Raw genomic sequence first — 46937 nt, forward strand, 5'->3', positions numbered from 1 at the left:
ACAATCAACGACGCCACTCAGCCATCGGAGGCAAACCCCCGATCACCAGAGTGTCACCAACGTCCTAGCTGAGTACATCTAGAGCCAGGTGTCCTGGGTGGTGGTGGTCAGGAACGCTTCCAGGTCGTCGCGCCACTGCGCCGGCGTCGTCTTGTCGGGTTCGATGCCGGTGTAGTCGCCGCGATAGAACAGCAGCGGCCGCGGCTTGACTGTAGGGGCATTTGAACCAAACTCAGCCAGCGAGCGGACCGCACCGAACACCACGAAGTGGTCCCCGCCCTCGTGCACGGACGCCACCGTGCAGTCGATGTAGGCCAGCGACCGGTCGATGATCGGCGAACCCAATTCGGAAGCGTGCCAGTCGATCCCGGCGAACTTGTCGGGTTCCTTCGACCCGAACCGGGCCGAGACGTCCTTTTGCTCCTCGGTCAGCACGTTGACGCAGAACCGCCCGCTGGCCTGAATCGCCTTGAAGGACCGCGAGACCTTGGTGGGGCAGAACAGCACCAGCGGCGGGTCCAGGGACAGGGCCGCAAAGGACTGGCAGGCAAACCCGACCGGGACGTCGTCGTGCACCGTGGTGATGATGGTGATCCCGGTGCAGAACTGGCCCAGCACCTGCCGGAAGGCGCGTGGGTCGATCGGCGCGGCGGTCACGGCTAGCTCCGGAAGCCGACCGTGAAGTCGTGACCCCAGAGGCTGACGGCCGTGCTCTCCCGGGCGATCCAGTCGTCGTCGACTTTCCTGCCCTCGCAACCGAATTCGACGTCGAATCCGCCGGGGGTCTTCATGTAGAACGACAGCATCAGGTCGTTGACGTGGCGGCCCAGCGTCGCCGACATCGGCACGTTGCGGCGCAACGCCCGGTCCAGGCACAGGCCCACGTCGTCGGCCTCCTCCACCTCGACCATCAGATGCACTATCCCGCTGGGGGTCTGCCCGGGCATGAAGGCGAGGCTGTGATGGCGCGGGTTGCAGCCCAGGAACCGCAGCCACACCGGCGGCGCGTCGGCGGGCCGGCCCACCACCTGTGGCGGCAGGCGCATCGAGTCACGCAGCCTGAAGCCCAGCACATCCCGGTAAAAATGCAGCGTCTCCGCGTCGTCGCGGGTGGTCAACACCACGTGCCCCAGGCCCTGCTCGCCCGTGACGAACTTGTGGCCGTAGGGGCTCACCACCCGGCGGTGCTCGAGGGCCGCCCCGTGGAAGACCTCGAGGCAGTTGCCCGACGGGTCGGAGAACCGGATCATCTCGTCGACCCGGCGATCCGCCAGTTCGGCCGCGGTGGCCTCCTTGTACGGCGTGCCCTCCACGTCGAGGCGATTCCGGATCTCCTGCAGGCCTTCGGCGTTCGCGCATTCCCAGCCGGCCTCCGCTAGCCGGTCCTGCTCACCCGGCACGATGACCAGCCGGGCCGGGAAATCGTCCATTCGCAGGTAGAGCGCGCCCTCGCTGTTGCCCCTACCCTCGACCATGCCGAGGACCTTCAACCCGTATTCGCGCCAGGCGCCCATGTCGGTGGCCTCGATGCGCAGATAGCCGAGCGACCGGATGCTCATCCCCCACCTCCCAAGAAATCGATCGTGAGTTTGTTGAACTCGTCGAACTTCTCCACCTGCGCCCAGTGCCCACATTGCCCGAAGACGTGCAGCTGCGCACGCGGAATGGTCTTCAGCGCCACCAGCGCGCCGTCCAGCGGGTTGACCCGGTCCTCCCGTCCCCAGATCAACAGCACCGGCTGGCGCAGCCGGTAAACCTCGCGCCACATCATGCCGAGCTCAAAGTCGGCCCCCGCGAACGACATTCCCATCGCCCGAGTCGCCGTCAGGGACTCCGGCGTGCTGGCCAGCGTGAAACGCTGGTCCACCAGCTCGGGGGTGATCAGGTCCTTGTCGTAGACCATCACCCGCAGGAAGGCCTCGAGGTTTTCGCGCGTGGGCGCCGCGGAGAACGCGGACAGGCGCTTGACGCCCTCGGTCGGGTCCGGGGAGAACAGGTTGACGCTCAACCCGCCGGGCCCCATCAGCAGCAGCCGCCCGGCCCGGTCGGGGTAGTCCAGCGCGAACCGGACCGCGGTGCCCCCGCCCAGCGAATTGCCCACCAGCGGAACGCGTCCCAGGCCCAGTTGGTCGAACAACCCCTTGAGCGCCCTGGCGGCGTAGCGGTTGAACTGCCCGTGCTCGGCGCGCTTGTCGGAGTGCCCATACCCGGGCTGATCGACGGCCAGCACGTGGAACCGTTCGGCCAGCACGGGGACGTTGCGCGACCAGTTCGTCCAGCTCGCCGCCCCGGGACCGCCGCCGTGCAGCAGCACCACGGTCTGGTCGTTTCCGACGCCCGCCTCGTGGTAGTGCAGCCTCAGCGGCCCGTCCACGTCCACCTCCACGAAGCGCGACGTGGATTCGAACGTCAGCTCCTGCGTGGTGGTCATCAGACCATGGTGTCGCCGGGGGGCAGCCCGAACTCGTGGTTCCCGAAGATCACGTAGGCGCGCTCGGGGTCGTTGGCCGCGTGCACCCGGCCGGCGTGCGCGTCCCGCCAGAACCGCTGCACCGGCTGGTCGTTCGCCAGCGCGGTGGCGCCGGACGCCTCGAACAACCGGTCGATCGACGCGATCGCCCGGCCGGTGGCGCGCACCTGGTCACGACGGGCCCGGGCGCGCAGCTCGAACGGAATCTCCTTGCCCGCCGCCAGCAGCGCATATTCGTCGCCGACGTTGCCGATCAACTGCCGCCACGCGGCGTCGATGTCGCTGGCCGCCTCGGCGATGCGGATCTTGGCGAACGGGTCGTCCTTGGCCTTCTCGCCGGCGAACGCGGCCCGCACCCGCTTGCCCTGGTGCTCGACGTGCGCGGCGTACGCACCGTAGGCCATGCCCACGATGGGCGCCGAGATGGTGGTGGGATGCATTGTGCCCCAAGGCATCTTGTAGACGGGGGCGGTGTTGGTCCGGTATCCCCCGGCGCTGCCGTCGTTCATGGCCTTGTAGGACAGGAACCGGTGCCGGGGCACGAAGACGTCCTTGACCACCAGCGTGTTGCTGCCGGTGCCGCGCAGGCCGACGACGTGCCAGACGTCGTCGATGCGGTACTCGCTGCGCGGGATGAGAAAGCTGCCGAAGTCCACCGGCCGGCCGTCCTTGATGACCGGGCCGCCCACGAACGTCCACGAGGCGTGGTCGCAGCCCGACGACCAGTTCCACGAACCGTTGACCAGGTAACCGCCGTCGGTCACGACGCCCGCGCCCATCGGGGCGTACGACGATGAGATCCGCGTGTTGGGGTCGTCGCCCCACACCTCCTCCTGGGCCTGCTGGTCGAACAGGGCCAGGTGCCAGTTGTGCACGCCGACGATCGAGCCCACCCAGCCGGTGGAACCGCACGCGCTGGCCAGCCGCCGCGTCGCCTCGTAGAACAGGGCGGGGTCGCACTGCAGCCCGCCCCACTGCTCGGGCTGCAGCAGGGTGAAGAAGCCGACGTCCTGGAGATCCTGAACGGTCTCGTCGGGCAGCCGGCGCAGATCCTCGGTCGCCTGGGCGCGCTCGGCGATCTTGGGAAGAAGGTCGTCGATCCCAGCCAACACCGACTGCGCATCGCGCTGTTGAATGGACGTCACTGCGGTTGCCTCCCGGGAGTACGGACTTACACGAAAGACTAGAACACGTTCCGATTCGTGTCGAGCAGGGTATTCCTGCGGCTGGTAGCGGTATTAATCCGGTTTTCTATAACATGTTCTAGTCACCAGGGAAAGGATGGACGGGTCGTGACCGATGCGATTCCCGACGAGCCGCTCGGCGACCACGTCCTCGAGCTGCAGATCGCCGAGGTCGTCGCCGAGACCGACGAGGCGCGCTCGTTGGTGTTTGCGGTGCCGGCGGCGTCCGGCGATCCGGACGTCCCGCCGGAGCGGCTGCGCTACGCACCCGGCCAGTTCCTGACGTTGCGCGTCCCCAGCGACCGCACCGGCTCGGTAGCGCGGTGCTACTCGCTGTGCAGCTCGCCGTTCACCGGCGACGCCCTGACGGTCACCGTCAAGCGCACCGCGGACGGGTACGCGTCGAACTGGCTGTGCGACAACGCGCACGCGGGCATGCGGATCCACGTGCTCGCGCCGTCGGGCAACTTCGTGCCCAAGACGCTCGACGACGACTTCCTGCTGATGGCGGCCGGCAGCGGGATCACCCCGATCATGTCGATCTGCAAGTCGGCGCTGGCCGAGGGCGGCGGGCGGGTGACCCTGCTCTACGCCAACCGCGACGACCGCTCGGTGATCTTCGCCGAGGCGCTGCGCGAGCTGTCCGCCAAGTACCCCGACCGGCTCACGGTGGTGCACTGGCTGGAGTCGCTGCAGGGACTGCCGAGCGCAGCGGCGCTGGCCAAGCTCGCCGCCCCCTACACCGACCGCCCGGTGTACATCTGCGGGCCCGGGCCGTTCATGGAGGCGGCACGCGTGGCGCTGGACGAGCTGAAAGTGCCTGCCGCGCAGGTGCATATCGAGGTGTTCAAGTCGCTGGAGTCGGATCCGTTCGCGGCGGTGAAAGTCTCAGACACTGCCGAAGGGGACCAGCCGCCGGCCACCGCGGTGGTCGAGCTGGACGGCGAGACGCACACCGTCTCGTGGCCGCGCCAGGCCAAGCTGCTCGACGTGTTGCTCGCGAAGGGCCTGGACGCGCCGTTTTCGTGCCGGGAGGGCCACTGCGGCGCGTGCGCCTGCACGCTGCGCGGCGGCAAGGTGAACATGGAGGTCAACGACGTCCTCGAGCAGCAGGACCTCGACGACGGCCTGATTCTGGCCTGTCAATCTCGCCCGGAATCTGATTCGGTAGAAGTCACCTACGACGAGTAGTCGCCTGGCGAACCGGAGGGAGAGCGGGATGAAGCGGCTCTTATCGGGATTTGCGGTCGTCGGGGGCATGCTGGCGCTGGTGCCCGGACCCGTCTGCGCCGCGGCGAGCAACACCGCGACCACCCTGTTCCCGCTGGACGGCCCCAACCAGCTGGAGACGCACGCCTTTCTCAACTGCTTCAGCGGGGACGGCCACTGCGACTTCACCGTCGGCGCCGACATGCGCACGCCCGACGGCGTGACGGGCTTCCCGCCGGGCCTGTGGGCGCGCCAGACCACCGAGATCCGCTCACCGAACCGGTTGGCCTACCTCGACGCGCACGCCAGCGGCCAATACGAACGGGTCCACAAGGCGATGGGGTCCGACGAGATCACCACCGTCTACTTCGGTGAGGGGCCGCCGGACAAGTACCAGACTTCCGGGCGCATCGACTCGGCCGACTGGCAGACGGGCCGGCCCAAGACCGACATCAGCGTCATCGCCTGCACGCACATCCAGGTGGTCTACCCCGGGGTCAACATCACCTCGCCCAGCACCTGCGCGCAGACGACGTTTTCCTGAGTCTTCGCAGGTTTTCGTAACGTCTGCGGGGGCCTAACCCGGGTAGTCGCCGGTTTCGAGGTCCTCGAGCAGGCTCGGGCCGGTGGGGTTCCAGCCGAACCGCCGGCGGGTGAGCGCGCTCGACGACGGCTGGTCGACGGCGAAGATGGTGCCGAGCGGGCCGAAACTCTCGGCCGGGGCGGGCTCGACGGGCACATCGAGACGGCGGCCGATCGCCTCGGCGATCGCCCGCATCGGGTCACCTTCGTCGCCAACGGCGTGCAGCACCGAGCCGGGTGGGGACTGTTCGAGCGCGAGCCGGAACAACGACGCGGCGTCCTCCCGATGCACCGCGGGCCAGCGTTGCGCGCCGTCGCCCACGACGGCGGACACCCCGCGCTGCCGGGCGGCCAGGATCAGAATGCCGGCGAAGCCGTAGCGTCCGCCGGCGTCGTGGACCGACCGCGGCAGCCGCACGGCGGAAGATCGGACGCCGCGCCCGGCCAGGTCGATGGCGGCTTGTGCGGTGCGGCCCCGCCCGGCCATCGGTCCCTCGACGTTGAAGGGGTCGTCTTCGGTGCTCGCACGCCCGGGCACCGCGGGGGTGCCGCTCGCGAGCACCAGCGGCTTACCGGTGTCGACGAGCGCGTCGCCGAGCGCGGCGACCGCGCGGGCCTCGGCGTCGATGCCGGCGGCGATGTCGGTGAAGTCGTTCGAGAACGCCAGCGAGATGACGCCGTCGGCGGCGCCGGCCGCCCGCCGCAGGACGTCCAGGTCGGCGATGTCGCCCCGCAGCGGCTCCGCGCCCAGCGCGCTGACGGTCTTGGCCGCAGCGTCGGATCGGGCCAGGCCCACGACCCGATGACCGGCGGCGATCAGGTGCGAGACGACGGCCGAGCCGATTCCTCCGCTGGCACCGGTGACAAATACGCGCACGAGCAGCTCCGTTCGAGTGATGCGACAATGGTCCCATCACCCTACACCGGTGACGGGACAATAGTCGCATCACTAAGGTGAGCTGATGGCCCGCTGGCAACCCGACGCACGCGAACGGTTGGTCGCCGCGGCACTGGATCTGTTCAACGAACGCGGCTACGACGAGACCACCGTCGCGCAAATCGCCGAGCGCGCCGGCCTGACGAAGAGCACGTTCTTTCGGCACTTCCCGGACAAGCGTGACGTGCTGGCCGCCGGCCAGGACGCCATCGCGCAACTACTCCGCGAGGGAATCGCCGCGGCGCCGCCCGGCGCGACGCCGCTGGCCGCCGTGTGCGCCGGCCTGCAGTCCGCGGCGGCGGCGTTCACGTCGTTCAACCGGGACCTCGCACCCAGGCTCAAAGCGGCGATCGCCGCCAGCGCCGAACTGCAAGAACGCAACGCGCTCAAACAGATCGGGCTCGCCCTTGCCATGGCCGAAGCGCTTCGATCCCGCGGCGTGCCCGAGCCGACGGCCCTATTGGCCGCCGAGCTCGGTGCGCTGGCGTTCAAGACGGCCTATGCCCGTTGGGCCGAACCGGACGAAGGCCGGGACTTGGGAACCATCGCTTGCGACGCGGTGCGCGAGTTGCACGCCGCCGCAGCCGATCTCGGCTGACTAGCGGGGCAGGCCCAACAGCCGCTCGGCGGCGACGGTCAGCAGGATCTGTTCGGTGCCGCCGGCGATGGTCAGGCAGCGGGTGTTGAGGAAGTCGTAGACGGCGCGGTTGTCGACCAGGCCACCGCCCTCGGAGACGTCCATCGTGTATTCGGCCAGCGCCTGCCGGTAGCGGACGCCGATGAGCTTGCGCACGCTGGACTGCGCGCCGGGGTCCTGGCCGCCGACGGCGAGTTGCGCGATGCGCTGGTCCAGCAGCGCGCCCGTCTGGGCGGTGACGATCAGCCGGCCCAGCCGGTCCTGCTGGGACACGTCGAGGTCGATCGCGGACAGCATTTTGAGCAGCTCTTCCATCGGGTTGCCCAGCGCGGTGCCGCTGGCCATCGCGATGCGCTCGTTGGCCAGGGTGGTCCGGGCCAGCCGCCACCCGTCGTTGACTTTGCCGACCACCATCTCGTCGGGCACGAACACGTTGTCCAGGAACACCTCGTTGAACAGCGAGTCGCCGGTGATCTCGCGCAGCGGCCGGATCTCGATGCCGGGTGACTTCATGTCGACCAGGAAGTAGGTGATGCCCTTGTGCTTGGGGGCGTCGGGGTCGGTGCGCGCCAGGCACACGCCCCACCGCGCCTTGTGCGCGGCCGACGTCCACACCTTCTGCCCGGTGAGCAGCCAGCCACCGTCACCCCGCACCGCCTTGGTCCGCAGTGATGCCAGGTCCGACCCGGCGCCGGGCTCGGAAAACAGTTGGCACCAAAGGAATTCGCCGCGCAGCGTGGCCGGCACGAAGCGCGCGATCTGCTCCGGCGTGCCGTGCTCCAGCAGGGTCGGCGCGGCCCACCAGCCGATGACCAGGTCCGGCCGCACGACGCCGGCCGCCGCCATCTCCCGATCGATCAGCAGCTGCTCCGCCGGTGACGCGCCGCGCCCGTGCGGCGGCGGCCAGTGCGGCGCCTGCAGCCCCTCCTCGGCCAACGCCGCCTGCCGCTTTTCCTCGGGCAGCGCGGCGACCCGGGCGACGGCCGCGGCGATCCCGGGCCGCAGGTCCTCGACCCGTGACAGGTCGATCCCCAGCCGGCGCCGCACCCCCTGCTGGGTCAGCGCCGTGATGCGGCGCAGCCAGCGCTCGGCGCCCCCCAGGAACCTGCCGATGCTGTGGGCGCGGCGCAGGTACAGGTGCGCGTCGTGCTCCCAGGTGCAGCCGATGCCGCCGAGCACCTGAATGCAGTCGCGGACGTTGGCCTTCGCGGCGGTGATGCAGGTGGCGGCGGCCACCGCGGCCGCCAGCGAGAACTGGGCGGGATCGGGATCGGCCGCGGCGCGGGCGGCGTCGGCGGCGGCGACCTCGGCCTGCTCGGCGCGGCACAGCATCTCCGCGCACAGGTGCTTGACGGCCTGGAAGCTGCCGATCGGCTTGCCGAACTGCTCGCGCACCTTTGCGTAGGCCACCGCGGTGTCCAGCGACCAACGCGTGATGCCGGCGGCCTCGGCGGCCAGCAGGGTCGCGGCCAGTTCCTCGACCCGGCGCTCCGGCAGCCCGGCGGCGGGCGCGCCCGTCAGCACCACGCGGGCCAGCGGCCGGGAGAAGTCGGTGGCCGGCAGGGGCTCGAGCCGCGCGCCGGCGGCGCCGGTGTCGGTGTCGGTGTCGACCAGCACCCAGTCGCCGCCCGCCGGCACCAGCACGACGCCACCGGGCGCCCCACCCAGCACGAGGTCGGCGGTTCCCGACGCCGTCCCGTTTTCGAAGCGGACGTCACCTTGCAGAGCCACCCCGGCGAAGCGTTCGCCCGAGGCCAGCGCGGCCAGCAACTCCGGGTCGTCGACGACCAGCGTCGCCAGGGCCGTGGTCGCGACCGGCCCGGGCACCAGCGCCTTGGCCGCCTCCTCGACCATCGCGCAGAGGTCCTCGACGCTGCCGCCGGCTCCACCCCGCTCCTCGGGCACCGCCACGGAAAAAATGCCCAGGTCGGCCAGGCTCGCGAAGACCGGCCGCCAGGCGTCGGGCTCGCCCTGTTCGACGTCGCGGATCGCCGCGGTCCCACCCGGCCCCGACGTCGCGTTGCGGGCCCAGTCGCGCACCAGCGCACGCGCGGCAAACTGTTCGTCGGTGACGGTCGCTACCACCCTGGGCCTCCGCGTGATTGATTCTTCGATGACGATAAGGAGCGCTCGATGTACTTCACAGCTCACTAGAACGTGTTCTAATAGTGCCAGCGATCGAGCGTCAAGTCGAACGCCATCACACCAGTACACGTGGTTGTACCGGCTGCGGGGAGGTGGGAAATTCACGCACAGCATGCGTATCGTTTGCGAACGAACCACCCGGAAAAGGAGCGCTCCCGCAGATGTCGTCAGCCAATCCGACCCGCGATCCCGAGTCGCAGCCGCGCGAGGTCATGAACGTGGCGGTGCTGGCTGAGTCCGAGCTGGGCTCGGAGGCGCAACGGGAACGCCGCAAGCGCATCCTGGACGCCACCATGGCCATCGCGTCCAAGGGCGGCTACGAGGCGGTGCAGATGCGCGCCGTGGCCGACCGCGCCGACGTGGCGGTGGGCACCCTGTACCGGTACTTCCCGTCGAAGGTGCACCTGCTGGTGTCGGCGCTGGGCAGGGAGTTCAGCCGCATCGACGCCAAGACCGACCGCTCCTCCCTCACCGGCGGCACCCCGTTTCAGCGGCTGAATTTCATGGTCGGCAAGCTCAACCGCGCGATGCAGCGCAACCCGCTGCTCACCGAGGCGATGACGCGCGCCTACGTCTTCGCCGACGCCTCGGCGGCCAGCGAGGTCGACCAGGTCGAGAAGCTCATCGATTCGATGTTCGCCCGGGCCATGGCGGACGGCGAACCGACCGAGGACCAGTACCACATCGCCCGGGTGATTTCCGACGTGTGGCTGTCCAACCTGCTGGCCTGGCTGACGAGGCGGGCCTCGGCGACCGACGTCAGCAAGCGGTTGGACCTGGCCGTGCGGCTGCTGATCGGTGACACCGACGAAGCCGGCCGCTAGGCCGGCGGCCCGGCGGTGCGGCCCCGCACGAATTCGGTGTCGAGCGATTCGACGACGGGCAGGCCCGAGCGGGGCGGCTTCAGCAGCAGCTCGCCGGCCCGGTGCCCCTTGCGCAGGCTCGGCTGGGCCACCGTGGTCAGCCCGCGGGCGATCGCTTCCGGAACGCCGTCGAACCCGGTGACCGTCATCTGGCCCGGGACGTAAATGCCATGCGCGCGAAGGTAATCCATCGCGGACATAGCCAGGATGTCGGCGGTGCACATCAGCGCGGTAATCCGCGGATTGGCCTCGAGCGCCGCCTGGGCGGCGACGCCACCCGACTCCGGCAGGTGCTCGTAGCTTTCCACCACGGTCAGCGCATCCGGGTCGACCCCGGCGGCCGTCATCGCCTCCCACACGCCGACGATGCGCTCGCGCTGCACGTCGAAGGCGGGTGAGCGCAGCCGGTCGGCGTCGACGAGCCCCTGGCGGCGGTCCCGGCCCAGCCGCATGGTCAGCAGACCGATCTCGCGATGCCCCAGCCCGAGCACGTAGTCGGCCAGTTCGCGCATGGCCGCGCGGTCGTCGATGCCCACCCGCGACACCCCGGACAGGCCCTTGGGCTGGTCGACCACCACGACCGGCAGCCGCCGCTGCAGCACGACCTGCAGGTAGGGATCGTCGTCGCAGACCGAATACACGACGAACCCGTCCACGCCGGCGCCCAGCACCGCGGCCGTGCCGTCCTCGCGGCTGCGGCCGGCCCCCACCGCGACCAGCAGCAGCCCCTGCCCCAGCTCCTCGCACGACTGAGCGACCCCGGTGACGAAATCCCGGGCCGCCGGGTCGGAAAAGAAATAGGTCAGCGGTTCGGCCATCACCAGGCCGACCGCGCCGGCCTTGCGGGTGCGCAGGGACCGCGCGACGGGGTCGGGACCCGGGTACCCCAGCCGCTTTGCCGTGGCGAGCACCCGTTCGCGAAGGTCGGCGGAGAGCTGGTCCGGGCGGTTGAAGGCGTTCGAGACCGTCGTGCGCGACACCTTCATTTCGTCGGCCAACGACGCCAGAGTCACACGCCGGCGGGGGGTGGGACTCACGTTCGGTGAGGCTACAGCGGATCGCCGCCCGCGCCCATGAGCACTCCGGTACGCGGTTTCTTAGTGGAAACGATTTTCATTAGTATTATGGGTCGGCCGGTGGGTGGGGAGAGGACGTGGACGTGCGAATGAGGCGGTGGCCGTCGGCCCGCGTGCTCGGTGCGCTGGTTGCGCTCGTCCCGCCCACCTCGACGGCGGTCACCGGCTGCGGCGGTCCGGCGGACCCGCACGCGGTCACCGTGGTGGCGTCGACGGACGTGTGGGGCAGCGTGGCCGGCGCCGTCATCGGCCGCCACGTCGCCGTCCGCTCGCTGGTGAGCGGTGCCGACGCCGATCCGCATTCGTACCTGGCCAGCCCATCGGACGCCGCCGCGATCAGCGACGCAACCCTCGTCGTCTACAACGGCGGCGGCTACGACGCCTGGGTGGACCAGGTGCTGGCGCGGCGCCCGGCCGTCAGGTCGGTCGATGCCTACTCGTTCGTCTCGCACGCGGGACCGGGTGCGCCCGACGAGCACGTCTTCTACGACCTCGACGTGGCCAAGTCCGTCGCCTCCTCGATCGCCGACCGGATGGCGGCCATCGACCCCGCCAACGCCGGCGACTACCGGGCCAACGCCGCCGTGTTCGGCCGCGGCGCCGACGCGATCGCGATCTCCGAACACGCCATCGCCGGCGCCTACCCCGACGCCGGCGTCATCGCGACCGAGCCGGACGCGCACTACCTGCTGGCCGCGGCGGGCCTGGTGAACCGCACGCCGGCCGCGTTCGGCGCGGCCAACGAGAACCAAACCGATCCTTCGCCGGCCGACATGGCATCGGTCCTCGACATGATCGACCAGCGGCGGGTCTCGGCGCTGCTGGTCAACCCCCAGACGTCCGGTTCCGCGGTCGACGGCCTCAAAGACGCCGCGCGGCGCGCGGGCGTCCCGGTCACCGAGGTGAGCGAGACACTGCCCGACGGCACCGACTATTTGACCTGGCAGCGCAATACGGTCGAGAAGTTGCTGGCCGCGCTGCGGTCGAGCCGGCAGGCGCGGAGGTGAGGGTCGAGGCGGTCCGGTCGGTCGGCCAACATGCCCACACCGTCGCGCTGCGCGGCGCCCGGCTGGCGTTCGGCGACCGGGTGCTGTGGGACCACCTCGACCTGTCGGTGTCCCCCGGCGAGTTCGTCGCCGTGCTGGGACCCAACGGGAGCGGGAAGACGTCGCTGCTCAAGGTCCTGCTCGGGCAGCTGTCGCTGAGCGCCGGCGCCGCGCTGGTGGGCGGACGGCCGGTCGCCTCCGGCAGCGAAAGCATCGGCTACGTCCCGCAACACCGCCCGATCGACCACGACGTCATGCTGCGCGGGCGCGACCTGGTGCGGCTGGGCGTCGACGGCGGACGCTGGGGCGCCGTGCCGCTGCGGCCCGCCGACCGGGCGCGCCGGCGTGCGGCCGTGCGCGAGGCGCTGCGCCAGGTCAACGGCGAACGGCTGGCCGACGTCCGGGCCGGCGTGATGTCCGGCGGCGAGCTGCAGCGGGTGCGCATCGCCCAGGCCCTGGTCGGCGACCCGATGCTGCTGCTGTGCGACGAACCCCTGCTGACCCTGGACCCGGCCAACGCCAGGCTGGTGGCGGCGCTGATCGACCGCCGCCGCCGCGACGCCGGGACCACGGTCATCGTCGTCACGCACGAGATCAACCCGATCCTGGCGTACGTGGACCGGTTGCTGTACCTGGTCGACGGCCGCTTTCGGGTCGGCGCCGTCGAGCAGGTGATGACCAGCGAGACGCTGTCGGCGCTGTACCGCGCCGACATCGAGGTGGTCAAGGTCCGCGACCGCTACGTGGTGGTCGGCGAGCCGGGCGATGTCGTCGGCGGGGGCGGCCGATGAATCGCCGGCTCGCCGAGGTGCTGCACCACCTGTTCTCGTTCGACGTCACCGCGGACCTGCTTCGGCACGACTTCGTCCAGCGGGCCCTGCTGGCGGGCGCGCTGCTGGGGCTGGTGGCCGGCCTGATCGGGCCGTTCGTCGTGATGCGGCAGATGTCGTTCGCCGTGCACGGATCCAGCGAATTGTCGCTGACCGGGGCCGCTTTCGCGCTGCTGGTCGGGTTCCAGGTGGGCGCCGGGGCGCTGGTGGGCAGCGCCGTGGCGGCGGCGCTGTTCGGCATCCTCGGCCAACGGGCGCGGGAGCGCGACTCGGCGATCGGCGTGGTGCTCGCGTTCGGGCTGGGTCTGGCGGTGCTGTTCATCCAGCTGTACCCGGGCCGCACCGGGACCAGCTTCGCGCTGCTGACGGGCCAGATCGTCGGCGTCGGCTACACGGGGCTGACGATGCTGGCGCTGGTGTGCCTGCTCGTCGTCGCCGTGCTCGCGACGTGCTATCGGCCGCTGCTGTTCGCCACCGTCGACCCGGACGTCGCGGCCGCGCGCGGGGTGCCGGTGCGCGCGCTGGGCATCGTGTTCGCCGCGCTGGTCGGCGTGGTGGCCGCGCAGGCCGTGCAGATCGTCGGCGCGCTCCTGGTGATGTCGCTGCTGATCACCCCGGCGGCCGCGGCGGCGCGGGTGGTCGCCTCGCCGGCGGCGGCCGTCGCGGCGTCGGTGGTCTTCGCGGAGATCGCCGCCGTCGGGGGCATTCTCTTGTCGCTGGCGCCCGGCGTTCCCGTGTCGGTGTTCGTCGCAACGATCTCGTTCGCGATCTACGTCTGCTGCCGGCTGCGGGGACGGCGCCGCAGCGGCCGCCGCCTGATGGCCGCATAAGCTGGGCGCGTGGCCGGTATCGACCTCAATGCCGACCTGGGCGAGGGCTTCGGCGTCTGGCGTCTCGGCGACGACGACGCCATGCTGCGGATCGTCTCCAGCGCCAACGTGGCGTGCGGGCTGCACGCCGGCGACCCCGCCGGCCTGTCGCGGGTGTGCCGGTCGGCGGCCGAGCGCGGCGTGCGCATCGGGGCGCAGGTCAGCTACCGCGACCTGGCGGGGTTCGGCAGGCGCTTCATCGACGTCGAGGCCGACGACCTCGTCTCCGACGTCGTCTACCAGATCGGCGCGCTGCAGGCGATCGCGCGCGCCTGCGGCTCGGAGGTGTCCTACGTCAAACCCCATGGGGCGCTGTACAACACGATCGTGACCCACCGCGAGCAGGCGGCCGCGGTCGCGCGGGCGGTGCACCTGGTCGACCCCGCGCTGCCGGTGCTGGGCATCGCCGGTTCGGCGTTCTTCGACGAGGCCGCCCGCCTCGGCCTGCGCACGGTTGCCGAGGCGTTCGCCGACCGTGCCTACCGGCCCGACGGGACGCTCGTCCCCCGCCGCGAGCCCGGCGCGCTGCTGGACGACCCGGCGGCCATCGCCGAGCGCGTGTGGACCATGGTGACCTCGGGGCGGGTCACCGCCATCGACGGCACGGAAATCGCCGTGAGCGTGGAATCGGTTTGCGTGCATGGCGATTCGCCGGGCGCGGTGCAGATCGCGACCGCGGTGCGCGATCGGCTCACCGTCGCGGGCGCCGAGATCCGGGCGTTCTGCTGATGCGCCTCAAGCCCGGTCGCCCCGACCTCGCGCGGTACGCCGACCGGTTCGACGCACCCGTCGCGGCACCCGGCGCGCCGCTCTCGGCGACCTGGATGGGTGTGGCGACGCTGCTGCTCGACGACGGCTCGTCGGCGCTGATGACCGACGGTTACTTCTCGCGCCCCGGCCTGGCGCGGGTGGCGGCCGGCACGGTGGCGCCGTCCCCGGCGCGCGTCGACGGCTGCCTGGCCCGGGCGAAGGTGTCTTTGCTCGAGGCCGTCATCCCGGTGCACACGCACCTCGACCACGCGCTGGACTCCGCGCTGGTCGCCGACCGCACCGGCGCGCGGTTGGTCGGCGGCGAGTCGGCGGCCAACGTCGGGCGCGGATACGGCCTGCCCGAGGACCGCCTGGTCGTCGCGACCCCGGGTGAGCCAATCCGGTTGGGCGCCTTCGACGTAACGCTGGTGGAGTCGCACCACTGCCCGCCGGACCGGTTTCCCGGTGCGATCGAGGCGCCCCTGCGGCCGCCGGTGCGTGCGTCAGCATACCGCTGCGGCGAGGCATGGTCGGCGCTGGTGCACCACCGGCCGTCGGACCGGCGGCTGCTGATCCAGGGCAGCGCCGGATTCGTGAAAGGCGCGCTCGCGGGCCGGCGCGCCGAGGTCGTCTACCTCAGCGTCGGCCAGCTCGGGCTGCGGCCGCGGTCCTATCTGCTCGACTACTGGGCCGAGACCGTGCGCGCGGTGGGCGCGCGCCGGGTGATCCTGATCCACTGGGACGACTTCTTCAGCCCCCTGTCAAAACCCTTGCGGGCCTTGCCGTACGCGGGCGACGACCTCGACGTGTCCGTCCGTGTCCTCGACGAGCTGGCCGCGCACGACGGTGTCGCGCTGCACATGCCGACGGTGTGGCGGCGCGAGGACCCGTGGGCGTGAGCGGCTTTCGGGGTCCTAGGCCAGCATGGCACTGACCGTGGCGCTGCTCCTGCTTGCTGCCGTGCTCGCCTTCGCGGTCGCGCGCCCCCGCGGCCGGGCGGAGGCGGTCGCGGCGGTGCCCGCCGCGCTCATCCTGGTCGTGGTCGGCGCGATTCCGCTGCGCCAGGCGGTCGCGGAGGTCACCGACCTGTCGAGGGTGGTCGCGTTCCTCGGCGCCGTGCTGGTGCTGGCCAAGCTGTGCGACGACGAGGGCCTGTTCGAGGCGGCGGGAGCGGTGATCGCTCGGGGCGGGGCCGGGTCGGGCCGCCTCTTGCGGCGGGTGTTCGTCATCGCCGCGCTGATCACCGCCGTGTTGAGCCTGGACGCCGCGGTGGTGTTGCTGACCCCGGTGGTGCTGGCCGCCGTCCGCCGCCGGCGCACGCCGGTGCGGCCGTACGCCTACGCCACCGCCCATCTGGCCAACGGTGCGTCGCTGCTGCTGCCGGTGTCCAACCTGACCAACCTGCTGGCGTTCCACACCGCCAAGATCTCGTTCGTCAAGTTCACGCTGGCGATGGCGCTGCCCTGGCTGGGAGCGGTGGCGACGGTGTACGTGGTGTTCCGGTGGTTTTTCGCCGACGATCTGCGCGTGCAGCCCGACCCGACGAAAGCCGGTCCGGCGCCGCGCCCACCGGTGTTCGTGTTGGTCGTCGTCGGCCTGACGCTCGCCGGTTTCGCGGTCGGCCAGTCGGTGGGGGTCGCCCCGGCCTGGGTGGCGCTCGCCGGCGCCTCGGTGCTCGCGGTGCGCAGCCTGAGCCGGGGGCACACCTCGGTCGCCGACATCGCGCGCTCGGCGCACGTGTCGTTCCTGGTGTTCGTGCTGGCGCTGGGCATCGTGGTGCGCGCGGTGATGCTCAACGGCGCGGACCGCGCGATGTCGGCCGTGCTGCCATCCGGCTCGGGGCTGGCCGCGCTGCTCGCCATCGCCGCGATCGCCGCCGTGCTGGCCAACATCGTCAACAACCTGCCCGCCACGCTGGTGCTGCTGCCGCTGGTCGCGCCCGGCGGTGCGGTGGCCGTCCTGTCGGTCCTGATCGGGGTGAACATCGGCCCCAACCTGACCTACGTGGGTTCGCTGTCGAACCTGTTGTGGCGGCGCGTGCTTCGCCAGCATCGCCTCGACGCGGGCATCGGCGAGTACACCCGCCTCGGCCTGTGCACCGTGCCGGTGGCGCTGGTGGTGGCGGTGGTCGCGCTGTGGGCGTCCATGCGGGTCCTCGGCGGCTGAGTGCCGCGGGGCGCTACCCGCTCGCCGTGCGGATGCGGGCGCGGATGGGTGCGGCGGCGACCACGGTGAACGGCGTTGCCAGCGGGAAATTTTCGTCGAGAGACTCGACCTCGGCGGCGCGCACGACGGTGGCCAGCGCCAGCGTGGCCTCCAGCATCGCGAAGTGGTCGCCGATGCAGGAGCGCGGCCCGCCGCCGAACGGCAGGTACTGCCAACGGCTGCGGCCCTTCGACCGCTCCGGGAGGAACCGGTCGGGGTCGAAGCGCAGCGGATCCTCCCACAGCGCCGGATCGCGGTGCAGCGCATAGAAACTCACGAGGGCCATGGTTTCGGCCTCGACCAGGTGGCCATCCACCACGATGTCGCGGGTGGGCGCGCGCATCGTCCCCGCGGCGGGCGGACACAACCGCAGCGCCTCGTGCAACACCCGCACCGTGACGTCGAGCCCGGGCACGTCCTCCGGGGTCAGCGCGCGCTCGCCCAGCGCGGCGACCTCGTTACGGACGCGATCCTGTAGGTCGGGATGATGCCCCAGCGCCCACAGTGCGTAGGTCAGCGTGGTCGAGGTGGTGTCGTGGCCCGCGAGCATGAACAGCACCAGCTCGTGACAGATCTCGTCGTCGGTCAGCGGCTTGCCGGTCTCCTCGTCGATCGCCTGGATGAGGGCGCGCACCAAGGGGGCATCGCGGCCGGGGTCGGCGCGCACCGCGCGCAGGATCTCGGCCGCCAGCCGGTGCAGGGTGTCGTTGGCCCGCCGCGCGATGCGCTGGCTTCTGGTGGGCAGCCACCGCGGGGGGTTCAGCGGCCGCGCCGCGCGGTCGGCCACCCACTCCAGCGACGCCCGCAGGGCCCGCCCGATCTCGTCGGCGCGCTCGTCGAGGTCCAGCCCGAGCACCGAGCGCCCCAGCGCGCGCAGCGTCAACCGGCGGCACTCCGTGTCGAGGTCGACCACCGCGCCGTCGCGCCAGCCGTCGGCGACCGACTGCGCCGCCGCGGCCATGTGTCCGGAGTAGCGCGGCACGTGGCGCTTAGTGAACACCGGCTGCAGCGCCCGTCGCCGCGGCAGCCAGCGCGCGTGCGGAAGGTCGAGGAGGTTGCCGCCCATCAGCGCCCGCATCTCGACCATGGTGCGGGTGCGGCCCCGGTCGGCGATCTCGTCGGTGCGGCCCAACAGGTCCCGGGCACCCTGCGGGCTGGCGATCAGCACGACGTTCGGCAGCAGCCACTTGGGTCCGAGCACGACCCGCGTGATGGGTCCGCCGGCGTCCAACAACGTCTGCAGACCGTCGATGTAGGACCGCACCGCCTTGACCTGGTGCCAATAGGGAAGCGGATTCTTCGGCGACAACGGGCGCGCCCTGACCTCGGATTGCTCCAGCATCTCGACCATGCCAACTCCTTTTGTCGCAGGCACGGTATGGCCGGATCGCGCCGGTGCGCACGAGTAGTCGGCTACTCGAATTGGCCGCAGGCCGGGTTCCGTCAGCTTGGCGCGCCGGGTCCGGCGCGGACGATCGACGCCAGTTCCTCGCGCGACTGCGCCCCGACCCGCTGGCAGGCCCGATAGACGTGGCCCTCGACGGTGCGCACCGACATCACCAGCTTTTCGGCGATCTGCCGGTTGGACAGGCCCGCCACGACGAGTTCGATGACGGCGCGCTGGCGGCCCGACAACTTGAGGCCCGCCGGGGTCCGCAGCGCGGGCGTCTGCAGGCCACCACACTCGTCGGCCAGCTCCCGGGCCAGCGCCCCGGCGTACAGGCCGCGCTTGTGCTGCTGGTGTTCGTCGAACGCGACGGAGGCCTGCGCCGCCGCGTCCGCGGCCGCGACCCGATCACCGATGCCCCGGTACGCCGCCGCCGCGGCCAGCAGGCCCTCGCCGTCTCCGGCCACAAGGGCCTCGGCGTGCCGGGCGACCGCGTCGGCCACCGGCAGCGACAACGCGCCGGCCAGCTCCCGGGCCCGCGCCGCGTCCGAGGCGTCGCCCCATTGCGCGGCGGCCTGGATGCAGGCCAATTCGTGGGTAGGCTGGCCGCGGTCGCGCGCGAGCCCCGCCGCCTCCCGCGCGATCGCGACCGCCTCGCCCAACGAGCCGCTCGCCGCGGCCGCCCACCCGCGGGCCAGCGCCAAGCCGGTGTCCATGAACAAAAAGTCGGGCGGCACGCAGGCCCGCGCGCCCGCCACCGCGTCGTTGGCTTCGGTGGGCTGCCCGAGCTTGGCGTGCGCCTCGGCCAGCGCGAAGTAGCTCGCTGGCCGCAAACCCGTTGTGATGGAATGCATTTGCACCCCGGCGAGGGCTTCGTGCACCAGCCGGACCGCGTCGCCGACGGCGCCCCGCGCCAGTGCGGCGTTGCCCAGCAGCAGGGCCAGGTTCGCATAGGCCAGGCCCGGAACGTCGCGGGCCGATTCGGCCAATTGATCTGCCACGCTGACGAATTCGTCGATGCGACCGGTCAGCCGACACGCTCGCCCGTACACGGCGCCGAACCAGAACCGCATGTGGGACGCCTGAAACGATGTCGTCGCTCGGCGCAGCGCCTCCGCGGCCACGTCGGCCAGTCGATCGACGGTCCCGAGCGCGCCCATGGCCATGATCGACGCGAGCGAGGCCATCATCGCGTGGAAATCGCCCAGCTCGCCCGATCCCAAAGCGGCGCTTGCTCTTTCGGCTGCAATCTCGCAGCGCGCCGACACCGCGTCCAGGCACGCCTGCACCGCAAGACGCTCCGCCGCCTGTCCGGGCGTCTCGTGCGCGGCGGCGAGGCCGTCGAGGATCCGTGCGGCCTCGCCCGGATTGCCCAACATCCACATCAGGTTGGCCGCCCGCACGGTAGCCCAGTGGTGCGCGTCGGGCGCGGACCCCGGACCGCGGCCGCCGGCCATGTCGCGCAGCGCCTCCTCGGCCTGCTCGCCGCGTCCCCGCAGTACCAGGTTCATCGCCCGCACGCCGGCGGCGCCCGGGGCCCCCGCTTGCGCCGCGGCGTTGGCGAACCGGTCGGCCAGGTCGAGATCCAGCAGCGTCATCGCGTGCCGCGCGGATTGCAGGTACAGCTCGGGGTCGGGATCGAGGTCCGACTCGAGGCGCAGCAGCGCCCGGCGCACGGTGGCCTGCATGTCGGCATCACCGGTTTGCGCCAGGCGCGTCGCCAACCGGCCCCGGATCGCCGACAGATACATCTCGCCGGCCGCGGCGCGGCGAAGCTCGCCGAACAGCGGGTGCGCCAGCCTGGCCGTCAGCCCACCGGGGGTGCGTTCGACGTTCACCAGGCCGACTTCTTCGGCGGCCGCCAGGTCCTCGCGGCCGACCAGATCGCGTAGCACCGCGACGGGCAGCGGTTCGCACTGCGACAGCGTGTCGACCACCAGCGCCGCCCCCGGGGTGAGCCGACCCATCTGGCGTGCGACCGTGTCGGACAGGGTCGCCGACACCGCGACGTCCCCGTCCCACACCCAGACCCCGGCCACTCGCCGCATCCGGCCGGCCGCCATCTGGTCGGTGAGCAACTGCCGCAAAAACAACGTGTTTCCGCCCGTGAGGCGCCGGAATCGGTTCGCGCTGCGCGCGTCCACCGGCCCGCCCAGCGTGGACTCGATGACCTCGCGGGTCGCCGCGGCCGACAGCGGCTCGAGGTCCAGGCGAGGCAGCAGCCCGTCCTTCCACAAGGCCGTCACCGCGTCGGGCTCCTCGCGGCCCGTGCGGACGGTGACCACCAGCCGTGCCCCGCCGGACTGCGCCAGCTGGTGAATGACGAGGGCCGACAACCCATCCAGCAGGTGGGCGTCGTCGACACCCACCACGACGCGGCCCCGGCGCTGCCGCGCGACGAACGACTCGATCACGCGCCGCACGTTGGTCAGCGGGTCCGACATGGCGTCGCCCAGCAGGCCGATGAACGCCCCGAGCGGCAGCGCTCGCGCCGACTCGGTGCCGACGATCCATTTCGTGCGCTCCCCCGACGCCTCGGCGCGCCGCAGCACTTCGCGGGCCAGCCAGGTCTTGCCCACCCCCGCCGGGCCCGCGATGACCACGCCCGAGTGATTGCCAGAACCGCCGAGGGCGCGGCGAATGGTGCCCAATTCGCTGTCACGCCCCGTCAGCAGCTCGCCGCTGATCACGCCGTGACTATAGCGGTGCGCGGGCGCCCGCCGGCCCGCGATGCCGGTGTTTCGCAGAGCCCGCCGCAAACCTTTGCCGAGGCCGCGCGCCACGGTCGCGTACCCGACTACGCTATCGGCGCCCGCGCCGCGCCGTGAGCATGGTTTTTGCCAACCGGCGACACGGCGAAAGGCGGTGGGTATGCCCGACTCGATTCCCGACCCGAACCCCCGGATCGGAGGTCACGCGGTGGTGTTGGGGGCGAGCATGGCCGGGCTGCTGGCCGCGCGGACGCTCGCCGACTTCTTCGACACGGTGACGGTGGTGGAGCGCGACCCCCTGCCCGTGTCCGACACCGCCCGCCGCGGCGTGCCCCAGGGCCGCCACCTGCACGGCCTGCTGGCCCGCGGCGCTCAGGTGATCGAGGAGCTGCTCCCCGGCATCCTCGACCAATTGGTGATGGACGGCGCCCAGTACTTCGACGGCCAGGATCTGTCGCAGTGGTACTACAACCTCGGCGGACACCCCATGGTGCGCAGCGGCAGCGCGCCCTCGATCACCGCCTACCTGGTGACCCGGCCGTTCCTGGAGGATCACGTCCGCCGGCGAGTGCGCGACATCCCCAACGTCACGCTGCTCGGCGAGCACGACGTCGTGGCCCTGACGTCTGTGACCTCGACCCGCGACCGGCGCCGCGTCACCGGAGCGCGGGTGGTCGACCGCCGCAGTGGCGAAGACTCCACGCTGAGCGCCGATTTGGTCGTCGACGCCACGGGGCGCGGGGGCCGCACCCCCTTCTGGCTGGACAGCCTGGGCTACGGCCGCCCGCCCGAGGACCGCGTCGCGGTGCACGTGACCTACATCAGCCAGGTGCTGAGCATGACGCCGGACGCGCTGCGCGAGCTCGGTTTCGTCGTTGGGGTGGTGCCGGGCCGGCCACGCGGGTTCGGCATGTTGCACTGCGAGAACGACACCTGGGTGTTCACCGTGATGGGCATCGCGGGTTGCGAACCGCCCCAAGACTTTCCGGGCATGTGCGAGTTCGTCGAGGACTGCGCACCGGCCCACATGCTCGCGGCGGTCAGGGAGGCCCGGCCCATCGGGGAGCCGGCGCGGCACCGCATGCCGTCGAGCCAATGGCGCCGCTACGACAAGATGCGCCGCTTCCCCGACGGCCTGCTGGTGGTCGGCGACGCGATCTGCAGCTTCAACCCGATCTACGGCCAGGGCATGACGGTGGCCGCGCTCGAGGCCGCGGCGCTGCGCGACTGCCTGTTCGGTGGCACCGAGGATTTGGCGCGGCGGTTCTTCCGCGCCGCGGCGCGACCGATCCGTCAGGCGTGGCAGCTGTCAGCTACCCCGGACCGGGCCCTGCCCGAAACCGACGGCGCGCCAACGCTGCCCGAGCGGCTGCTCAACCGGTACGTCGACCGGGTGCTCGCCGCCGCCGAATACGACGCCGCCGCGGTGGACCAGTTCGTCAAGGTGACCTCGCTCGTCGACCCTCCGAGCCGGCTGCTGCGCCCGGGCATCATGTGGCGCGCCGCCCGGGCGGGCGACCGTAGGCGGCCGGCGCGATCGGGCGGTGCGACCGAGCGGCCGGCGTTGCGCAAGACGGCGCACTCGACGCCCCCGACGGATGCGGCCGATAGCGTCATCTTGAGCTGGTGAGCGCCTTATTGTTGGGCGCATGACGGCCGCGTTGGCCTGTGTGCGGTGCGCCGCGGAATTGCGGCCCACCGCGAAGTTCTGCGACGAGTGCGGCTCGCCGACCGCCGCGCCGGCAGCACCTGCCGAGTACAAGCAGGTCACCGTGCTGTTCGCCGACGTGGTGGGATCGATGGACATCGCCGCCGCGGTGGGTCCGGAACGGTTGCGCGAGATCATGACCGAACTCGTCAGGCGCGCGGCGGCGACCGTGCAGCGCTACGGCGGCACCGTGGACAAGTTCACCGGCGACGGGATCATGGCGGTGTTCGGAGCGCCGGTTGCCTTGGAGGACCACGGTGTCCGAGCGTGCATGGCGGCCCTCGGCATTCAAGAGGCGGTTGCCGGGCTCGCGGCGGAGGTGCGCCGCCGCGACCCCGTCGACCTGCAGCTGCGGATAGGCCTGAACTCCGGCCAGGTGATTGCGGGTGAGGTCGGTTCGGCCGCGATGGGCTACACGGCAGTCGGCGAGCAGGTGGGGATGGCCCAGCGGATGGAATCGGTCGCTCCGAGCGGCGGGGTGATGCTCAGCGAGCCCACCGCGCGGCTGGTCGAGGGTGCCGTGCTGCTCGCCGAACCAGAGCTGGTGCGTATCAAAGGGTTTGCCGACCCGGTGCCCGCGCGGCGGCTACTGGGCGTCACCGCCCAAAGAACCGGTGTCTCGGAGGCGGCGCTGGTGGGCCGCGACTGGGAATTGACCACGCTGGCCACGATGCTGGATCGCGCGGCGGCCGGCCGCGGGTGTGTGGTGAACGTGGTCGGTCCTGCGGGCATCGGCAAGACCCGGCTGGTGTCCGAAGCCACCCGGCTCGCGAAAAGCCGTGGCATCGAAGTCTTTTCCACCTTTTGCGAATCGCACGCCACCGACGTCCCGTTTCACGCGGTGGCGCGGCTGCTGCGTGCGACGGGGCGGCTCAGCGGTCTGGACGACCAGACCGCGCGAGCACAGGTGCGCGCGCAATTTCCGGATGCCGATCCGCTGGATTTGCGGCTGCTTGATGACTTGGTGGGCATCGCCGATCCCGGGCTCGAGCTGCCCAAGATCGACCCCGATGCGCGGCGACGCCGTTTGACGGCCTTGCTCAACTCCGCTCAGCTGGCCCGCGCCGAACCGGCCGTGTTCGTCGTGGAGGACGCGCACTGGATCGACGAGGTCAGCGAATCCATGATCGCCGACTTTCTCACGGTGATCCCCCAAACCCTTTCGCTGGTGCTGATCACCTATCGCCCCGAATACCGCGGGGCCCTGGCGCACGTCGCCGGGGCGCAGACCGTTGCCCTGCCACCGCTGAGCGATGCCGACACCGCCACGCTGGTCACCGAGCTGTTGGGCCGCGATCCATCCGTCGGCGAGATCGGCGAGACGATCGCCGGGCGCGCGGCCGGCAACCCGTTTTTCGCCGAGGAGATCACCCGCGACCTCGCCGAACGCGGCGTGCTGGTCGGCCAGCGCGGTAGCTATGCCCGCGGGGCCGACGTGGCCGAGATCAGCGTGCCGGCCACGCTGCAGGCGACCATCGCCGCCCGCATCGACCGACTCGGCCCCGCCGCCAAACGCACGCTTGCCGCCGCGGCGGTGATCGGGGCCAGGTTCAGCGCCGGGCTGCTGGCCAAACTCGAAGTCGATCCGGTGCACGACGAACTGATCGCCACGGACCTCATCGACCAAGTGCAGTTCACCCCGCAGGTCGAATACGCGTTTCGGCACCCGCTGATCCGCACGGTGGCCTACGAATCGCAACTGAGAGCCGATCGCGCACTGCTGCATCGCCGCCTGGCCACCGCGCTCGAAGCCCGTGAACCGGAATCGAGCGAGCAGAACGCCGCGCTGATCGCCGAACATCTCGAGGCCGCCGGCGATCTGCACGCGGCCTACGGGTGGCACATGCGCGCGGCATCGTGGGCGACCAACCGCGACATCAATGCCGCGCGACTCGGTTGGGAGCGCGCCACCAGAATCGCGGATGCCCTACCCGCTGATGATCCCGACCGGCCGGCCATGCGGATCGCCCCGCGCACCATGCTGTGTGGCACGGCCTGGCGACTTCACACCGATGTGGCCGATGAACGCCTCGACGAGCTGAGCGAGTTGTGCACCGCCGCCGGCGACAAGGCGTCGCTGGCCATAGCCATGGCGGGGCGCGTGATGGACAGCGCGTACCAGGGCCAGGTGAGCGAGGCCTCGCGGTTGGCGTCCGAGGCCTGGGCCCTGAACGAATCGCTTGGCGACCCGGCCGTGGTGGTGGGGCTGTCCTACGCGCCGATCTACGCCAAGATGGAAAGTGCCGAGCGGTATGAATTGCTCCGGTGGTCGCAGCGGGTCATCGACCTGGCCGACGGTGACCCGGCCAAGGGCAACTTCATCTTCGGGTGTCCGCTGGCGCTCGCGATGATCACGCGAGGCATTGGCCGATATTGCCTCGGCCGTCCCGGATGGCGGGACGACCTGCAGGACGGCATCGCCATGGCGCGCGCGTCGGATCCGCTCACCTACGCGGGCGCCGTCACCTACGCCTACGCCGTGGCGATACCGTGCGGCGTGCTGAAACCCGATGATTCCGCGATCCGCGAGATCGAGCATGCCCTGCACACCGCCGAACGATCCGGTGACGATTTCGCTTTGGCCCACGCCCACGTGACGCTTGGCGGTGCGCTCGTCTACCGCCCGGCACCGGCCGAACGTGACCGCGGAAGGAGCCTCCTGGCGGCCGTGCGGGAAGTCTTTTTGCGCCAGAGTCACCACCTGTCCGATTTGCCGCTCGTCGACGCGCTGTTGGCGCGCGAGAGGGCCCGCCACGGAGATCGCGATGGCGCGATCGCGCTCATGCGGGTAGCCCTCGACCATGTGCTCCGCAAGGGCCGGCTACTGACGTGGGGCGTCGTCGTCACGGACATCCTGGTCGAGACACTGCTGGACCGCGTTGCCAGCGGCGACGTGACCGAGGCCGAGGCCGCAATCGTGCGGTTGGCGACGGCACCGACCGAAGAGGAGTTCGTTCCGCGCGACGTCATCGTGCTTCGGCTACGTGCCCTGCTGGCACGGGCCCGCGGCGACGCTGCGGCTTACGCAGACTTCCGGGATCGCTACCGCGGCATGGCGAAAACGCTTGGCTTCGAGAGACATATCGAGCTGGCCGAGGCGATGCCTTGACTAGGCGCGGTGGTGGGCCGGCGGCAGCGGCATGCCGAGCTCGGCCAGCACGCCGCGCAGCCGGGCCGGGTAGTCGGTGATGATGCCGTCGACGCCGTAACCGATCTGCCGGCGCATGGCGTCGGCGTCGTTGACCGTCCACGGGATGACCTTGAGCCCCAACGCATGCGCGGTGTCGACGTAGGGCCTTCCGGTGACCAGTGGGTACCCGGGCGAGATCACGTTGGCGCCGACGAGCAGCGCCGCGATCACCGGGTCGCCGGAACCGGGCGGCCAGGTCGCGTCGTCGTAGAGGGCCGCCAGCGGGATCGACGGCTCGGCCGCTCGCACCAGGGGCAGGGTTCGCCAGTCGAAGCTCTGGATTCCCACGCGGTCGGTCTTGCCGGCCGCCCGGACCGCGGCCAGTATCACGTCGACGAATTCCCGCGGCTCCGCCGACGCGCCGGGGCGGCCCGCCTCCACCTTGGTTTCGATGTTGTAGCGGACGTCGGCGTGATAGGAATCGGCGAGCGCGAAGACCTGCGGCAGCGTCGCTATCCTGTTGCCCCGCACCACCTCCGCCTCGGGAAACTCGGCGAGCCGCCGCCCGCAATCCAGGGTCTCGATCTGCGCCACGGTGAGCTCGTGCACCGGCTTACCGACGTAGGGATAGGAGGGGTCGCCGGCGAAGGCCGGCCCGGTGTCGGCGCACTTGTCCCCGCTGATCGTCGCGTCGTGCCACACCAGGGGCTGGCCATCGCCGGTGATGACGACGTCGAGTTCGAGCGTGCTGACCCCGATTTCGAGCGACTTGGCGAAGCCACGCAGCGACTGCTCGGTGGTCTCGCCGCGCCCGCCGCGATGGGCCTGCAGGTCGAACTCGGGCGCTTGCGGCGACGCCGTCGGCAACGGCGCCACCAGCAGGAGACAGGCCAGCGCGGCGGCGATGCGCGCGAGCACGGAGGTCAGCCCCTGCGCTGGCGCGCGATCTCGGCGAGCACCACCCCGGCGGCGACCGAGGCGTTCAGCGATTCGGTGTTGCCCGCCATCGGGATCGAAACCACCTCGTCGCAGGTTTGCCGCACCAACCGGGACAGGCCCTTGCCCTCCGAGCCGACGACCACCACCAGCGGGTCGGTGCCATCCAGGTCGTCGAGGGCGGTGTCGCCCCCGGCGTCCAGCCCCACGACGCGCAGCCCGGCCCCGGCCCAATCCTTCAGCGCCCTGGTGAGATTGGTGGCCCGGGCGACCGGCACGCGTGCCGCCGCGCCGGCGCTGGTGCGCCAGGCCACCGCCGTCACCGACGCCGAACGGCGCTGCGGGATCAGCACGCCGTGGCCGCCGAATGCGGCGACCGATCGCACGATGGCGCCGAGGTTGCGGGGGTCGGAGATGTTGTCCAGCGCGACCAGCAGCGCCGGGGGCGAACCCGCGGCGGTCGCCAGCAGGTCGTCGGGGTGGGCATAGACGTACGGCGGCACCTGCAGCGCGATGCCCTGGTGCAGATGGTTGGCGGTCATCCGGTCCAGGTCGGCGCGCGGCACCTCCAGGATCGCGATGCCCGAATCGGCCGCGCGGGCGACGGATTCGGTGAACCGCTCGTCGGCCTCGGCGCCCAGGGCGACGTAGAGCGCGGTGGCCGGGACGCCGGCGCGCAGGCATTCCAGCACCGGGTTGCGGCCCAGCACCGTCTCGGCCTCGTCGGTGTGCCTGGCGGGCCGGCGCGACTGCGACCGGGCCCGCTTGGCGGCGGGGTGATTGGGCCGCATGTGGGCCGGCGGGGTGGGGCCGCGTCCCTCCAGCCCGCGGCGGCGCTGGCCGCCCGAGCCGACGACCGCGCCCTTCTTGGTGCCGGCTTTGCGTACCGCCCCGCGGCGCCGCGAGTTACCGGCCATCTACTTGCCGTCTCCGCCCAACGTCCACTGCGGCCCGTCGGCGGTGTCGGTGACCTCGATGCCCGCGTTCTTGAGCCGATCGCGAATCTCGTCGGCCAGGGCCCAATTGCGTTGCCGGCGCGCCTCTTCCCGCTTTTCGATCTCGGCCGCCACCAGCACGTCGACGGCGGCCAGGGCGGCCGACGTCTCGTCGCGGGATTCCCAGCGCTCGTCGAGGGGATCGCAGCCCAGGATGCCCATCATCGCGCGGATCGAGCGGGCGTGCTCCAGCGCGCCCTCGTGGTCGCCGGCGTCGAGCGCCCGGTTCCCCTCGGCGCGGGCGTGGTGCACCTCGGCCAGCGCGATCGGCACCGCCAGGTCGTCGTCGAGCGCCGCGGCGAACTTCGGCGTCCACTCGCCCGGTTCGACGGCGCCGACGCGGCTGCGGACGCGGTGCAGGAATTCCTCCACGCCCACATAGGCTTTCACCGCGTCCTGCAGCGCGGCCTCGGAGTATTCCAGCATCGACCGGTAGTGGGCGCTGCCCAGGTAGTAGCGCAGTTCGGCGGGACGCACCCGCTGCAGCATCGCCGGTATGGCCAGCACGTTGCCCAGCGATTTGCTCATCTTCTCGCCGCCCATGGTCACCCAGCCGTTGTGCAGCCAGTAGCGGGCGAACGCGTCGCCGGAGGCGCGGCTCTGGGCGATCTCGTTCTCGTGATGCGGGAAGACCAAATCCATGCCGCCGCAGTGGATGTCGAATTCGGGTCCCAGGTACTCGCGCGCCATCGCCACGCACTCCGAATGCCAGCCCGGGCGGCCCCGGCCCCACGGCGTCGGCCAGGAGGGCTCGCCGGGCTTGGCTCCCTTCCACAGCGTGAAGTCGCGCTGGTCGCGCTTGCCGGTGGCCACGCCCTCGCCCTGGTGGACGTCGTCGATCTTGTGCCCGGACAGCGCGCCGTACCCGGGGTAGCTGAGCACGTCGAAGTAGACGTCGCCGCAGCCGGTGTACGCGTGGCCGGTGTCGATCAGCCGCTGGATCAGCTCGACGATCTGGGTGATGTGTCCGGTGGCGCGCGGCTCCGCCGACGGCGGCATGACGTCCAGCGCGTCGTAGGCGGCGGTGAAGGCGCGCTCGTAGGTGGCCGCCCATTCCCACCACGGCCGCCCCGCCGCGGCGGCCTTGTTGAGAATCTTGTCGTCGATGTCGGTCACGTTGCGGATGAACGCGACGTCGTAGCCGCGGGCGATCAGCCAGCGGCGCAGGATGTCGAACGCGACCCCGCTGCGAACGTGGCCGATGTGGGGCTCGCCCTGAACGGTGGCGCCACACAGGTAAATGGAGACGTGGCCGTCCCGCAGCGGAACGAAGTCACGCACGGCACCGGTTGCCGTGTCGTGGAGCCGCAAGCGGGCGCGATCGGTCACGACGTGCCAGCTTACCTGGTAGTTCGCCGCGCCCGGCTCAGCCGGTGGGGACTATCATCGCGGTGGCGATCGCGGCCAAACCCTCGCCCCGCCCGGTCAGGCCCAGTCCGTCGGTCGTCGTCGCCGACACCGAGACCGGCGCGTCCAGCAGCCCCGACAGCAGCCGCTGCGCCTCGTCGCGGCGCGGCGCGATCTTCGGGCGGTTGCCGATCACCTGCACGGCGGCGTTGCCGACCCGGTAGCCCTGCCCGGACAGCAGGTCGACGACGTGACGCAGCATGTCCGCGCCGCGGACGCCCTCCCAGCGCGGGTCGTCGACCCCGAACACCGCGCCGATGTCGCCCAGCCCGGCCGCCGACAGCAGCGCGTCGCACAGCGCGTGCGCGCCCACGTCGCCGTCGGAGTGGCCGGCGCAGCCGTCGGCGCCGGTGAACAGCAGCCCCAGCAGCCAGCACGGCCGGCCGGCCTCGATGGGGTGCACGTCGGTGGCCACACCGACCCTCGGCAGGGGACCCAGCCCGGTCACCGGCGCACCACCGTCTCGGCCAACAGCAGGTCCAGGCCGGTGGTGATCTTGAACGCGAGCGGGTCGCCGTCGACCACCTGCACCTGAGCGCCCATGTGCTCCACGAGCGACGCGTCGTCGGTGAAGTCGGCGCTCCCCGCGCGCCGGTAAGCGCTCACCAACAGATCGGCGGCGAAGCCCTGGGGCGTCTGCACGGCGCGCAGGCCCGCCCGCTCGGGTGTGCCCAGCACCACCCCGTTGGCGTCCACGGCCTTGATGGTGTCAGACGGCGGCAGCGCGGGCACGACGGCGCGGTGTCCGGAGCGCAGCGCGCCGACCACTCGCGCGATCAGGCCCGGCGGCGCAAGCGCGCGGGCGGCGTCGTGCACCAGCACGAACTCCGCCGACTCGGGCACGAGGGAAAGGGCCAGCCGCACCGATTCCGTTCGGTCGGCCCCGCCGGCCACGACGCCCGTGCGGGCCACCCGCTCGCCCAGGATCTGGACGGCCTGGTCGACGCGGTCGGCCGGCACGGCGACCACGACGCGGTCGACCACCCCGGAGTCGAGCAGGCCGGCGACGGCGCGCTCGAGCAGGGTGCGGCCGTCCAGCTCACAGAATGCCTTGGGAATGCCCGCGGCCAGGCGCTCGCCCGACCCCGCCGCCGGTACGACGGCAATTACGGTGCCCATGACGAAGCGTCAGGGCCTTCAGGAAGCGGCGGCCAGAACCTCGTCGAGGATGGTCTCGGCCTTGGCGTCGTCGGTGCTCTCGGCCAGCGCCAGCTCACCGACCAGAATCTGGCGGGCCTTCGCCAGCATGCGCTTCTCGCCGGCGGACAGGCCCCGCTCCTGGTCGCGCCGCCACAGGTCGCGCACCACCTCGGCCACCTTGTTCACGTCGCCGGAGGCGAGCTTCTCCAGGTTGGCCTTGTAGCGACGGGACCAGTTCGTCGGCTCCTCGGTGTGGGGGGCGCGCAACACCTGGAAAACCTTGTCCAGGCCCTCCTGCCCGACGACATCGCGGACGCCGACGTACTCGGCGTTGTCGGCGGGCACTCGAACCGTCAGGTCGCCCTGCGCCACTTTCAAGACGAGATACTCTTTTTGCTCCCCTTTGATGGTCCGGGTTTCGATCGCCTCGACTAACGCAGCACCGTGGTGTGGATAGACAACGGTGTCGCCGACCTTGAAGATCATCTGATTCGAGCCCCTTTCGTTACTTCAGTCTAACACGGCGCCCCAAGGGTGGCGGAACAACGGTGCAGGTCAGGGGCACAACGCGGATAGATTAGGGGTTGACAGGCGGACCAAGACGTGCAAGGGGTCACACTACCAACGTGGTTGTCGGACCCCGGCAAGCACCCCATCCGGCCCTGCCGCGCTGGTCCGGTGCCCTGCGCTACCGCCGCAACCGCCCTACTACTACTGTGCATAGTTGAGTGTGCACAGTTGAGATGGGCAAGCACAGCTGCCGAGCAGGAGGCATTGAGTGAACCGCTTCGCCGTCGTCGGTCTGGTCGCCCTGGTCGCCACCTTGCTCAGCGGTTGCGGATCCGGCCAGATCTCCCAGATGTCCAGCCAGGAACCCGCCGTCAACGGCAACCGGGCCACGGTCAAGCACGTCGCGCTGCGCGACATCCGCATGCAGGCCGTGCAGACCGGTGACTTCCTGCAGCCGGGGCGAACGGTGAACCTGGTGGCGGTCGCCGCCAACCAGTCGCCGGACGTCACGGACCGGCTGGTGAGCATCACCAGTGACGTCGGCAAGGTGACCATCGACGGCGACGCCCGGCTGCCCGCCGGCGGGATGCTGTTCATCGGCAAGCCCGACGGCCAGAACGTGGCGCCGGGGCCGCCCGACACCAACAGCATCTTCGTCAAGGCGACCGTCGCCCTGGCCAAGCCCATCAGCAACGGCCTGAGCTACAACTTCACCTTCAACTTCGAGAAGGCCGGGCCGGCCAGCGTGCTGGTGCCGATTTCGGCCGGGTTGGGCCCGCAGCCCGCCTAGGCCGGCCTGTCACCCGCGACTTGTCGCACCCGCCCGATACGGTCATTGCGTGGCACAAGCGCGTTCGCAATACCGCTGTTCGGAATGCCAACACGTCACCGCCAAGTGGGTGGGGCGCTGCCTGGAGTGCGGCACCTGGGGCACCGTCGACGAGGTGCCGGTGCTCAGCGCGGTCGGCGGCGCGCGGCGCCGCGCGGGGTTGGCCGCCGGCGCTTCGCGGGCCGTCCCGATCAGTTCCGTTGAGGCGCACAGCACCCGGCACGTCCCCACCGGGATCCCCGAGCTGGACCGGGTGCTGGGCGGCGGCGTGGTCCCCGGCTCGGTGACGCTGCTGGCGGGCGACCCGGGCGTGGGCAAGTCGACGCTGTTGCTCAAGGCCGCCCATCGCTGGGCCCAGGCGGGCCGGCGTGCGCTCTACATCTCCGGTGAGGAGTCCGCCGGCCAGATCCGGCTGCGCGCCGACCGGATCGGCTGCGGCGGTGACGAGGTCTACCTGGCGGCCGAGTCCGACCTGCACACGGTGCTGGACCACATCGCGACGGTCAAGCCGGCGCTGGTCATCGTCGACTCGGTGCAGACCATGTCCACCACCGAGGCCGACGGCGTCGCCGGCGGGGTCACCCAGGTGCGCGCGGTCACCGCGGCGCTGACGGCCTCCGCCAAGGCGAACGGCGTCGCGCTGATCCTCGTCGGCCACGTCACCAAGGACGGGGCGATCGCCGGGCCGCGCTCCCTGGAACACCTCGTCGACGTGGTGCTGCACTTCGAGGGCGACCGCAACGGCTCGCTGCGCATGGTCCGCGGGATCAAGAACCGCTTCGGCGCGGCCGACGAGGTGGGCTGTTTCACGCTGCACGACAACGGCATCGAGGACGTGTCCGACCCGTCGCACCTCTTCCTGGATCAGCGGCCGGCGCCCGTGCCCGGCACCGCGATCACGGTGACGCTGGACGGCAAGCGGCCGCTGATCGGCGAGGTCCAGGCGCTGCTGGCCACGCCGCCCGGCGGCTCGCCGCGCCGCGCCGTCAGCGGCATCGACCACGCCCGGGCCGCGATGATCGCCGCGGTGCTGGACAAGCACGCCCGCCTGAACGTCGCGGTCAACGACGTCTACCTGTCGACCGTGGGCGGCATGCGGCTGACCGACCCGTCCGCGGACCTCGCCGTCGCGATCGCGCTGGCGTCGGCGTACGCGAACCTGCCGCTGCCGACCACGGCGGTGATGATCGGCGAGGTGGGGCTGGCGGGCGACCTGCGCCGGGTCGGCGGCATGGAGCGGCGGCTGGCCGAGGCCGCGCGGCAGGGCTTCAACCTCGCGCTCATCCCGGACGGCGACGACCCCCGCCGCGAGATAGTGCCCAGCGGCATGCGGGCGCTGCGGGCACCGACCATCGTCGCGGCGCTGCAGCACATGAAAGCCATCGCCGCGCCCGGCAACGGCTGGACGCATGGCGCGGTGGGGCCGCAGAATGACTGGCTGTGACCCGTCCGACACTGCGTGAGACCGTCGCCCGGCTGGCGCCGGGCACCGGGCTGCGGGACGGCCTGGAACGCATCCTGCGCGGGCGCACCGGCGCGCTGATCGTGCTCGGCAACGACGAGAACGTCGAGGCCATCTGCGACGGCGGCTTCGCCCTCGACGTCCGCTACGCGCCGACGCGGCTGCGCGAGCTGGCCAAGATGGACGGCGCGGTGGTGCTGTCCACCGATGGCAGCCGCATCGTGCGCGCCAACGTGCAGCTGGTGCCGGACCCGTCGATACCCACCGACGAATCGGGCACCCGCCACCGCTCGGCGGAACGGGCCGCGATCCAGACCGGCTACCCGGTGATCTCGGTGAGCCACTCGATGAACATCGTCACCGTCTACGTCGGCGGGGAGCGTCACGTCGTGGCCGATTCCGCGACCATCCTGTCGCGGGCCAACCAGGCCATCGCCACGCTGGAACGCTACAAAGCCAGGCTCGACGAGGTCAGCCGGCAGCTCTCGCGCGCGGAGATCGAGGACTTCGTCACGCTGCGCGACGTGATGACGGTGGTGCAGCGGCTCGAGCTGGTCCGCCGCATCGGCCAGGCGATCGACAACGACTGCGTCGAACTCGGCACCGACGGGCGCCAGCTGCGGCTGCAGCTCGAAGAGTTGTTGGGCGGCAACGACATCGCCCGGGAACTGATCGTGCGCGACTACCACGCCAGCCCCGAGCCCCTGTCGTCCGAGCAGATGAGCGCCACCCTTGACGAGCTGGACGCGCTGTCGGACACCGAGCTTCTCGACTTCACTTCGCTGGCAAAGGTTTTCGGATACCCGTCCACCGCGGAGGCGCAGGATTCGGCGCTGAGCCCCCGCGGCTACCGCGCGATGGCCGGCATCCCGCGGCTGCAGTTCGCGCACGTGGATCTGTTGGTCCGGGCGTTCGGCACGCTGCAGGGCCTGCTGGCGGCCAGCGCCAACGATCTGGAGTCGGTCGACGGCATCGGCGCGATGTGGGCCCGCCACGTGCGGGAGGGGTTGTCGCAGCTGGCGGAATCGACGATCGCCGACCCGCTCAGCTGAACCGGGTCACCCCGCGGGGGAGGGCCCCGCGCCGACCCCCGGTGGTGCCTCCGGCGGCGGCGCGAGCGCCGGCTGGCCCGGCTGGCCCGGCACCGGTCCCGGCGGCGGTGGCGGCTGGTTCAGGATGAACGGGACCGGCATCGAGCGCAGGTTGCCCAGCTGCACGACCAGGTTGTAGGTGCCCGGCCCGATCGCCGGCCGCGGCAGCGGGCAGTGCGGCGCCGAGCCCATGCCCGTCCAGGTCACCGCCGTCGTCACCTGCTCGCCCGGGGTGAAGGTCTTGATCAGGGTTTCGTTGGACGGCGCGCAGTCCAGGTTGGACCACAGCCGCTTGTTGTCAAGCGAGTACACGTAGGCGGCCAGCACCGCGGCCCCGACGTCGCGCTTGCAGGACACCAGCCCGATGTTGGTGACCACCATGGTGAACTTCGGCTGGTCGCCGACGAAGTACTGCGGCGCGTTGGTCAGGCCCTTGACGGCCAGCGTCGAGTCGGGGCAGTCGTCACCCTCCTTGAGCACCGGCGGCGGCTGCACCGCGGCGGTCGGCGTGGGCGACTCGGGGTTTTGGCCCTGCGGCGGCGTGACCGGGGTGACCCGCTCGTTCCCCGCGGGGGGAGGCGCCTGGCTCGGGGGCGCGGCCGGCTTGCTCTGGGCGGAGTTGGGCTTGTCGGCGCTGGCCGGTTTGGCGCCCGCGCTGTGGCCCATGAAGGCGATGATCGTGGCGACCGCGACACCGATCACGACGACCGCGATGCCCAGGGCCAGGCCCCTGCGCCGCCAATAGATCTCGGTAGGTAGCGGGCCACGCGGTTCCAGATCCAGCACGATCACACCGTAAGCCCAGGTCACGCGGATTTGTTCGACCCGCCTCGGCGTGTCGTGAGGTTAGCTGGCCTGGAAAAGGGGCGAGCCGTGTTAGTGGCGGCCCGCGGGGCCGCCTATTCGCCGATGTCGCCGACGCTGTCGACCAGCGCCGCCTTCCCGTCGGCGAGGTGATAGGTGACGCCGGCAATGCCCAGGGTGCCCGCCGCCACCCGTTCGGAGATGGCCGACGAACGCGCCATGAGCTGGGCGGCCGTCTCTCGTACGTGTCGCGCCTCGAACTCGTCTACGCGGCTGAGGCCCTCGCGGCGGCCCATCAGGATCGACGGCGCGACCCGCTCCACCACGTCGCGCACGAACCCGCCCGGAATGGCGCCGTCGTCGAGCGCGCTCAGGGCGGCCTGGACCGCCCCGCAGCTGTCGTGGCCGAGGATGACGACCAGCGGCACATCGAGGATGCTCACCGCGTACTCGATGGACCCCAGCACCGCCGAACCGATGGCCTGCCCGGCGGTGCGCACGACGAACGTATCGCCCAGCCCCAGATCGAAGATGAGCTCGGCGGCCACCCGGCTGTCCGAGCAGCCGAAGATCACCGCGATCGGCTGCTGGCCGGCGGCCAGGCTGGCCCGATGCTCGACGCTCTGGCTGGGATGGATGGGCTTGCCCGCGACGAATCGCTCGTTACCCTCTTTGAGTGTTTTCCACGCTGTTGCCGGACTGGTAGTGGGCATGGCACACATCATGCCGGAGCCGCGGGCGCCTCGCCCGGAACGCATATCAGCCACCAATCTTCTCGACTGGTACGGCCGGTCGCGCCGCGACCTGCCCTGGCGCGAGCCGGGCGTCGGCGCGTGGCAGATCCTGGTCAGTGAGTTCATGCTGCAGCAGACCCCGGTTTCGCGAGTGCTGCCGGTCTGGTCGGAGTGGGTGCGGCGCTGGCCCACCGCCTCGGCCACCGCGGCCGCCAGCGCGGCCGACGTGCTGCGGGCATGGGGCAAGCTGGGCTATCCCCGGCGGGCCAAGCGCCTGCACGAGTGCGCCACGGTCGTCGCCCGCGACCACGGCGACGCGGTCCCCGACGACGTCGAGACCTTGCTGAGCCTGCCCGGCGTCGGCAGCTACACGGCGCGGGCCATCGCCTGCTTCGCCTATCGCCGGCCGGTGCCGGTGGTGGACACCAACGTGCGCCGGGTGGTGGCCCGCGTCGTGCACGGCCGGGCCGACGCGGGGCCGCCGTCCACCGCGCGCGACCACGCCGACGTCTCCGCGTTGCTGCCGAGAGACGCACGTGCACCGGTGTTTTCGGTGGCACTGATGGAACTGGGCGCGACCGTGTGCACCGCGCGCTCCCCGCGGTGTGGATTGTGCCCGCTGAGCGAGTGCGCGTGGCGGCGGGCCGGCTATCCCCCCGGGTCCGGGCCGGCCCGCAAGGCACAGACCTACGCCGGAACCGACCGCCAGGTCCGCGGGCGCCTGCTGGACGTGTTGCGCGCCAACGATTCCGCGGTGACCCGCGCCGAGCTGGACGTGGCGTGGTTGACCGACACCGCCCAGCGTGACCGCGCGCTGGAATCGCTGCTCGCCGACGGTCTGGTGACCAGGACCGCCGACGGCCGGTTCGCCTTACCGGGCGAAGGGTAACCGGAGCCGTTTCAGAGGTCGTTGCCGGCGTACGACTGGTTGAAGCTCTTGTTGGCCAGGGGGAAGTCGGGGACGATGGTGTCCGCCATCGCGACGGGCAGCGCGGGCCAGTTGAACCAGGACGGATCGACGATCTTGGACCGGGTGATGCGGTCGCGGGCGTCGATTTCGACGCGGTGGACGACGGTGCCGCGCCAGCCCTCGACGATGCCGATGCCGCTGCGGGGGTGCCGCGGCGATGTCGAGGTGACGGCGTGTTCGGTTGGGCCGGTGTGTGATTCGATCAGGTGACATGCCAATTCGGTCGATGCGGCGAATTCGTCGCGTCGCACCGTGTAGCGGGCCAGGACGTCACCGGCGTCGGCGCCGATCTCGGTGACGGGTAGTGCGGTGGCGGCGTGTTCGACCCGCGCGTCGGTGCGCATACCGCTGGCGCGCGCGACGTAACCCAGGCATCCGAGGGCGTGAGCGTCCTCGGGGTGCAGGACGGCGGTCCCGGCGAACCTGTCATACACCACGGTGTTGCGCAGGGTCAGGTCGGCGATCTCGGCGACGTCGGCCGCGACGGATCGCAGCACCGCGACATCCGGCAGCTCTTGCAGCGCAATCGCGCCCGGGCGGATGGCGCCCCGCAGCAACCGATGCCCGGTGACGGCCGCGTTGAGGCGCAGCAGTTGCTCGCGCACGCGTTGCGTGTGCGCGTGGGCGAGCGCGAACCCGACGTCGTTGGCCAGCGCGCCCAGATCGGCGACGTGGTTGTAGAGCCGTTCGAGTTCGACGAGCATCGCCCGCAGCCGGTGTGCCTCGTCGGGAAGTTCCACACCGAGAGCGTCCTCTACGGCGAGGCAGTGGGCGAGCGCGTGCGCAACGGAGGTGTCGCCGCTGACGCGCTCGGCCAGGTCGACCGCGCCGCCGGCCGTCCGGCCCTCGAAGAGCTTCTCCAGGCCCCGGTGGACGAACCACAGTCGGGCCTTGAGCCGCAGCACGGTTTCACCGGCGACGGAGAAGCGGAAGTGGCCGGGTTCGATCAACCCGGCGTGCACGGGACCGACCGGTATCTCGTACACCCCGGGTCCCTCGACGGTGACGAACGGAAAACGGCCGGTGCCACCGAATTCGGGCGCGGGCGACGCGTCGCGGCGCATGGGGTGCCAATCCTCGGGCCAGTGGGCATGCCGCACCAGTCGGCGCGCCTTGGGATGCCCGACGAGCCGCATTCCGTACAGGTCCGCCATTTCACGCTCGAACCGCCCGGCCGCGAACGACAGGTATGCCAGCGATCGAACCTCCGGATCGTTTCTTGGCACCAGGCATTCGAGTTCGACACGGCGATCAGGCCGGCCGGCAAGGAACAGGTAGACAACGCGAAATGCGGCGTCGTCGTCGTGGGCGGCCACCAGGCCCAAACGAAACCCCTTGCTCAGCAGGTCTTCCGCCGCTTCGGCCACCCCGTCCTGAGACAGCCTGTGGCGCTGCCAGTCACGCCTCACCGCGCCACCCCGACGTCGCCGGCCGCGGTGGTGAACAAGTCGGTAAGCGGTCCGGCGGTGACACCGAGGGCGATCGACGCGGCGATGCCGACGAGCAGGGCCGCGGCCACGGATCGCGGGACGGCGATCCCCGGTGCGCCGGCCGCGCCGCCCAACAGGATGCGGCCCGAGTTGCGCGCCAGAGCGGCGAAGGCAATCGCGATCAACAGCATGCCCGCGGCGAGCGCCCAGGTGAGCCCGGCGTCGGCCAGCGAACGCACGATGGCCAATTCGCTGGCGAACATCGCGAACGGCGGCAACCCGAGCAGCACGATCACACCGACGGCAAGCGACGCACCGATGAGGCGGGAGCGCCGCAGCACGGCGCCGATGTCGGCGATCGCGGTGGAGTTGTGCGCGGCCTGCAGCTGGCCGCTCGCCAGGAAGAGGATCGTCTTGCCGATCCCGTGAGCGAGGACGTGCAGCAGCAGCGCGGCGATGGCCAGCGTGGTTCCGGCGGCCGCGGCGATCGCAATCAGGCCCATGTTCTCCATGGAGGAGTAGGCGAGCATGCGTTTGATGTCCGGGGTCACCGTCAGCATCAAGGCCGCGAGCGTCAGCGTCGCCAGGCCCAGCACCAGCAGCCCCGCCCGCATGAAAGTCGGCCCGGCGGCGGCGTCGACGATCGGTTTGATGCGAACCAGTACCGAAAACGCCACCGACAGCAGCACCCCGCTCATCAGCGCCGAGACGGGGGCCGGGGCCTGGCTGTGCGCGTCGGCCAACCAGGTGTGGAAGGGAAACAGTCCGACCTTTGCACCGTAGCCGATGAGCAGCAAACCGCCCGCGAGCCGGGCGATGTCGGGATTCAGCGCGCCGGCGTGCGCCGCCAGCACGTCGAGGTTCAGCGCGGCGGCGGCGGGCGCACCGGCATGCTCGGCCGCGTAGTAAAGCAGCACGGTCCCGAGAAAGGCGATGGCGATGCCGACCGAGCAGATCACGACGTACTTCCAGGTCGCCTCGAGAGCGCCGCGGGTACGGCGGTGTCCGACCAGAAAGGCGGTGATCACCGTGGTGGCTTCGACGGCGATCCAGATGACACCGATGTTGTTGGCGCACACCGCGACGACCATCGCCGCCAGGAAGGCCGCGGTGAGCGCGCCGTACCCGCGGGCGCCGCGCGCGTCGGTGTGACCTTGTGCCAGCTCGGTGTCGATATAGCCGATGCTGGCCCAGGTGGCCAGTGCGGCAACGAATCCGATGACGATCAGCATGGTGACCGTGAGCGCGTCGACCCGCAGCAGTCCGCCTAGGGCGAACCGGGTCCCCGGCCCGACACGGAGCCCGAGCGCCGCGCCGCACCCGAGCACCGTTACCGCCGACGAGGAGATCAGTGTTGCCGTCGCCCTGCGCCATCCGGCCACCAACGTGGCGACGGAGGCACAAATCGGCGCGAGGATCGCGGCAAGCAGTAAACCTGTCATCAGTCGTGCAACTCCCGCAACGCGTCCAGGTCGGCGCCGCCGAAGGTGCGCGACAGCCGGCCCGTCAGCACGCCGATCACGATGACCGCGAACAGCACGTCCAGCGACGCGCCGAGCTCGACGATCAGCGGCACCCCTGCGGTGAGCAGGAACGCGGCGGCGGCGATCCCGTTGTCCAGCATGAGGAATCCCGCCGCCTGCGATACGGCATGGCGCCGCGTGACCATCACCAGCAACGCGATGAGGACGACGGCGGTAGCGGCCGGGACGGCGGCGGTGGTGGCCGCCGGCTGCAAATTCACCAGCGATCGAGTGGCGGCGAAGGCGGCCAGCGTAAGCGCGGCGGTGACGAGCAGCGAAGCGGCGGTGTTGATCAGCGGGGTGGCTTCGCGGTGCGACCGCGGCTTGGCGTCGACCGCGCGGGCCAGCAGCCGCGGCAGCACCGCGGCCCGCAACACCAGCACGGCGATGCCCACGCCGATGAGCGCACCGTCGCCGTCGTACACCCCGCGCAGCATGGGGATGGCCGCCAGGGCGGCGCCCTGCCACGCCAGCAGCCGGACGATGGCGTTCAGATCGCGGCGCCACACGATCAGCACCGCGGCCAGAAGCAGTCCGCCGGCGGCGAGATCGACGACAACCGAAAAAGTGTTGGATGTCATGCCGGCACCGCGAAGAAGTTGGCGGCGACGACCGCGAGCAACGCCAACAAGAACGATCCGGCCAGTAGCTCGGGGACCCGGAACAACCGCAGCTTGGCGAGGAACACCTCGACGGTCGCCAACAGGACCGCCAGCAACGCGACCTTGGCCGCCACCGCCGCGACGCCGACGGCGATTTCGACCGTGCCGGGCTGGCCGCCGGCAATCCCCCACGGCGCGAACAGGTTTGCCAGCAGAGCCAACAGCACGGTAAGCCGCATGCCGGCCGCCCACTCGACGAGCGCCAGCCGCGGACCGGCGTATTCGAGGACCATCGCCTCGTGGACCATCGTCAGCTCGAGATGCGTGGCCGGGTTGTCCACCGGCAACCGGCCGGTCTCGGCGACGATGACGATCGTCAGCGCGGCGAACGCCAGCACCGCGGCCAGTGACACCACCTGCCCGGGATGAGCGATGGTATGTGCCACCAGGGCACCGAGATTGGCCGACCCCGCCGGCATGGACAGTGCGAAGACCGCCAGCAGGATGGTGGGTTCGACCAGCGCGGCGATGGTGATCTCGCGGCTCGCGCCCATGCCGCCGAACGACGTGCCGGTGTCTATGCCGGCCAGGGTCAACGCGACCGTGCCCACGAAGAGCAGGCCGACCACGGCGACCAGGTCGACGCCGGCATCCAGCGGAGATCCGGTCGCCACCAGCGGTGCGACCGCGGCGATCAGCAACGTGGATCCGGCGACGACGGCGGGTGCGGCCGCGAACACCACCGTGGTTCCGATCGGTCTGATCTGTTGTTTGCCAAGCTGTTTGACGAGGTCACGCCACGGCTGCAGCAGCCCGCCACCGACACGACCCTCCCAGCGTGCGCGCACCTGGCGGGTGAGGCCGACCACCAACGGTGCCCCGGCCATCACGCTCCCGATCTGGACCGCTCCCGCGACGTAGGACAAGGCGTTCATCGGGCGACCACCAACACGATCAGGACGCCCAGCGCACCATAGGCCAGATACAGGTGCACGCTGCCCGGGTGGGCGCGCCGCACCAACCCGGCTGCGGCCGTGACCGCCCGGATCACCGGCGCGTAGCAGCGTTCCTCGATCGCGTCGGCGATTCTGGTGCGGTAGGTGATCTTGTCGGCCAGATACCGCGACTCGGCGCTGTGCGTGACTTCGATGTCGGTATCGGGGCGCAGCACGTCATCGAACACCCGTTGCAGCGGCTCGGCGAACGACGTGGCGGTGTATTGCATCCGTGCGGTGAGATCGTCGGCGCCACATGCCCAGAGCGGCAAGGCTGCGGTCGCGGGACGCCGCCGTTTGCGCCAGCGCGCGAGGACGGCCGCGGTCAGCGCGGCCACCGCAACGCCGGCGACGATCACACCCGGTGCGATCGAGCCCTGCAGGCCGGGCAGTCGCACCACCGTGCCGAGATCGGCGAATTGCACCGTGCGGGCTGCCGGTAACGCCTCGACCGCCCGGCGCAGCGCCGGTGCGACAACGGAGGGCGCCACCGCCAACAGCAGACAGGCAGCCGCCGGAATCGCCATCCCGGCCAGCATCGTCCGCGGTGCCTCGTGGGCCTCGGCGGCCCGGTCGGACCGCGGCCGCGCCAGGAATCCGATCCCGAAGGCCTTGACCATCGCCGCCACCCCCAGGCCCGTGGTGAGCGCGACCGCACCCACCGCCAGCGGTGTGGTCAAGGCCAACACGGTGGCGTGTCCGGAGGCGGTGTGGATCAGCGACTGAACCAGCAACCACTCGCTGACGAACCCGGCGCCCAGCGGCAGCCCGCACGCCCCGAGCGCGGCGATCCCGAACAGCGTGGTGGTCGTCGGCATGCGGCGGGCCAATCCGCCCAGCCGGTCGAGGTCACGCAACCCGGTCGCGGCCAACACCGACCCGGCCGCCAGGAAGCCGAGGCTCTTGAAGGCCGCGTGCGCGATCAAGTGCAGCATGGCGGCCACCGCGGCGATCGTCGCCGGCGCGTGCGCACCCGATGCCGCGAAGAGGGTCGCGGCTCCCAACGCCAGCGTGATCAACCCGAGGTTCTCGGTTGTCGAATAGGCAAGTAACCGTTTGAGATCCGTCGCCACCGAAGCCTGCACCACGCCGTAGAGCGCCGATGCCGCACCGAAGACCATCAGCGTGAGCCCCCACCAGCGCGGGCCCGGTCCGAGTATCTGCAGATCGATGCGGCAGATGCCGTAGCTGCCGAGGCTGACCATCGCCCCGCTCATCAGCGCGGACACCGGGCTGGGCGCCTCGGGGTGTGCGCGCGGCAGCCAGGCGTGCAGCGGCACCAGACCGGCCTTCGACCCGAACCCGGCCACCGTCAAGAGAAAGACCGCAGTGCAAGCGCCGCGCGGTATGTGGCGCAAATCCGCAAACCGGTCGGCACCGCCGGCCGCCGACAACACCATCAGCCCGATCAGGATCGCCACGAACCCCAGCTGGGTCATCACCGCATACACCAACGCGGCAGAGCGGACCTGCGGGCGGTCGTGCTCGGCCAGCACCAACACCAACGACGCGACGGCCATCAATTCCCAGGTCAGCAGGAACGTGGTCACCGAGGCCGCGGCGGGCACCAGCAGCATCGCCGCGACGAACAGGGGCAACACGGACACCGTGACCCGACCCAGGTGCCCGCGCCGGGCGTACCCGATCACGTAGAGCCCGACCGCGACCGCGACCACCCCCACGAGCGTCATGAAGAAGCCGCCGAGCGGATCGAGGCTCAGCTGCACGCCGGACAGCGGAAGCAGCCACCCGATGTGCGCCGCGCGAACCGGACCGAACATGCCCAGCGCGCCCACCCACACGCCGCCCGCGCCGAGCAGCGACGTCAGAACGCCCGCCGGCACGGATCCGAAGTCCTTGCGGCCCCGCATGTTCGGTGGCGTGTCCGCGCGGACCGCCAGCTCGGTGGTCACTTGCCGGTCACCGTTCGGAGCGCCTCGACGATCTGGCTCGGGGTAGGCGGGCACCCCGGTATTTCCACGTCGACGGGCACCACCTCACCCACTGCGCCGACCACGCCGTAGGCATCCCGGAACACGCCTCGGTTCAGGGCGCAGTCCCCGCAGGCGATCACCCGCCGCGGCAGCGGGGTGGCCTCGAGCGTCGCGCGCAACGGGCCCGCCATGTTGCGCGTCACGACGCCGGTCACCAGCAGCGCGTCCGCGTGGCGCGGGGAGGCCACCAGTCGGGCACCGAACCGCTCGGCGTCATACACCGGCCCGAACGCGCCCGCGATCTCCACCTCACACCCGTTGCAAGAACCCGCGTCGACGTGGCGGACCTGAAGCGAACCAGTCACGCCCGCGGGAGGTTCCGCCGTCTGACGCGGCGCGGGTTCCGCCCGTTCGGTGATGCGGCCGACGCCGCAAGCCTTACGAATCCAGCCCATGGGTGCTATTGCGCGCTCCCGCGCAGGCCCTCCAACACCGCCACGCGGTCGCTGAGCACCCCGCTGAGAACTTTGCGCGCGACCAACAGCAGTTCTGCGATATCCGGCGAGGCGATCGAGTAGATCATCGTGTTGCCGTCCCGGCGCGCGTCTACCACACCGGCTCGGCGCAGGACGCCCAGCTGCTGGGACAGGTTCGACGACTCCAGCCCGACCTCGGGCAACAGTTCGGCGACCGACTTGTCCCCGGCGACGAGAAGCTCCAGCACCCTGATCCGCGCCGGGTGTCCCAACGTCTTGAAGAACTCGGCTTTGACTTTGTACAGCGGCTCCGTCACGGCGGGTCTCCTGAAGATTCCACGTTTCCTATATTTGAACGATTGAAGAATTTATCAAATGATTTTCCGCCGCGCGCGGTGGGGGGTCGCGCCGACGGCGGTGGCGCTGCGCACCGCGCTCGGGCTCACCGGCGGGCGGTAGCCCCGAGGAAGGACTCCACGGCTTCGCGGTATGCCCGCGGCGCTTCCTCGTGCACCAGGTGACCGGCCCCCGGAACGTGCAAATAGGTTGTCGGCGAGTCGCTTTGGGCCATCTCGCGCATCTGGCCCGGTGGGGTGACGGAGTTGCCGGCCTCGATGAGCAGCGCTGGGACCCGCACCGCCGACCACTGAGCCCAGTAGTCCCGGGTGCCCCATTCCGCGGCGATCTCGATCCATCGCGAGGTGTGGCCGTGCAGACGCCAGCCGCGTTCGGTGCGGTCGAAGGCGTCCAGGAAATACTGCCCCGCCACGGGCCCGAATTCGTCGAATACCTGCTCGGCGGAATCGAATTCGACCGGCAGGGCGTGCAGCCACGGCTCCCACGGGCCGGTGGTGCGGCCGCGGAAGTCCGGCGCCATGTCCTCGACCACCAGCGCCGAAACCAGCTCCGGGCGCTCCGCGGCGAGGCACCACGAGTGCAGCGCGCCCATCGAATGCCCGACCATCCTGGCCGGCGCCCCCAGGGCACCGACGGCGTCGGCCAGGTCGGCGACGAACCGTTCGGTGCTGATCGGGTGCGGGTCGTCGACGTCACGACCCCGGTGCCACGGGGCGTCGTAGGTGTACACCGTGCCCAGCCGGGTCAGCCACGGCAACTGGCGCGACCACGTGCTGCCCCGCCCCATCAGGCCGTGCACCAGCACCAGGGGAGCGCCCCGCCCGCCGCGGCGGGTCAGCAGATCGCCGGACATATCACCATCCTGCGTGGCCGCCTTCTGGTCGGGCCGCCGAACGCGAGCCCAGGGCGCGTTTCGGCGGGATTGCGGCCCTGGCCGCACGCTCGGCGCGGCTGTCGATCCCCGCGCGGTAGCCTAGCCACATGCCCGTGGTCAAGATCAACGCAATCGAGGTACCCGCCGACGCCGGGCCAGAACTGGAGAAGCGGTTCGCCCATCGCGCCCACGCCGTGGAGAACCAGCCCGGATTCCTTGGCTTCCAGCTCCTGCGTCCCGTCAAGGGCGAGGACCGCTACTTCGTGGTCACGCACTGGGAGTCCGACGAGGCGTTCCAGGCGTGGGCGCAGGGCCCCGCCATCGAGGCCCATGCCGGACACCGAGCCAACCCGGTGGCGACTGGCGCATCGCTGCTGGAATTCGAGGTCGTGCTGGACGTTGCCGCGAACCAGCAGGCCGGCTAGCGCGCCGTCGGCGCGCCGCGGTGGCGCGGCGGTGGGCGGCGTCGGACTGGCCGCGGCACTGGTGGTGGCCCTGGCGCCGGGTTGCGCACCATCCCCCGCCCCGCACGCGAACGCGGCGGACCGGGGCCGGCAGATCGACACCCGCACGCCCCCCGGCATCCGGGCGCAGCAGACCCTGGACATGCTGAACTCGGAGTGGCCCATCGGCCCCGTGGGCGTCGCCACGCTGACCGCGCCCGACAAGGTCGAGTCCGTCGAAACCACCATGGAGGGGCTGTGGTGGGATCGGCCCTTCACCCTCGACGGCGTCGACCTCGGCGCCAGCGTGGCCACCCTGCACCTGGTCACGTCGTATGGCGCCCGCCAGGACATCCGGATACACACCGACGACGACGGCCGCGTCGACCGGTTCGACGTCGACACGCGGGCACCGAAAATCGGCTCCTGGCGCGACGTGGACGCGGCGCTGGGCAGGACCGGCGCCCGCTACTCCTACCAGGTCGCCAAGGTCGAGAACGGCCGCTGCGACCCGGTGGCGGGGACCAACGCGGACGAATCACTGCCGCTGGCATCGATTTTCAAGCTCTACGTGCTGCACGCGCTGGCCGGCGCCGTCAGAGACGGCACGGCGTCCTGGGACGACCAGCTCACCGTCACCGACAAGGCCCGCGCGGTCGGCTCGTCGGGCCTGGAACTGCCCGTGGGAGCCCATGTTTCGGTGCGCACGGCCGCCGAGAAGATGATCGCCACCAGCGACAACATGGCCACCGACCTGCTGATCGATAGGTTGGGCACGCGCGCGGTCGAGGAGGCGCTCGTTACGGCCGGCCACCACGACCCGGCCAGCATGACGCCGTTCCCCACGATGTACGAGCTGTTCTCCGTCGGCTGGGGCCAACCCGATCTGCGCAACCAATGGAAGCAAGGGTCCCGGGAGCAGCGCGCACGGCTGCTGGCGCAGGCGAATTCCACTCCCTACCAACCCGATCCAGCCCGGGCGCACACCCCGGCCTCGACCTACGGCGCCGAGTGGTACGGCAACGCCGGGGACATCTGCCGAGTCCATGCGGCGCTGCAGGCCGACGCCGTCGGGCCCGCCGCGCGCGTCAGGCAGATCCTGTCGGCGGTGTCCGGCATCGAGCTGGACCGCAACGTGTGGCCGTACGTCGGCGCGAAAGCCGGTGGGCTTCCCGGTGATCTGACCTTCAGTTGGTACGCCGTCGACAAGACCCACCAGCCCTGGGTGGTCAGCTTCCAGCTGAACTGGCCGCGCGATCACGGGCCCACCGTGACCGGCTGGATGTTGCAGGTCGCCAAGCAGGTCTTCGCGCTGATCGCGCCCCGCTAGCCGGGTGAGCGGTCGCGAGTCGCCGCTCACTGGTCCACGGTCTCCTTGCGTGGCTGCGCGAACCGCCGGGGGAGGAGATCAGGCCAGCGCCAGGATCAGATTGATTGTGGGCACAGGTGACTTACGAATTCGATAGCGTATGCGGTATCAATTTTGCGGCAAGACGCATGGTCTGGTGACGCGGGATCGCGATGCATTGTAGACGCTACTTGGCTCGCCAAGATCCGACGGCAACGGGCGGCGAAACGAAAGTGTCTCTGCCCCAACCGGTTTCCGGTATCTAGTTGGTGCTGGGTGGTGGTTGGGGTTGGAAGGGTGTGTACCACCACCAGTCGGCGCGTTCGCCGAGAGGTCCG

Annotated in this window: 44 protein-coding genes; 18 read left to right on the plus strand and 26 right to left on the minus strand. The window is 71.0% G+C overall.

What is annotated here, in order from left to right:
• Nucleotides 1-78: 78 nt before the first annotated feature.
• From hsaB to hsaA, 4 genes are read right to left on the minus strand one after another with little or no spacing between them, the layout of a single operon-like run.
• Complete coding sequence (hsaB, locus tag BST11_RS21030) at nucleotides 79-657, minus strand: 3-hydroxy-9,10-secoandrosta-1,3,5(10)-triene-9,17-dione monooxygenase reductase subunit (protein WP_083139944.1); 579 nt, start codon at nucleotides 655-657, stop codon at nucleotides 79-81.
• A gap of 2 nt (nucleotides 658-659) precedes the next feature.
• On the minus strand, nucleotides 660-1559 hold the full coding sequence (gene hsaC / locus BST11_RS21035) for an iron-dependent extradiol dioxygenase HsaC (protein ID WP_083139945.1): 900 nt from the start codon (nucleotides 1557-1559) through the stop codon (nucleotides 660-662).
• Entirely contained in the window at nucleotides 1556-2431 is an 876-nt protein-coding gene (gene hsaD / locus BST11_RS21040) for a 4,5:9,10-diseco-3-hydroxy-5,9,17-trioxoandrosta-1(10),2-diene-4-oate hydrolase (protein WP_083139947.1), read from the minus strand. Before hsaD ends, hsaC begins: the two co-directional genes overlap by 4 nt.
• Entirely contained in the window at nucleotides 2431-3615 is a 1185-nt protein-coding gene (gene hsaA / locus BST11_RS21045) for a 3-hydroxy-9,10-secoandrosta-1,3,5(10)-triene-9,17-dione monooxygenase oxygenase subunit (protein ID WP_083139948.1), read from the minus strand. The genes hsaD and hsaA overlap by 1 nt, the downstream gene beginning before the upstream one ends.
• Before the next feature lie 147 nt (nucleotides 3616-3762).
• On the opposite strand from hsaA, the gene BST11_RS21050 reads away from it, so the two are divergent.
• Both BST11_RS21050 and BST11_RS21055 read left to right on the plus strand, forming a co-directional pair.
• Nucleotides 3763-4845 (plus strand): ferredoxin--NADP reductase, encoded by a 1083-nt coding sequence (locus BST11_RS21050; RefSeq protein ID WP_083139950.1) that lies wholly within the window; start codon nucleotides 3763-3765, stop codon nucleotides 4843-4845.
• Between the two features lie 28 nt (nucleotides 4846-4873).
• Nucleotides 4874-5407: a hypothetical protein gene (locus tag BST11_RS21055; protein ID WP_083139951.1), complete on the plus strand. Its 534-nt coding sequence runs from the start codon at nucleotides 4874-4876 to the stop codon at nucleotides 5405-5407.
• Between the two features lie 33 nt (nucleotides 5408-5440).
• On the opposite strand, the gene BST11_RS21060 is transcribed toward BST11_RS21055, so the two are convergent.
• Nucleotides 5441-6322, minus strand: a complete 882-nt coding sequence (locus BST11_RS21060; protein ID WP_083139953.1) for an SDR family oxidoreductase — start codon at nucleotides 6320-6322, stop codon at nucleotides 5441-5443.
• 85 nt (nucleotides 6323-6407) lie between these two features.
• On the opposite strand from BST11_RS21060, the gene BST11_RS21065 reads away from it, so the two are divergent.
• The gene (locus tag BST11_RS21065; protein ID WP_083139954.1) at nucleotides 6408-6980 is read left to right on the plus strand and encodes a TetR/AcrR family transcriptional regulator; all 573 of its coding nucleotides are present in this window, start codon (nucleotides 6408-6410) and stop codon (nucleotides 6978-6980) included.
• On the opposite strand, the gene BST11_RS21070 is transcribed toward BST11_RS21065, so the two are convergent.
• Nucleotides 6981-9104 (minus strand): acyl-CoA dehydrogenase family protein, encoded by a 2124-nt coding sequence (locus BST11_RS21070; protein ID WP_083139955.1) that lies wholly within the window; start codon nucleotides 9102-9104, stop codon nucleotides 6981-6983.
• A 278-nt stretch (nucleotides 9105-9382) separates the two neighbouring features.
• Between BST11_RS21070 and kstR the strand changes: the two genes are divergently transcribed.
• Entirely contained in the window at nucleotides 9383-9988 is a 606-nt protein-coding gene (gene kstR / locus BST11_RS21075) for a cholesterol catabolism transcriptional regulator KstR (protein ID WP_165607986.1), read from the plus strand.
• Here the strand turns inward: kstR and BST11_RS21080 are convergent.
• The gene (locus BST11_RS21080; protein WP_083139956.1) at nucleotides 9985-11064 is read right to left on the minus strand and encodes an Rv3575c family transcriptional regulator; all 1080 of its coding nucleotides are present in this window, start codon (nucleotides 11062-11064) and stop codon (nucleotides 9985-9987) included. The two genes, kstR and BST11_RS21080, sit on opposite strands and share 4 nt — an antisense overlap.
• 128 nt (nucleotides 11065-11192) lie before the next feature.
• Between BST11_RS21080 and BST11_RS21085 the strand changes: the two genes are divergently transcribed.
• From BST11_RS21085 to BST11_RS21110, 6 genes are read left to right on the plus strand one after another with little or no spacing between them, the layout of a single operon-like run.
• The gene (locus tag BST11_RS21085; protein WP_083139957.1) at nucleotides 11193-12110 is read left to right on the plus strand and encodes a metal ABC transporter solute-binding protein, Zn/Mn family; all 918 of its coding nucleotides are present in this window, start codon (nucleotides 11193-11195) and stop codon (nucleotides 12108-12110) included.
• Complete coding sequence (locus BST11_RS21090) at nucleotides 12107-12940, plus strand: metal ABC transporter ATP-binding protein (protein WP_083139958.1); 834 nt, start codon at nucleotides 12107-12109, stop codon at nucleotides 12938-12940. Before BST11_RS21085 ends, BST11_RS21090 begins: the two co-directional genes overlap by 4 nt.
• The gene (locus BST11_RS21095; RefSeq protein WP_083139959.1) at nucleotides 12937-13809 is read left to right on the plus strand and encodes a metal ABC transporter permease; all 873 of its coding nucleotides are present in this window, start codon (nucleotides 12937-12939) and stop codon (nucleotides 13807-13809) included. The genes BST11_RS21090 and BST11_RS21095 overlap by 4 nt, the downstream gene beginning before the upstream one ends.
• A gap of 9 nt (nucleotides 13810-13818) precedes the next feature.
• Nucleotides 13819-14577 carry a LamB/YcsF family protein gene (locus tag BST11_RS21100; protein ID WP_083139960.1) on the plus strand — a complete coding sequence of 253 codons (759 nt, stop codon included), beginning with the start codon at nucleotides 13819-13821 and terminating at the stop codon, nucleotides 14575-14577.
• Nucleotides 14577-15497, plus strand: coding sequence for an MBL fold metallo-hydrolase (locus tag BST11_RS21105; protein WP_083139961.1), 921 nt, complete (start codon nucleotides 14577-14579; stop codon nucleotides 15495-15497). The genes BST11_RS21100 and BST11_RS21105 overlap by 1 nt, the downstream gene beginning before the upstream one ends.
• Nucleotides 15498-15522: 25 nt before the next feature.
• Nucleotides 15523-16764 carry an SLC13 family permease gene (locus tag BST11_RS21110; protein WP_083139962.1) on the plus strand — a complete coding sequence of 414 codons (1242 nt, stop codon included), beginning with the start codon at nucleotides 15523-15525 and terminating at the stop codon, nucleotides 16762-16764.
• Nucleotides 16765-16777: 13 nt separating this feature from the next.
• On the opposite strand, the gene BST11_RS21115 is transcribed toward BST11_RS21110, so the two are convergent.
• On the minus strand, nucleotides 16778-18154 hold the full coding sequence (locus BST11_RS21115) for a cytochrome P450 (protein WP_083139963.1): 1377 nt from the start codon (nucleotides 18152-18154) through the stop codon (nucleotides 16778-16780).
• 92 nt (nucleotides 18155-18246) lie between these two features.
• Entirely contained in the window at nucleotides 18247-20880 is a 2634-nt protein-coding gene (locus tag BST11_RS21120; RefSeq protein WP_083139984.1) for a LuxR C-terminal-related transcriptional regulator, read from the minus strand.
• 181 nt (nucleotides 20881-21061) lie between these two features.
• Between BST11_RS21120 and BST11_RS21125 the strand changes: the two genes are divergently transcribed.
• Nucleotides 21062-22531, plus strand: a complete 1470-nt coding sequence (locus tag BST11_RS21125) for an FAD-dependent oxidoreductase (protein ID WP_083139964.1) — start codon at nucleotides 21062-21064, stop codon at nucleotides 22529-22531.
• 19 nt (nucleotides 22532-22550) lie between these two features.
• Nucleotides 22551-25718: an AAA family ATPase gene (locus tag BST11_RS21130; protein ID WP_083139965.1), complete on the plus strand. Its 3168-nt coding sequence runs from the start codon at nucleotides 22551-22553 to the stop codon at nucleotides 25716-25718.
• On the opposite strand, the gene BST11_RS21135 is transcribed toward BST11_RS21130, so the two are convergent.
• The 6 genes from BST11_RS21135 to carD are packed head-to-tail and all read right to left on the minus strand — an operon-like array spanning nucleotide 25719 to nucleotide 30703.
• Nucleotides 25719-26657: a glycerophosphodiester phosphodiesterase gene (locus BST11_RS21135; RefSeq protein ID WP_083139966.1), complete on the minus strand. Its 939-nt coding sequence runs from the start codon at nucleotides 26655-26657 to the stop codon at nucleotides 25719-25721.
• A gap of 5 nt (nucleotides 26658-26662) precedes the next feature.
• Nucleotides 26663-27592, minus strand: coding sequence for a 23S rRNA (guanosine(2251)-2'-O)-methyltransferase RlmB (gene rlmB, locus BST11_RS21140; protein WP_083139967.1), 930 nt, complete (start codon nucleotides 27590-27592; stop codon nucleotides 26663-26665).
• Entirely contained in the window at nucleotides 27593-28999 is a 1407-nt protein-coding gene (gene cysS, locus BST11_RS21145) for a cysteine--tRNA ligase (protein ID WP_083139968.1), read from the minus strand.
• A 37-nt stretch (nucleotides 29000-29036) separates the two neighbouring features.
• Nucleotides 29037-29516, minus strand: a complete 480-nt coding sequence (gene ispF / locus BST11_RS21150) for a 2-C-methyl-D-erythritol 2,4-cyclodiphosphate synthase (protein WP_142276479.1) — start codon at nucleotides 29514-29516, stop codon at nucleotides 29037-29039.
• Nucleotides 29517-29521: 5 nt separating this feature from the next.
• Complete coding sequence (gene ispD, locus BST11_RS21155) at nucleotides 29522-30196, minus strand: 2-C-methyl-D-erythritol 4-phosphate cytidylyltransferase (RefSeq protein WP_083139970.1); 675 nt, start codon at nucleotides 30194-30196, stop codon at nucleotides 29522-29524.
• A gap of 18 nt (nucleotides 30197-30214) precedes the next feature.
• Complete coding sequence (gene carD, locus BST11_RS21160) at nucleotides 30215-30703, minus strand: RNA polymerase-binding transcription factor CarD (protein ID WP_007166539.1); 489 nt, start codon at nucleotides 30701-30703, stop codon at nucleotides 30215-30217.
• A 292-nt stretch (nucleotides 30704-30995) separates the two neighbouring features.
• Between carD and BST11_RS21165 the strand changes: the two genes are divergently transcribed.
• From BST11_RS21165 to disA, 3 genes are read left to right on the plus strand one after another with little or no spacing between them, the layout of a single operon-like run.
• Nucleotides 30996-31517: a copper chaperone PCu(A)C domain-containing protein gene (locus BST11_RS21165; protein ID WP_083139971.1), complete on the plus strand. Its 522-nt coding sequence runs from the start codon at nucleotides 30996-30998 to the stop codon at nucleotides 31515-31517.
• 49 nt (nucleotides 31518-31566) lie between these two features.
• On the plus strand, nucleotides 31567-33000 hold the full coding sequence (gene radA, locus BST11_RS21170) for a DNA repair protein RadA (RefSeq protein ID WP_083139972.1): 1434 nt from the start codon (nucleotides 31567-31569) through the stop codon (nucleotides 32998-33000).
• On the plus strand, nucleotides 32997-34070 hold the full coding sequence (gene disA / locus BST11_RS21175; RefSeq protein ID WP_083139973.1) for a DNA integrity scanning diadenylate cyclase DisA: 1074 nt from the start codon (nucleotides 32997-32999) through the stop codon (nucleotides 34068-34070). The genes radA and disA overlap by 4 nt, the downstream gene beginning before the upstream one ends.
• A 6-nt stretch (nucleotides 34071-34076) precedes the next feature.
• Here the strand turns inward: disA and BST11_RS21180 are convergent, their stop codons facing one another.
• Both BST11_RS21180 and BST11_RS21185 read right to left on the minus strand, forming a co-directional pair.
• Nucleotides 34077-34895 (minus strand): hypothetical protein, encoded by an 819-nt coding sequence (locus BST11_RS21180; RefSeq protein WP_142276477.1) that lies wholly within the window; start codon nucleotides 34893-34895, stop codon nucleotides 34077-34079.
• A gap of 113 nt (nucleotides 34896-35008) precedes the next feature.
• Nucleotides 35009-35626, minus strand: coding sequence for a carbonic anhydrase (locus tag BST11_RS21185; protein WP_067325090.1), 618 nt, complete (start codon nucleotides 35624-35626; stop codon nucleotides 35009-35011).
• On the opposite strand from BST11_RS21185, the gene BST11_RS21190 reads away from it, so the two are divergent.
• Entirely contained in the window at nucleotides 35625-36536 is a 912-nt protein-coding gene (locus BST11_RS21190; protein ID WP_083139975.1) for an HhH-GPD family protein, read from the plus strand. The genes BST11_RS21185 and BST11_RS21190 overlap by 2 nt on opposite strands.
• A gap of 11 nt (nucleotides 36537-36547) precedes the next feature.
• On the opposite strand, the gene BST11_RS21195 is transcribed toward BST11_RS21190, so the two are convergent.
• The 8 genes from BST11_RS21195 to BST11_RS21230 all read right to left on the minus strand — a co-directional run bounded on the left by BST11_RS21195 (nucleotide 36548) and on the right by BST11_RS21230 (nucleotide 44787).
• On the minus strand, nucleotides 36548-38026 hold the full coding sequence (locus BST11_RS21195) for a hydrogenase large subunit (protein WP_083139976.1): 1479 nt from the start codon (nucleotides 38024-38026) through the stop codon (nucleotides 36548-36550).
• Complete coding sequence (locus BST11_RS21200; protein ID WP_083139977.1) at nucleotides 38023-39489, minus strand: proton-conducting transporter transmembrane domain-containing protein; 1467 nt, start codon at nucleotides 39487-39489, stop codon at nucleotides 38023-38025. Before BST11_RS21200 ends, BST11_RS21195 begins: the two co-directional genes overlap by 4 nt.
• The gene (locus BST11_RS21205; RefSeq protein WP_083139978.1) at nucleotides 39489-40151 is read right to left on the minus strand and encodes a hypothetical protein; all 663 of its coding nucleotides are present in this window, start codon (nucleotides 40149-40151) and stop codon (nucleotides 39489-39491) included. The genes BST11_RS21200 and BST11_RS21205 overlap by 1 nt, the downstream gene beginning before the upstream one ends.
• On the minus strand, nucleotides 40148-41098 hold the full coding sequence (locus BST11_RS21210; RefSeq protein WP_083139985.1) for a respiratory chain complex I subunit 1 family protein: 951 nt from the start codon (nucleotides 41096-41098) through the stop codon (nucleotides 40148-40150). The genes BST11_RS21205 and BST11_RS21210 overlap by 4 nt, the downstream gene beginning before the upstream one ends.
• Before the next feature lie 5 nt (nucleotides 41099-41103).
• On the minus strand, nucleotides 41104-43038 hold the full coding sequence (locus tag BST11_RS21215) for a proton-conducting transporter transmembrane domain-containing protein (RefSeq protein ID WP_083139986.1): 1935 nt from the start codon (nucleotides 43036-43038) through the stop codon (nucleotides 41104-41106).
• A gap of 38 nt (nucleotides 43039-43076) precedes the next feature.
• Nucleotides 43077-43556 (minus strand): NADH-quinone oxidoreductase subunit B family protein, encoded by a 480-nt coding sequence (locus tag BST11_RS21220; RefSeq protein WP_083139979.1) that lies wholly within the window; start codon nucleotides 43554-43556, stop codon nucleotides 43077-43079.
• Nucleotides 43557-43561: 5 nt separating this feature from the next.
• On the minus strand, nucleotides 43562-43894 hold the full coding sequence (locus BST11_RS21225; protein WP_083139980.1) for a lsr2/espR transcriptional regulator: 333 nt from the start codon (nucleotides 43892-43894) through the stop codon (nucleotides 43562-43564).
• 125 nt (nucleotides 43895-44019) lie between these two features.
• On the minus strand, nucleotides 44020-44787 hold the full coding sequence (locus BST11_RS21230; protein WP_083139981.1) for an alpha/beta fold hydrolase: 768 nt from the start codon (nucleotides 44785-44787) through the stop codon (nucleotides 44020-44022).
• Nucleotides 44788-44915: 128 nt separating this feature from the next.
• Between BST11_RS21230 and mhuD the strand changes: the two genes are divergently transcribed.
• Both mhuD and BST11_RS21240 read left to right on the plus strand, forming a co-directional pair.
• The gene (gene mhuD, locus BST11_RS21235) at nucleotides 44916-45233 is read left to right on the plus strand and encodes a mycobilin-forming heme oxygenase MhuD (protein ID WP_083139982.1); all 318 of its coding nucleotides are present in this window, start codon (nucleotides 44916-44918) and stop codon (nucleotides 45231-45233) included.
• Nucleotides 45208-46581, plus strand: coding sequence for a serine hydrolase (locus tag BST11_RS21240; RefSeq protein WP_244897737.1), 1374 nt, complete (start codon nucleotides 45208-45210; stop codon nucleotides 46579-46581). The genes mhuD and BST11_RS21240 overlap by 26 nt, the downstream gene beginning before the upstream one ends.
• Before the next feature lie 280 nt (nucleotides 46582-46861).
• Here the strand turns inward: BST11_RS21240 and BST11_RS28675 are convergent.
• Nucleotides 46862-46937 (minus strand): hypothetical protein (locus BST11_RS28675; protein ID WP_244897738.1); only part of this gene is annotated, 76 nt, incomplete at its 5' end.

The organism is Mycobacterium alsense (assembly GCF_002086635.1).
Classification (GTDB): domain Bacteria; phylum Actinomycetota; class Actinomycetes; order Mycobacteriales; family Mycobacteriaceae; genus Mycobacterium; species Mycobacterium alsense.

Excerpts from the sequence above, each read along its gene's own strand:
- BST11_RS21205 (WP_083139978.1), bottom strand. The coding sequence starts at position 40,151 with ATGACATCCAACACTTTTTCGGTTGTCGTCGATCTCGCCGCCGGCGGA.
- BST11_RS21200 (WP_083139977.1), bottom strand. The coding sequence starts at position 39,489 with ATGACAGGTTTACTGCTTGCCGCGATCCTCGCGCCGATTTGTGCCTCC.
- ispD (WP_083139970.1), bottom strand. The coding sequence starts at position 30,196 with ATGGGCACCGTAATTGCCGTCGTACCGGCGGCGGGGTCGGGCGAGCGC.
- hsaD (WP_083139947.1), bottom strand. The coding sequence starts at position 2,431 with ATGACCACCACGCAGGAGCTGACGTTCGAATCCACGTCGCGCTTCGTG.
- carD (WP_007166539.1), bottom strand. The coding sequence starts at position 30,703 with ATGATCTTCAAGGTCGGCGACACCGTTGTCTATCCACACCACGGTGCT.
- BST11_RS21110 (WP_083139962.1), top strand. The coding sequence starts at position 15,523 with ATGGCACTGACCGTGGCGCTGCTCCTGCTTGCTGCCGTGCTCGCCTTC.
- BST11_RS21065 (WP_083139954.1), top strand. The coding sequence starts at position 6,408 with ATGGCCCGCTGGCAACCCGACGCACGCGAACGGTTGGTCGCCGCGGCA.
- BST11_RS21105 (WP_083139961.1), top strand. The coding sequence starts at position 14,577 with ATGCGCCTCAAGCCCGGTCGCCCCGACCTCGCGCGGTACGCCGACCGG.
- BST11_RS21130 (WP_083139965.1), top strand. The coding sequence starts at position 22,551 with ATGACGGCCGCGTTGGCCTGTGTGCGGTGCGCCGCGGAATTGCGGCCC.
- rlmB (WP_083139967.1), bottom strand. The coding sequence starts at position 27,592 with ATGGCCGGTAACTCGCGGCGCCGCGGGGCGGTACGCAAAGCCGGCACC.
- BST11_RS21215 (WP_083139986.1), bottom strand. The coding sequence starts at position 43,038 with ATGCGGGGCCGCAAGGACTTCGGATCCGTGCCGGCGGGCGTTCTGACG.
- BST11_RS21230 (WP_083139981.1), bottom strand. The coding sequence starts at position 44,787 with ATGTCCGGCGATCTGCTGACCCGCCGCGGCGGGCGGGGCGCTCCCCTG.
- BST11_RS21115 (WP_083139963.1), bottom strand. The coding sequence starts at position 18,154 with ATGGTCGAGATGCTGGAGCAATCCGAGGTCAGGGCGCGCCCGTTGTCG.
- hsaC (WP_083139945.1), bottom strand. The coding sequence starts at position 1,559 with ATGAGCATCCGGTCGCTCGGCTATCTGCGCATCGAGGCCACCGACATG.
- BST11_RS21185 (WP_067325090.1), bottom strand. The coding sequence starts at position 35,626 with ATGCCCACTACCAGTCCGGCAACAGCGTGGAAAACACTCAAAGAGGGT.
- BST11_RS21125 (WP_083139964.1), top strand. The coding sequence starts at position 21,062 with ATGCCCGACTCGATTCCCGACCCGAACCCCCGGATCGGAGGTCACGCG.
- BST11_RS21085 (WP_083139957.1), top strand. The coding sequence starts at position 11,193 with ATGAGGCGGTGGCCGTCGGCCCGCGTGCTCGGTGCGCTGGTTGCGCTC.
- BST11_RS21095 (WP_083139959.1), top strand. The coding sequence starts at position 12,937 with ATGAATCGCCGGCTCGCCGAGGTGCTGCACCACCTGTTCTCGTTCGAC.
- BST11_RS21220 (WP_083139979.1), bottom strand. The coding sequence starts at position 43,556 with ATGGGCTGGATTCGTAAGGCTTGCGGCGTCGGCCGCATCACCGAACGG.
- BST11_RS21190 (WP_083139975.1), top strand. The coding sequence starts at position 35,625 with ATGGCACACATCATGCCGGAGCCGCGGGCGCCTCGCCCGGAACGCATA.
- mhuD (WP_083139982.1), top strand. The coding sequence starts at position 44,916 with ATGCCCGTGGTCAAGATCAACGCAATCGAGGTACCCGCCGACGCCGGG.
- BST11_RS21055 (WP_083139951.1), top strand. The coding sequence starts at position 4,874 with ATGAAGCGGCTCTTATCGGGATTTGCGGTCGTCGGGGGCATGCTGGCG.